The sequence below is a fragment of the Granulicella sp. L46 genome, assembly GCF_009765785.1.
In the GTDB taxonomy this organism is placed as follows: Bacteria; Acidobacteriota; Terriglobia; order Terriglobales; family Acidobacteriaceae; genus Granulicella.
Genome location: NZ_LMUT01000009.1, coordinates 128,672 through 174,786, shown reverse-complemented (window position 1 = coordinate 174,786; position 46,115 = coordinate 128,672). Strand labels below are relative to the sequence as shown.

47 protein-coding genes are annotated in these 46,115 nt (G+C 60.4%); 30 read left to right on the top strand and 17 right to left on the bottom strand.

Going from position 1 to position 46,115, the window contains the following annotated elements; genetic code table 11:
* Positions 1-203: 203 nt before the first annotated feature.
* The 4 genes from GSQ80_RS23625 to GSQ80_RS07450 all read right to left on the bottom strand — a co-directional run bounded on the left by GSQ80_RS23625 (position 204) and on the right by GSQ80_RS07450 (position 2,664).
* Positions 204-326, bottom strand: coding sequence for a hypothetical protein (locus GSQ80_RS23625; RefSeq protein ID WP_256369881.1), 123 nt, complete (start codon positions 324-326; stop codon positions 204-206).
* Positions 327-419: 93 nt separating this feature from the next.
* Complete coding sequence (locus GSQ80_RS07460) at positions 420-1,379, bottom strand: ABC transporter permease (RefSeq protein WP_158787020.1); 960 nt, start codon at positions 1,377-1,379, stop codon at positions 420-422.
* Positions 1,376-2,290, bottom strand: coding sequence for an ABC transporter ATP-binding protein (locus tag GSQ80_RS07455; protein WP_158787019.1), 915 nt, complete (start codon positions 2,288-2,290; stop codon positions 1,376-1,378). Before GSQ80_RS07455 ends, GSQ80_RS07460 begins: the two co-directional genes overlap by 4 nt.
* Positions 2,287-2,664 carry a GntR family transcriptional regulator gene (locus tag GSQ80_RS07450; protein ID WP_158787018.1) on the bottom strand — a complete coding sequence of 126 codons (378 nt, stop codon included), beginning with the start codon at positions 2,662-2,664 and terminating at the stop codon, positions 2,287-2,289. The genes GSQ80_RS07455 and GSQ80_RS07450 overlap by 4 nt, the downstream gene beginning before the upstream one ends.
* 378 nt (positions 2,665-3,042) lie before the next feature.
* Here GSQ80_RS07450 and GSQ80_RS07445 point away from each other — a divergent pair, with 378 nt between their 5' ends.
* Positions 3,043-4,011 (top strand): rhodanese-like domain-containing protein, encoded by a 969-nt coding sequence (locus GSQ80_RS07445; RefSeq protein WP_158787017.1) that lies wholly within the window; start codon positions 3,043-3,045, stop codon positions 4,009-4,011.
* 8 nt (positions 4,012-4,019) lie between these two features.
* On the opposite strand, the gene GSQ80_RS07440 is transcribed toward GSQ80_RS07445, so the two are convergent.
* Complete coding sequence (locus GSQ80_RS07440) at positions 4,020-4,994, bottom strand: zinc-binding alcohol dehydrogenase family protein (protein ID WP_158787016.1); 975 nt, start codon at positions 4,992-4,994, stop codon at positions 4,020-4,022.
* 107 nt (positions 4,995-5,101) lie between these two features.
* Between GSQ80_RS07440 and GSQ80_RS07435 the strand changes: the two genes are divergently transcribed.
* Complete coding sequence (locus GSQ80_RS07435; RefSeq protein ID WP_158787015.1) at positions 5,102-5,758, top strand: TetR/AcrR family transcriptional regulator C-terminal domain-containing protein; 657 nt, start codon at positions 5,102-5,104, stop codon at positions 5,756-5,758.
* Between the two features lie 60 nt (positions 5,759-5,818).
* Here GSQ80_RS07435 and GSQ80_RS07430 read toward each other — a convergent pair whose 3' ends face one another.
* A complete protein-coding gene (locus GSQ80_RS07430) occupies positions 5,819-7,294 on the bottom strand; it encodes a serine hydrolase (protein WP_158787014.1) in 1,476 nt (491 codons plus the stop codon).
* 76 nt (positions 7,295-7,370) lie between these two features.
* Here GSQ80_RS07430 and GSQ80_RS07425 point away from each other — a divergent pair, with 76 nt between their 5' ends.
* The 3 genes from GSQ80_RS07425 to GSQ80_RS07415 are packed head-to-tail and all read left to right on the top strand — an operon-like array spanning position 7,371 to position 9,670.
* Positions 7,371-7,706, top strand: a complete 336-nt coding sequence (locus GSQ80_RS07425) for a PadR family transcriptional regulator (RefSeq protein ID WP_158787013.1) — start codon at positions 7,371-7,373, stop codon at positions 7,704-7,706.
* The gene (locus GSQ80_RS07420) at positions 7,703-8,380 is read left to right on the top strand and encodes a hypothetical protein (RefSeq protein WP_158787012.1); all 678 of its coding nucleotides are present in this window, start codon (positions 7,703-7,705) and stop codon (positions 8,378-8,380) included. Before GSQ80_RS07425 ends, GSQ80_RS07420 begins: the two co-directional genes overlap by 4 nt.
* Positions 8,381-8,389: 9 nt before the next feature.
* Positions 8,390-9,670, top strand: coding sequence for a S9 family peptidase (locus GSQ80_RS07415; RefSeq protein ID WP_158787011.1), 1,281 nt, complete (start codon positions 8,390-8,392; stop codon positions 9,668-9,670).
* Positions 9,671-9,715: 45 nt separating this feature from the next.
* On the opposite strand, the gene GSQ80_RS07410 is transcribed toward GSQ80_RS07415, so the two are convergent.
* Complete coding sequence (locus GSQ80_RS07410; RefSeq protein WP_158787010.1) at positions 9,716-9,973, bottom strand: hypothetical protein; 258 nt, start codon at positions 9,971-9,973, stop codon at positions 9,716-9,718.
* Positions 9,974-10,260: 287 nt separating this feature from the next.
* Between GSQ80_RS07410 and GSQ80_RS07405 the strand changes: the two genes are divergently transcribed.
* On the top strand, positions 10,261-12,462 hold the full coding sequence (locus GSQ80_RS07405) for a PP2C family protein-serine/threonine phosphatase (RefSeq protein WP_158787009.1): 2,202 nt from the start codon (positions 10,261-10,263) through the stop codon (positions 12,460-12,462).
* Positions 12,463-12,506: 44 nt separating this feature from the next.
* Here GSQ80_RS07405 and GSQ80_RS07400 read toward each other — a convergent pair whose 3' ends face one another.
* Complete coding sequence (locus tag GSQ80_RS07400; RefSeq protein ID WP_158787008.1) at positions 12,507-14,162, bottom strand: aspartyl protease family protein; 1,656 nt, start codon at positions 14,160-14,162, stop codon at positions 12,507-12,509.
* A gap of 99 nt (positions 14,163-14,261) precedes the next feature.
* Between GSQ80_RS07400 and glyA the strand changes: the two genes are divergently transcribed.
* The 4 genes from glyA (at position 14,262) to GSQ80_RS07380 (ending at position 18,345) form a co-directional block, all read left to right on the top strand.
* The gene (glyA, locus tag GSQ80_RS07395) at positions 14,262-15,542 is read left to right on the top strand and encodes a serine hydroxymethyltransferase (protein WP_158787007.1); all 1,281 of its coding nucleotides are present in this window, start codon (positions 14,262-14,264) and stop codon (positions 15,540-15,542) included.
* Between the two features lie 16 nt (positions 15,543-15,558).
* Positions 15,559-16,059, top strand: coding sequence for an ATP-binding protein (locus tag GSQ80_RS07390; protein WP_158787006.1), 501 nt, complete (start codon positions 15,559-15,561; stop codon positions 16,057-16,059).
* A gap of 220 nt (positions 16,060-16,279) precedes the next feature.
* On the top strand, positions 16,280-17,770 hold the full coding sequence (locus GSQ80_RS07385; RefSeq protein ID WP_254059504.1) for a S10 family peptidase: 1,491 nt from the start codon (positions 16,280-16,282) through the stop codon (positions 17,768-17,770).
* 71 nt (positions 17,771-17,841) lie between these two features.
* Complete coding sequence (locus tag GSQ80_RS07380) at positions 17,842-18,345, top strand: DUF4126 domain-containing protein (RefSeq protein ID WP_216850183.1); 504 nt, start codon at positions 17,842-17,844, stop codon at positions 18,343-18,345.
* A gap of 8 nt (positions 18,346-18,353) precedes the next feature.
* Here the strand turns inward: GSQ80_RS07380 and GSQ80_RS07375 are convergent, their stop codons facing one another.
* The 4 genes from GSQ80_RS07375 to prmC all read right to left on the bottom strand — a co-directional run bounded on the left by GSQ80_RS07375 (position 18,354) and on the right by prmC (position 21,332).
* Positions 18,354-19,553: an acyltransferase family protein gene (locus GSQ80_RS07375; protein ID WP_158787004.1), complete on the bottom strand. Its 1,200-nt coding sequence runs from the start codon at positions 19,551-19,553 to the stop codon at positions 18,354-18,356.
* 297 nt (positions 19,554-19,850) lie between these two features.
* Entirely contained in the window at positions 19,851-20,219 is a 369-nt protein-coding gene (locus tag GSQ80_RS07370) for a type II toxin-antitoxin system VapC family toxin (RefSeq protein WP_158787003.1), read from the bottom strand.
* Positions 20,216-20,413 (bottom strand): type II toxin-antitoxin system VapB family antitoxin, encoded by a 198-nt coding sequence (locus GSQ80_RS07365; RefSeq protein ID WP_158787002.1) that lies wholly within the window; start codon positions 20,411-20,413, stop codon positions 20,216-20,218. The genes GSQ80_RS07370 and GSQ80_RS07365 overlap by 4 nt, the downstream gene beginning before the upstream one ends.
* Positions 20,414-20,480: 67 nt before the next feature.
* Positions 20,481-21,332, bottom strand: coding sequence for a peptide chain release factor N(5)-glutamine methyltransferase (prmC, locus tag GSQ80_RS07360; RefSeq protein WP_158787001.1), 852 nt, complete (start codon positions 21,330-21,332; stop codon positions 20,481-20,483).
* Positions 21,333-21,441: 109 nt separating this feature from the next.
* Here prmC and GSQ80_RS07355 point away from each other — a divergent pair, with 109 nt between their 5' ends.
* From GSQ80_RS07355 to GSQ80_RS07325, 7 genes are all read left to right on the top strand, one after another.
* Positions 21,442-22,035, top strand: coding sequence for a hypothetical protein (locus GSQ80_RS07355; RefSeq protein WP_158787000.1), 594 nt, complete (start codon positions 21,442-21,444; stop codon positions 22,033-22,035).
* Positions 22,036-22,108: 73 nt separating this feature from the next.
* Entirely contained in the window at positions 22,109-22,813 is a 705-nt protein-coding gene (locus tag GSQ80_RS07350) for a hypothetical protein (protein ID WP_158786999.1), read from the top strand.
* A 168-nt stretch (positions 22,814-22,981) separates the two neighbouring features.
* Positions 22,982-23,845 carry a hypothetical protein gene (locus GSQ80_RS07345; protein WP_158786998.1) on the top strand — a complete coding sequence of 288 codons (864 nt, stop codon included), beginning with the start codon at positions 22,982-22,984 and terminating at the stop codon, positions 23,843-23,845.
* A gap of 132 nt (positions 23,846-23,977) precedes the next feature.
* Positions 23,978-24,511 carry an RNA polymerase sigma factor gene (locus GSQ80_RS07340; protein WP_158786997.1) on the top strand — a complete coding sequence of 178 codons (534 nt, stop codon included), beginning with the start codon at positions 23,978-23,980 and terminating at the stop codon, positions 24,509-24,511.
* Positions 24,508-24,900: a hypothetical protein gene (locus GSQ80_RS07335; RefSeq protein WP_158786996.1), complete on the top strand. Its 393-nt coding sequence runs from the start codon at positions 24,508-24,510 to the stop codon at positions 24,898-24,900. Before GSQ80_RS07340 ends, GSQ80_RS07335 begins: the two co-directional genes overlap by 4 nt.
* A gap of 40 nt (positions 24,901-24,940) precedes the next feature.
* On the top strand, positions 24,941-25,987 hold the full coding sequence (locus tag GSQ80_RS07330; RefSeq protein ID WP_158786995.1) for a DUF4252 domain-containing protein: 1,047 nt from the start codon (positions 24,941-24,943) through the stop codon (positions 25,985-25,987).
* A 60-nt stretch (positions 25,988-26,047) separates the two neighbouring features.
* Complete coding sequence (locus GSQ80_RS07325; protein ID WP_158786994.1) at positions 26,048-27,238, top strand: tRNA guanosine transglycosylase; 1,191 nt, start codon at positions 26,048-26,050, stop codon at positions 27,236-27,238.
* Between the two features lie 228 nt (positions 27,239-27,466).
* Here the strand turns inward: GSQ80_RS07325 and GSQ80_RS23735 are convergent, their stop codons facing one another.
* Positions 27,467-29,536 (bottom strand): glycosyltransferase family 39 protein, encoded by a 2,070-nt coding sequence (locus tag GSQ80_RS23735; RefSeq protein WP_158786993.1) that lies wholly within the window; start codon positions 29,534-29,536, stop codon positions 27,467-27,469.
* Positions 29,537-29,712: 176 nt separating this feature from the next.
* Here GSQ80_RS23735 and GSQ80_RS07315 point away from each other — a divergent pair, with 176 nt between their 5' ends.
* On the top strand, positions 29,713-30,273 hold the full coding sequence (locus GSQ80_RS07315; protein ID WP_158786992.1) for a GNAT family N-acetyltransferase: 561 nt from the start codon (positions 29,713-29,715) through the stop codon (positions 30,271-30,273).
* A 42-nt stretch (positions 30,274-30,315) separates the two neighbouring features.
* Entirely contained in the window at positions 30,316-30,915 is a 600-nt protein-coding gene (gene greB, locus GSQ80_RS07310; protein WP_158786991.1) for a transcription elongation factor GreB, read from the top strand.
* 251 nt (positions 30,916-31,166) lie between these two features.
* On the opposite strand, the gene GSQ80_RS07305 is transcribed toward greB, so the two are convergent.
* Positions 31,167-31,895 carry a TetR/AcrR family transcriptional regulator gene (locus tag GSQ80_RS07305; protein WP_254059503.1) on the bottom strand — a complete coding sequence of 243 codons (729 nt, stop codon included), beginning with the start codon at positions 31,893-31,895 and terminating at the stop codon, positions 31,167-31,169.
* A gap of 114 nt (positions 31,896-32,009) precedes the next feature.
* Between GSQ80_RS07305 and GSQ80_RS07300 the strand changes: the two genes are divergently transcribed.
* From GSQ80_RS07300 to GSQ80_RS07275, 6 genes are all read left to right on the top strand, one after another.
* Positions 32,010-32,639 carry an FMN-dependent NADH-azoreductase gene (locus GSQ80_RS07300; protein WP_158786990.1) on the top strand — a complete coding sequence of 210 codons (630 nt, stop codon included), beginning with the start codon at positions 32,010-32,012 and terminating at the stop codon, positions 32,637-32,639.
* A gap of 59 nt (positions 32,640-32,698) precedes the next feature.
* Positions 32,699-33,076 carry a hypothetical protein gene (locus GSQ80_RS07295; RefSeq protein ID WP_158786989.1) on the top strand — a complete coding sequence of 126 codons (378 nt, stop codon included), beginning with the start codon at positions 32,699-32,701 and terminating at the stop codon, positions 33,074-33,076.
* Between the two features lie 3 nt (positions 33,077-33,079).
* Complete coding sequence (locus tag GSQ80_RS07290) at positions 33,080-33,793, top strand: cupin domain-containing protein (protein WP_371315694.1); 714 nt, start codon at positions 33,080-33,082, stop codon at positions 33,791-33,793.
* 80 nt (positions 33,794-33,873) lie between these two features.
* Positions 33,874-34,581: a hypothetical protein gene (locus GSQ80_RS07285; RefSeq protein ID WP_158786987.1), complete on the top strand. Its 708-nt coding sequence runs from the start codon at positions 33,874-33,876 to the stop codon at positions 34,579-34,581.
* A 33-nt stretch (positions 34,582-34,614) separates the two neighbouring features.
* The gene (locus GSQ80_RS07280) at positions 34,615-35,256 is read left to right on the top strand and encodes an O-methyltransferase (protein ID WP_254059502.1); all 642 of its coding nucleotides are present in this window, start codon (positions 34,615-34,617) and stop codon (positions 35,254-35,256) included.
* Between the two features lie 89 nt (positions 35,257-35,345).
* Entirely contained in the window at positions 35,346-36,413 is a 1,068-nt protein-coding gene (locus GSQ80_RS07275; RefSeq protein ID WP_158786986.1) for an MFS transporter, read from the top strand.
* Positions 36,414-36,477: 64 nt separating this feature from the next.
* On the opposite strand, the gene GSQ80_RS07270 is transcribed toward GSQ80_RS07275, so the two are convergent.
* On the bottom strand, positions 36,478-37,884 hold the full coding sequence (locus GSQ80_RS07270) for an MATE family efflux transporter (protein ID WP_254059501.1): 1,407 nt from the start codon (positions 37,882-37,884) through the stop codon (positions 36,478-36,480).
* A 205-nt stretch (positions 37,885-38,089) separates the two neighbouring features.
* Positions 38,090-38,614 carry a DUF427 domain-containing protein gene (locus GSQ80_RS07265; RefSeq protein ID WP_158786985.1) on the bottom strand — a complete coding sequence of 175 codons (525 nt, stop codon included), beginning with the start codon at positions 38,612-38,614 and terminating at the stop codon, positions 38,090-38,092.
* A 276-nt stretch (positions 38,615-38,890) separates the two neighbouring features.
* Between GSQ80_RS07265 and GSQ80_RS07260 the strand changes: the two genes are divergently transcribed.
* Entirely contained in the window at positions 38,891-40,450 is a 1,560-nt protein-coding gene (locus GSQ80_RS07260; protein WP_158786984.1) for a CocE/NonD family hydrolase, read from the top strand.
* A 116-nt stretch (positions 40,451-40,566) separates the two neighbouring features.
* Here the strand turns inward: GSQ80_RS07260 and GSQ80_RS07255 are convergent, their stop codons facing one another.
* Entirely contained in the window at positions 40,567-41,766 is a 1,200-nt protein-coding gene (locus GSQ80_RS07255; protein ID WP_158786983.1) for a hypothetical protein, read from the bottom strand.
* Between the two features lie 195 nt (positions 41,767-41,961).
* On the opposite strand from GSQ80_RS07255, the gene yajC reads away from it, so the two are divergent.
* The 4 genes from yajC to GSQ80_RS07235 all read left to right on the top strand — a co-directional run bounded on the left by yajC (position 41,962) and on the right by GSQ80_RS07235 (position 45,974).
* A complete protein-coding gene (gene yajC, locus GSQ80_RS07250) occupies positions 41,962-42,288 on the top strand; it encodes a preprotein translocase subunit YajC (protein WP_371315693.1) in 327 nt (108 codons plus the stop codon).
* 62 nt (positions 42,289-42,350) lie between these two features.
* A complete protein-coding gene (gene secD, locus GSQ80_RS07245) occupies positions 42,351-43,937 on the top strand; it encodes a protein translocase subunit SecD (RefSeq protein ID WP_158786982.1) in 1,587 nt (528 codons plus the stop codon).
* Positions 43,938-44,030: 93 nt separating this feature from the next.
* Positions 44,031-45,005 (top strand): protein translocase subunit SecF, encoded by a 975-nt coding sequence (secF, locus tag GSQ80_RS07240; RefSeq protein WP_158786981.1) that lies wholly within the window; start codon positions 44,031-44,033, stop codon positions 45,003-45,005.
* A gap of 234 nt (positions 45,006-45,239) precedes the next feature.
* Positions 45,240-45,974 carry an energy transducer TonB gene (locus GSQ80_RS07235; protein ID WP_158786980.1) on the top strand — a complete coding sequence of 245 codons (735 nt, stop codon included), beginning with the start codon at positions 45,240-45,242 and terminating at the stop codon, positions 45,972-45,974.
* The last annotated feature ends 141 nt before the right edge of the window (positions 45,975-46,115 follow it).

Below are 46,115 nucleotides of genomic sequence, written 5' to 3'. Positions count from 1 at the left end.
AGGATTCGCCGTAGCTGCCGGCTACGAGGGAGATGAGGAGGAGGATGCCGGCGAGGCGCGCGTAGCGTTGGGCTTCAGGTGCGGTCATTGGCGTGGCTCCGTGGCTGGATGAGCGTGTCGGATAACCGGTGGGTGGATGGCGGTGAGACCCTCATCCCGCCCGTCCGCAAGAACGCGTACGGATGGGGTACCCCGCTTTCGTCCTACGTCGCGGCTAGCAGGAAGCAGGCGGCTGCGGTGAGGATCAACGCGGCTGCGACGGTAGAGAGATTCCTTACTGTCTTGCGGAGGTCTTGTGTGTTTTGGCGGATCGTGTCGGCATTCATGCTGGTCTCCTGTGATGGGTCTCCAACGGGACCCTTATCCCACTCATGACGATGAAGCCGTCATGAATGGGGCACCCGGATTTTGCGTGGGGGCTAGAGGGGGTTGCGGTAGCGGCGGAGCTGGATGGCGGCGGCGATGAAGAAGGCGGCGAGGAGTAGGCCGGTCCAGAGGCTCGGGGTTGCGAGAAACTGCGCGGGGGACATGCCCATATGCATCGACATGTTGGGGGCCATGTTGGTGGGGGAGGTGAAGTCGATGTCTCCGGGGCCGTGGATGCGGTACTTCAGGATCTCGAAGATGTGGCCGGTGTGCAGCGTGATCATTTCGAGAACACCGAGGGCTAGCGGAGGAAGAGTGGCCCAGAGGAGTGGCGTGCGGCGAGCCCAGGCGGAGACGAGAAGAAACCAGCACCAGATGGGCGCGTACCAGAGGGCGTGGATGGCGAGCAGATGGTAGAGCAGCATCATGGAGTTCTGGGTGAGTGGAAGGCCGCTGTGAAGGGGGCCGGTGTCGATGCCGCGGGCGTGGAAGACGGTCACGTTGATGAGCAGCATGAGGGACTGCGTGACGACTGTGATGGCCCAGGTGAGCAGCGGAAGAAGGACGAGGGGAATCGCGGCCTTGGAGAGGACGGTGGTGAGGTCGGAGACGGGAAGGGATTTCCAGAAGAGGATGCTGCGGTCGCGGCGCTCGCCGTAGAGCGCGTCGAGGCAATAGAAGATGCCGACGAGGAAGGTGGTCGCCATGATGAGGCCGGCGGCGATGGTGTAGGGGAGGATGGGGTTAAGGCCGTGCGAGGTTTGGGTGATGGTGCCGTTGTCGTTGACCGTGCTGGTGATGAGCATGCCTGTGGGCATGCGGAGGGTGCTGTAGAAGAAGCCGAGGATGATGAAGGCGGCGACGGCGAGAGGCGCGATATAGATGGCGCGGTTCTCCCAGAGCTCGCGGCGGATGGACCAGAAGAGCAGGCGGGCTTCGGAGATGTGGGCGACGGCGGTGGGGCGAGCGGTATCGGGGAACGAAGTGGGGAGAGCGTCGGTCTGGGGGGTCATTGGGCTGCTCCTGTGTACGAGCCGGGCGTAGATACGGGTGGTGGGCTGTAGGGCGCGGGTTGGTTGGGCTGGCCGACGAAGGCTACGAAGACGTCGGCGATGCTGGGAGTGCGGACGTCTCCAAGGGGAGCGAGTTGTTCGCGGGAGACGCGGTCGTAGAGGAGGATGCTGCGGCCGAAGGTTTGGCGCTCTTGAATTGGCTTGAGGGCGCGGGCAGCGGCGAGTTGCGCGGGGTTTGCGATGAGCTCAAGGTAGCGCGTGTCGAAGTCGTCCATGCTGCAGCCGAAGACGAGGTTGCCGCGATCGATGAAGAGGAGGTCGGTGAGGATGTACTGGATCTCATCGATTTGATGGGTGGTGACGAGGATGGTGCGGTGGTGGTCGAAGTAGTCGTTGAGCAGGGAGTCGTAGAACTGCTTGCGGAAGAGGATGTCGAGGCCGAGGGTGGGCTCGTCGAGTACGAGGAGCTTGGCGTCGATGGACATGACGAGGGCGAGATGGAGTTGCGCGACCATGCCCTTGGAGAGCTCGCGAACCTTGCTGGTGCGCTTGATGGTGGTGCGGGCGAGGAAGGCTTCGGCTTTCGCGCGATCGAAGCGGGGATGGATGCCGGCTACGAAGTCGATTGCGTCGGAGACACGCATCCAGCGAGGGAGGACGGCGACGTCGGCTACGAAGGCTACGTCGTTCATGAGCTGATCACGCTGTGTCCAGGGATTACGGCCGAGGACGGAGAGCGAGCCCTGGAAGGAGGTGAGACCTAGGATGGCGTTGAGCAGGGTCGTCTTGCCGGCGCCGTTGGGGCCGATGAGGCCGAGGATGCGGCCTTCGGCAACGTTGAGGTCGATGCTGTTGAGGGCGACGGAAGAACCGTAGGACTTGTGGAGACCGGTGGCTTGGATGCAGGTCATTTGAGCCCTCCTTGTGAGTGGGAGTTAGGTGCGGCTAAGAGATCGGTGGTGGTGAGGCCGAGGCGTTGGATGGTGGCCTGGAGGTGCGGCCATTCTTCGATGAGGAACTTCTGGCGTTCGGCCTGGAGAAGGAGGTCGCGGGCTCCGGCGGTGATGAACATGCCGCGGCCGCGACGGCTTTCGACGATGCCCTGGTCGACAAGTTCCTGATAGCTCTTGAGGACGGTGAGAGGGTTGACGCGGTTTTCGGCGGCAACGGTGCGGACCGAGGGAAGGGGTTCCCCTTCCTGGAGGAGGCCGTCGAGGATCATGGCGACGACGCGGCCTCGAAGCTGGCGGTAGATCGGCTGACTGTCGTTCCACTCAAGTTCCATAGGGTTTGTTGCTCCGTGGCTGAATTACTGTTGTAGTTGACTACAACACTATGATTCTGTCAAGAGGAATTATGGGGGATTTTTGAGACGCGGCGGCAGAAGGATTTTTTGGTTGTGCGGATGGGCTTGATGGGTATGGTGTGCTCGAAGATTGACCCGGTTCTTGGGCCCATGCTAGCGTCGACGTATGGCGTTTTCCTTGCGTTGTTGTTGTCGCGTTGACCAGCCCCTCGTTGGGTGAGCCGCGACATGCTCAGAACTTCCTGAAGCGCCTTCTCTAAAGCTCATCCGAATTTCTCATCGTATGCCCGTCGTGGCGTCGAGTAGCCGTCATCGGTTGCCGGACCTTGTTGACGGTGGTTGAGCCAGGGAGAAACTATGCAATCTGGAATCGAGAATGCTGTCGCGTCGCAAGCCCACAGAGGCCTGGTGGGAGGGCAAGGGGAAGCCGGCGGAGTTTTGAAGACGCCTGAGGAACTCGCGGACATTGTTTCGCGCTTTGCGGCGTCGGATGGATGGATGGAACGGGTGCGACTGCGCACGGATGGGCGTTGGTATGAGCGGCTGTATCACGGTCCGGACCACGACTTGTGGGTGATCAGCTGGTTGCCAGGACAGTCCACGGGTTTCCACGATCATGGGGCGTCTTCAGGAGCGTTCGTCGTGGTGACGGGTAGTCTTGAGGAGCGGCGTCCTGGTGAGCAGGCGCAGAGTATCTATCCAGGCCGAGGGCGCTCCTTTGGTCCTGACTACACGCATGATGTAGGAAATGGCTCGCTGGGGCCGGCGATCAGTATTCATGCGTATTCGCCTCCGCTGGACGAGATGAACGAATACGAGGTGGACGAAGGTCGACTGGTTCCTCGGGAACGGGGGCAGGCTGACGGGCTCGACGAGGTGTGGCGAGTGGAGAGGCAGGAGAAGCGAGCGGGCCGATTGAGCGTCGAGCAGATGCTTTCGGCGGCACGTGCGCGCTTGCAACGGCTGTCTGCGCGCGAGGCACATGACGCGTTGGGAAAGGCTGGGACAATCCTGGTCGACATTCGTCCAGAGAGTCAGAGGGCGGCGGAGGGCAGCATTCCGGGCGCGCTGGTTGTCGAACGGAATGTGCTCGAGTGGCGATTGGATCCGACGAGCAGCGCTCGACTGGCCGTGGCTACCGATCATGATGTGCACGTGATCCTATTTTGCTCGGAAGGGTATGCGTCAAGCCTTGCGGCGGCGGCTCTGCAGGACCTTGGGCTGTGGCGTGCGACTGACATGGTTGGCGGATTCAAGGCGTGGCGCGCGGCGGGGCTGCCGATCGGGGACGGCGGCCCTCGATGCGGCTCCGACGCAGTGGATTAGCGAAGAAATTAGCCCACGGTGAAGACGACGCGGGGCTTGCCGGTGGAGGTGGCCCAGACGGTTTCTACTTCTGAGAGTGGGGCGATTTGCGTGTCGATGGTTAAGTGGGCGGGGGCTACGGCTTCGAAGGTGCTGCGGATGGATTGGGCGAGGGCTTCGCGGCTTACGCTGCCGATGCCGCTGCCCATAAGGGTGATGGCGGAGGAACGAAGGAGTGCGGCGGGGAGGTTGATGTTGAGGTCGCCGGCGGCGCTGCCTACCTGGACGAAGCGGACGGGGTGGTCGTCGATGGATTTGGCGAGGGCAGTGAGGATGGTTAGGGCGGATTGTCCCCAGAGGTAGTCGATGACGATGTCGATGCCGGTGGAGAAGGTTTGCTCGAGGGCGGATGCGAAGTCGGCGGCGCTGGTTGGGTTTTGGGGATCGAGGGCGAAGGGGATGAGTTCGTCGGCGCCTAGTTGCTTGAGGGTTGCGAGCTCGGAGGGATTGCGGCCCGTGGCGATGACCTTTGCGGCGCCTAAGTATTTGGCTAGCTGGATGGCGACTCGGCCAGCGGTGCCGGTGGCGCCATTGATGAGGACGGTTTCGCCGGGGGCGAGGTTGGCGCGCTCGATGAGGGAGCCCCAGGCGGACATGCCGGGGTTGGCAATGGCGGCGGCCGTGATGTCGTCGAGGGTGCCGGGGATTTCTACGCAGCGGCGGGGGTGGATTGGGCAGAGTTCGGCTAGCGAACCGTAGGGGGATTCGGGCATGGCGAAGTAGACGCGGCGGTTGTCGGGGGTGAGGCCAACGCCGTCGGTGCCGGCGATGGCGGGGTAGATGCCGGCGGAGCTGTAGTGGGCGCCGGAAGCTCGTGACTTGGTGAGGTTGCTGAGTGCGGCGGCACGGACGCGGATGAGTTGTTCGCCTTCTTTGGGGGTGGGGTCGGGGAAGTCTGCGTAGATGGGGGTCTTGCCGGCGGCGGTGACGATGGCTGCTTTCATGGTGTGTGCTCCTTGGGGTCGGGCGCGGTCGGGGCCAAAATCTAACGGCGTTAGAGATAATCTAACATTGTTCAATAATGTGATGTCAAACGGGGTAGACTGGATTCATGAAAATTAATCGCGAGATGGTGACGCGGGCTGGGCTGAAGCTGCTGAACGAGATAGGGCTCGAGCAGCTGACGTTGCGGCGGCTGGGCGTGGAGCTCGAGGTGCAGGCGGCGACGATTTATTGGCACTTCAAGAGCAAGGAAGCGTTGCTGGATGAGATGGCGACGACGGTGCTGACGGAAGGCGCGGCGAATCTTGTGCCGCGGAGAAGGTCTGGGGACTGGAAGGTGTGGGCGTCTACGTATGGCGAGGGGTTGCGGAAGACGTTGATGGCGTATCGGGACGGCGGGAGGATGGTGAGTGGGACGAAGTTAACCACGACGGCTCCGCTGAAGACTACGGAGCGGATTGCGGCTGTGCTGGTGGGGGCGGGATTTTCTGTGCGTGGGGCGGTGGTGCTGCTGAGCACGATCAACTACTACACGCAGAGTTTTGTGATGGAGGAGCAGGCTGTGTTTCCGACGCCGGGAGAGCGGTCGCCGCTGTACGAGATTGCGGATCGGGATGCGCAGCTGGATGCGGCGGAGTTTCCGAATCATCGGCAGGCTTCGGGGATTTTGTTTGACCGATTTGACCGGCGGTATAAAGAGGGGCTGGAGTTGATTGTGCGGGGCGCGGAGTTGGAGATTGCGCGGAAGAGGGCGAAGAGACGTTGAGGCGGTGGCTTGCGGGTTGTGGCGCGAGATGGATGGCTGTCCGCGCGCAGGGCTTGTCTGCTATTCGTATTCGCGATTGGGGAGGAAGCGGAAGTTTGAGATCTTACCTTCGGGATCGATGAAGACAAGAATCATTAACGTGTTTTCCTGTTTGGTGAGGCGGAAGAGCGAGATGAGTGGGGTGGTCGTGCCGGGTGGAGTGAGGCGCTTGACGAGGGTGAGAGAGCCTCCGGGCCAGAGGTTGGCGAGGGTTGCCTTGGCCCCTGCGGTTGCCCCTGGGGTAATGGAGCTGGCAAAGGCGGTCGAGAAGAAGGGAAGGACGTCCTGGCCGGTGGCAAGATGATCCAGCACCTTCTCTAAGGTGGCGGCGATCTCGGGCTGGGTGTCGGGGATGGCGGCGAGCTTCGCGGGTGAGAGCGGAGGATCGATGAGGCCGGCGATTACGTGGGCCATGAGGTCTGGATCCGAGTGAGCATCGAGATTGGTGAGGACGACGACAGTGAGGTTGTCGTCGGGATAGCGGGAGATGTCCGCGGTAAAACCCTGCCAGTTGCCGCCGTGTTCGATGACCTTGTGGTTGTTCTGCTGGCGGATCCACCAGCCGAAGCCGTACTGGTTGGGGTTGGGCTTGCCGTCGTTGAGGAGGTAGATGGACCACATACGGTCGAGGCTGGATTGGCTGAGGAGCTGGGTGGTGTACAAGGCGGCGTCCCACTTCGCCATGTCGAGGACGTTGAGATAGAGCGAGCCGTCGGCGGTGGAGTTGAAGGTTGGGGAGACCCACTCCTGATTTTTGAGTTGGTCGCCGGCGCCGATTCCGTAGCCGGCTGAGCGGTTCGGAATGATGTCGCTTTGGCTGATGAGGCGCGTGGAGGTCATGTGGAGTGGTGTAAAGATTCGCTGGTTGAGGAAGTCCGCATAGGGCATGCCGGTGATGCGGTGGATGAGGATGCCGAGGAGGACATAGTTTGTGTTGCTGTATGCCCACTTGTCGCCTGGGGCGAACTCGATCGGGAGGGCTTCGAACTTGGTCAGGAGCTGGTTTTCGGAGAAATCGAGGCGCAGGTAGAAGGTGCCGGATGGGCCAGAGAGTGTGGGGTTGGTGTAGTCCTCGAGGCCGGAGGTGTGGGAGAGCAGGTTTTTGATGAGGATTGGCTTCCAGGTGGCGGGCGCGTCTGGGAAGTATTTGGTGATGCTGTCGTCGAGGGAGAGCTTGTTGTCTTGTGCGAGCAAGAGGATGGCTGTGGCGATGAATTGTTTGCCGACGGAGCCTGACTGGAAGAGGGTTTCTGGTTTTACCGGGACATTCAGTTCTACATTTGCGAAACCGTATCCCTTGGCGAGCAAGATATTGCCTCGGCTATAGACGCCTACGGCGGCGCCGGGAATCTGGAGCCGGCGCATTTCGGAGGCGACGAACGAATCGATTGCGTGGACCTGCTGCGGATCGAGGGGCGCACGCGGAGGTGGGGTTTGCGCGTAGGCGGTCGTGCGGGAAAAGATAGCGGCGAGCAGGAGCACGTTGACGATACGCATGGAAGCAATCTCCCTTGGGATCACAGAATGAAGGCGAGTATAGACATATTTTTATTTCTTCGCTACTATTGAATTAATGGCAGAGCGAAATTATCTCGGAGAACTTGAGTTGATGATTCTGCTCAGCGTGGTGCGGCTGGGCGAAGAGGCCTATGGCGTACCGATCTCGCACGAGATTGGAAAGCAGGTTGGTCGAGACGTGACGCTGGGCAGCGTGTATGCGGCATTGGAGCGTATGGAAGCGAGAGGGCTGGTGGCGTCGAGACTGGGTGACTCGACACCGGAGCGCGGAGGGAAAGCGAAGCGCTACTTTCGGGTAACGAAGGCGGGGCTGCGGCAGGTGCAGGAGACGCGACGGGTATTGCAGCAGATGTGGCGTAACCTGCCAGAGCTACGGGGAGAGCGCCCATGAGCGGAACGCAGGCACCCCGGTTAGCGGCTTGGATGCTGGAGCATTTGGTTCCCGGAGATCGTAATGAGGCGCTGGAGGGCGATCTGCTGGAAGAGCTTTGTTCTGGGCGGTCGTCGAACTGGTATTGGCGGCAGATGTTCGGGAGCATAGCGGCGGCATGGCGGTCGGAGATTGCCGATCATCGCAGTGCGTTGGTGTTTGCAACGGTGTGGTCGATGCTGGCGCCGGTTTGGATGGCAGTGGTTCATACGCGAGGCTTCGTCGAAGTGGCTGCAGATGCACGGCGGCTGGCGTGGCCGTGGTCTGCGGTTTGCCCGGTTGGCTTGTGGATGTCGCTGGTGATGGCTTTCTTATGGATGGGACTGCTGATCTTTTTATGGTGGGCCAGGTTGAGTTCGAGGCGGTTCGATTCGCGATCGTTCGGGCGGGGATTTGTGTGGGGCAGTCTGATCTTGATGCCGGTGTGGCTGGCTACTGCCTTGTTGAATGGACTGTTGCGGGCGAACGCCTGGGTGGTCGTACTGTCGGGGTTTTTCCCGTTCTTCGTCGCCACGCTGTGCGGGGTTTGGAGTGTGATGAGGATCATGGAGATAGAGCGGGACGATGGTGGGATGAGTGAGGTGGGGGAGCCGGATAGCGGACGGGTCACGGAACTTTGGGGGCGCAGACGGTAAACTGAGAAGATGCTTGCACGGCTTTATGCGAAGTGGATGTATGCGTGGGAGACGGCTCTTACGACTCGGGATATGAATCGGGTGGAACGGCCGTTGGAGTGGGGGTTCGAGTCCCTGGCGGATGTTGGCGGGGTGGAGTTGGCGGCGCGGGTGGAGCGCGGCGAGATCTCGGGGCTGGAGGCGATGATTGCTCTGAATGAGCGGATCGTGGCGCAGCCGCAGAGTTTCTATGGGTACCAGACGCCGACGGATTTTCGGATTGAGGAACACTTTCCTGCACTGTATCCGACGAATGTTCGTCCGGAAACGCTGGAGCAGGAGCGGGAATGGAAGCGGCGGGCCGAGGTGGGGGAACTGCGGAAGGAGCCGTTTCTAAGGTTTACGTCGCCGGTGGGGACGCCGTATCCAGAGAACGATACGGTGAATGCGCGATGGTATGAGGTGAAGCAGGGGATAGGGGATAGAGGAGTAGAGGATGGAGAATACAGAAGCAACGGCAACGGCAACGGCAATGGCAACAGCAACGGCGGGGGGCGGCGGCCGCGGCAGGCGATGATTGTGATGCCGCAGTGGAATGCGGATGCGTTTTCGCATAACGTGCTGTGCGAGATGTTTAACCGGTTTGGGATTTCGTGCTTGAGGTTGTCGAAGCCGTATCACGATGTGCGGCGGCCGGCGGAGCTCGAGCGATCGGACTATGCGGTGAGTGCGAATGTGGGGCGGACGATTGCTGCTTGCCGGCAGGCGGTGGTGGATATTCGGAGTTGCGTGGACTGGCTGGAGTCGCAGGGATATGACCAGATTGGGGTGTTGGGGACGAGCCTGGGGAGTGCGTATGGATTTATTGCCGCGGCGATGGATCCGCGGCTAAGGGTGTGCGCGTTCAATCATGCCAGTACGCAGTTTGGGGATGTGGTGTGGACGGGGCAGAGCACTCGGCATGTGAAGGCTGCGTTTGAGCATGCGGGGCTGACGCAGGATGAGACGCGGGCGATGTTTGCGGGGGTCAGCCCGATGAGTTTTATGGAACAGTATGCGGTGACGGGGGCGGCGCGTTGGGAGGGCGATAAGGCCAGGCGGACGCTGGTGGTCTATGCGCCGTATGATCTGACGTTCGTGGTGAAGTACTCGCGGGAGGTGCTAAAAAACTTTGATCAGCACGGCATGGATTATGTGGCGAAGGTGTTGCCGTGCGGGCACTATACGACCGGAGAGACGCCCTATAAGTTTCTGGATGGGTGGTATTTGGGGTCGTTTATTTGGGGGGCGTTTCGGCGGTTGCGGGCGTAGCTCGATGCGAAATGCTGAAGCGGGAGGTTAGGAGCTCAGCGCGCTTCAGAGGCTACCTTGATCCTTGCTGCGGCTGAGGTCGTCGATGATCTGGCGGTCGACGTGAGAGACGGCGATGGTCTGGCGGAAGGAGATATCCAGCGAGTGGTGGATCGAGACTTCTTCTGCTTCTACGGCTTGCGACAGAGCCGGATGCTGGAGCGCGGCGAAAGGCGAAGTCCTCAAAGCTGACTGGAAGCTGACTCGGGTGCGGAGGGGGTTTGCGCGGAGGCGCGGCGATATCGAGATGACTTTCTGGTTCATGGAAGACGCTCCTTAGATAGCTCTGCGTGGAGTGTTACTTCCGATCAAGCTGGGGCCCGCAGTTCGTTCACTGCTATGTATGATGCGAGACGTCCGGCCTGGAGTTGTTGGAAGGGGAGAGGGAATGCGCGTCTGAAGTGCCAACCTGGAGGGGGACTGGTGAGAAATCCATTTGTTTGCAGTACACTCGGAGGCTAGACCCTTCCCCTTTTATGTGCGCCGGGAGATTGATTCGCTGCTTGCTGTTGCGGCGAATGGAGGCGAGCGATTGGGGGAGAACACTAACAATGGCAGCTCGGAGCGCGATGGGTAGGGACATCCGGACACGGCGGGAGCGATGGAAGGCCTGGTGGGGTCGGCGCACGCGCGTGGGCAAGATCACGCTGTGGATGCTGGCGGCGATCTTCTTGTGCACGTTTGGACTGATGGTTCACGTGGCTACCACGCTGGATACGATTGTGATCACGCTCGCGGGCATGGCGATCACGCCGTTGGTGCTGATCCTGCTGTTCCGATGGTTCACCTACACGGTGTTGTGGAGGGTGCGGAATCGGCTGATCCTGACGTACCTGTTGATGGGATTGGCGCCGCTGGTGATGTTTGCGACGCTGGCGGCCATCGCGGGGTATCTGCTGGCGGGGCAGTATGCGACGAATATGGGGTTGTCGCGGTTGACCGAGGGCGTGACGCGAGTCCGCGACCAGGCGGGAAGCGCGGCCATTTTTGGAAGCCCTTCCTGGACGACGAAAGATGGTGCGCGCATGAACGGCGCAAAGGCTTCAACCACCGAGGATGACGATATGGCCGTTTTGGACCATACAGCCAATTCGGCTGGTACCGCGCCGGAGGATGGTTCGCCCCTTTCGTTGATGGAGCTGAAGGGGAATGCATGGGTGCCGCTGGACGGGATGACGGTGAAGAACAATGCAGGGCCGCTGACGAGCGCGGCGCCGCCAGCGTGGTTGCACCCGGGGTTCCAGGGAATTGTGGAGGACGGGGGGAAGCTGTATTTGTGCGCGGAGGTGAGCGCACCACGTAATGGGCGGCAGGTGGCGGTGCTGGCAAGCCGGCCGCTGACGCGGGACGAGCTGGACGTGATGTCGAAGGGGCTGGGGCGGATCCTATTGTCGCAGTCGTTCAGTCACCTTGCGTCGGATGCGGATCAGGATACGACCGATACGGAGACGGAGAAGGAGAAGGGCGAGGAATCGCAGCCGGTCCATGTGAATGTCGTGGTTCCGAAGGATTCGGACGAAGGGGATTTCTTCGATAAGGTGTCGAGCGCGCCGATGGCGGCGCCGCCGCATGCTTGGCGGAATCCGCCGGTGTGGTTTACGGCGGAGCTGCCGGTGACGTCGTGGGGGACAGGCGACAAGATGCAGGCGATGATTGCGGTGATCTCGCGGCCGTCGTATTTGTATTCACTGCTGTTTGCGTCGTCGGTGAAGGTTGGCAAGGTTGTGTGGGCGATGCTGATTGGCATTGCGGCGTTTTTTGCGCTGATGGAGTTGTTTGCGCTGGCGATGGCGACGAGTTTGAGTTTGACGATTACGCGGTCGGTGGCGGAGCTGTACAAGGGGACGAAGGCGATTGATGCGGGGCACCTGGAGCATCGGATTCCGGTAAAGCGGAAGGACCAGCTGGCGGCGCTGGCGAATTCGTTTAATCGAATGGCGGCGTCGGTGAGCGAGCTGCTGGTGCAGCAGCGGGAGAAGGAGCGGTTGCTGAACGAGTTGGCGATTGCGCAGGAGGTGCAGACGACGCTGTTTCCGCGGTCGCCGGCGTTCATGGGATCGCTGGAGGTGCATGGTACGTGCCTCCCGGCGCGGACTGTGGGTGGAGATTACTTCGATTTTATTTTTGGGTATGGGCCGGGGCTGGGTGCGGATGGGAAGTCGGCGGGACATGTGACGCTGGCGCTGGGGGATATTAGCGGGAAGGGAATTTCGGCGGCGCTGCTGATGAGTGCGCTGCACTCGGCTGACCGGGCGTTTAGTGCGGCGGTGAATGAGGAGGGTGCGCCGGTGTCGCCGGCATTGCTGCTGAAGCTGTTGAATGCGCATCTGTATCGGAGCACGCAGTCGGCGCGGTATGCGACTTTGTTTCTGGCGACGTATGATCCGGCGACCAAGCGGCTGACGTATTCGAATGGCGGACATCTGCCGCCGCTGGTGATTTCCAAAGACGGGAGCGTGCAGCGGCTGGAGGTTGGCGGCGCGGTGGTGGGATTGCTGGATGGTCTGGAGTATCAAGAGGCGACCGTGCAGCTGGAGCCGGGGGATCTGCTAGTGGCGTATACGGATGGGCTTACGGAGCCGGAGAAGAACGGCGAGGACTTTGGGGAGGAGCGGCTGATGGAGTTTGTGCGGGCTCGGCGGGATGAGCCGCTGACGGTGCTGGCGACCCATACGCTGCAGGTGGTGAAGGCGTGGATCGGGGAGCAGGAGCAGCCGGACGATATGACAGTGGTGCTGGCGCGGCAGGGGTGAGTGCTACACGACGGCGAGCGCGGGCCTTGTCCGTCAGTTGTGGGCTAGTAGAAGGCAGGCGGTGGCAGGTTCTGCGGATCCTTCTTTTCGTCGTAATTTAGATTGACGAGGTTATCCCTATAGTCAATCTGCAAGACCAGCCGGTCTAACACGGGCGCGCCGAGAAGCCCTGACAGTTCTATACCATCATCCTTCGAAAGCGAGCTTGTATCAATCGCGGTCATGCTGTCCACATGCAGGCGGACATGTGCAAAGGTCACGAGGAACTCCTGCGTCTGGTACACATGCGTTACTTCGCCCGAAACGCCAAACATACGGGTATCGAAGTCTCCATGGACCTTCGTTACCTCGCGTGCGGCGGTGGGTGAAATCAACATCGACTCAGCCCCGGTATCAATCAGAAACAGCTTGTCCTTCGCGCCGCCAATGCTAACCGGAAGTAAAAGATCGTGGCCGTCCCGCCAGACCATCGTCCAATCTTTCATCTCCGGAGCGATATACCGGTCGTGAAAGACGGGTACGGTATCGTCAGCGTCCCCAGAAATTTCTTCCGCCGTTTCGCCGGGACGCTTGGGTAGTGGACCCAGCCGAAGCTTTCTGCCTGGAAAGTCCAGGGTCACTAAATACTTGCTGAAAAAGTCCGTCCCGATTAGGCCATCGATGCCGAGCTTGTCATTCTTTTCAAGAATCGTGACCGGACAATTCTTGAACTCGAGTCCGCCAATGCGGATGCTCTCCACATGAGCGATAGTGCTCTGGATCGCGCCCTCGTCACCGATACCGCCAACTACAACCTTCTCGCCGTGTGCCAGCTTCAGACGGGATGCAGCCGCACGCGAAAGGGTGATTCCGCTCGCCCCACTATCTATCTCAAGCGTCCGCTGACTGCCGTTCAGCTTCACGTACAATCCGAAACTGCTGCGGTGGGTCGAGTCTTCCATCATCTCTTCGATGTGGAGCTCGGCATTGTCAACGGGTTGCACCAATTGGCAATCACCCTTGGTGTAGTCTTTCTCGTGCGCCAGACTTTCTAGTAGGTTGTTTCGGTCTTTGGCGTTCAGTAATCCCTCATCCTTGGCAAATGTCGTTTCTATCTCCAGCCGTTGCGATCGTCGCAGTGTGCTCGTCCATGCCTCCTGCACTTCGATCTCATGTGGGGCCAGCATGTGAGCCGTTGCGATGTGGCGCGCAGCAGTAGCGTGGTCCCCTAACAAATTCTCGATCCGAAATGTCATTAACAACGCGCGTGGGTTACAAGGGTCAAGCTTGCGCGATTCCAAAACCGTCTTCAACGCCTCGGGTAATTCTCCGTTTCGAAACTGCACTTCACCCCAGGTTTCCATTGCAGGTCCACTGCCGGGGTCCGCCTGTTGCCAGCTCTTTGCCTGGTCGACGGCGTCCTGAAGCTTTCCTTCTTCAAGCAAAGTTCGGATGACTCCTGCTCGGGAGACGTCCGGCGATGAACTCTCCAATTTCTGAAAAAGCTCCAAAGCAGTCTTGTAATCTCGTCTCGAAAGCGCCTTCTCGGCATCGGATGGCGGCTCATTGTCCACCTGACAGGCAACGCGCGGCTTGGGGGCACTTGTACCGGCAGACGCGGCGCCATGCGAGACCTGTCCCTGGACGGGAGACTCGATACCTGCAAGCTGTACACACAGCAAGGCAAAGGAAAGCCGCAAAACGAACCCACCAAAATTCATGCAACCACGTATATCAGAACCGGTCGCTGGAGCCGGATTTTTTTGAACGCAACGGCGACTTCTTATTGTCGGATGTGGGCGGCGTAAAATGTTGGGTATATGCCGATTGACTTGAACGCTCCTCTTGCTACTAGTGACCCTGAGATTGCTTCGCAGATTGAGAAGGAAGTGCTGCGGCAACATGAGGGGCTGGAGATGATTGCCAGCGAGAACTTTGTTTCGCGTGCCGTGCTCGAGGCCGTCGGGACCGTGTTTACGAACAAGTATGCGGAGGGGTATCCGGGGAAGCGGTACTACGGCGGATGCGAGTTCGCGGATGTGGTCGAGAATTTGGCGCGGGATCGGGCGAAGGAGTTGTTTGGGGCCGAGCATGTGAATGTGCAGCCGCATTCGGGGTCGCAGGCTAATGCGGCCGCTTACATGACGTTGCTGGAGCCGGGCGAGACGATCCTGGGATTGGACCTCGCCAATGGCGGGCATTTGACGCATGGACACAAGCTGAATTTTTCGGGAAAGCTATATAAGATTGCCGGGTATAAGGTGCGGCAGGATACCGAGGTGATCGACTACGACGCGTTGGAGGCGCAGGCGATTGCCGAGAAGCCGAAGGTGATTGTTGGAGGTGGCTCGGCGTATCCGCGGCAGTTTGATTTTGTAAGGATGCGGGAGATTGCGGATAAGGTGGGCGCGAAGTTGATGATCGACATGGCGCACTTTGCGGGGTTGGTGGCGGGTGGTGCGCATCCTTCTCCCGTGCCGCATGCGGATGTGGTGACGACGACTACGCATAAGACGCTGCGCGGGCCACGGGCGGGGATGATTTTGTGCAAGGCGGAGCTGGCTGCGTCGATCGATCGGAGCGTGTTTCCTGGGCAGCAGGGTGGGCCGCTGGTGCATGTGATTGCAGGGAAGGCTGTCGCGTTCAAGGAGGCGCTGCAGCCGGAGTTCAAGGCATATGCGGCGCAGACCGTGGCGAATGCGAAGGCGCTCGCGGCAGAGATGGCGGCTGAAGGGTATCGCGTGATTTCTGGCGGTACGGACACACATTTGATTTTGGTGGATGTGTTCTCGAAGGGGATGTTTGGGTCGGAGGCGGAGAGTGCACTGGGGGCGGCGGGGATTACGGTGAATAAGAATGCGATTCCGTATGACACGAATCCGCCGATGAAGCCTAGCGGGATTCGGATCGGGACACCGGCGTTGACGACTCGCGGGATGAAGGAAGGCGAGATGAAGACGATTGCGGGGTGGATTGCCGAGGCGTTAGAGCATCGCAATGATGCTGGGAAGCTGGCGGAGATTCGGGGGAAGGTTGGGGAGATGGCGGAGGAGTTTCCGCTGTATGGGTGGTTACGACAGGGGATAGAGGATAGAGCGTAGAGGATAGAGAGAACGGATGGCGCGATGGCATTTGGTGGCGGGGAGTACGGGGGCGGGGAAGAGTACGGCCGCGCGGGAGATTGCGGAGCGGGTGGGCGGGGTGCGGTTCTCGATTGATGAGTGGATGAATGCGCTGTATTGGATGGATTGTCCGGAGAAGAATGATTTTCCGTGGGCGCTGGAGCGGGTGGGGCGGTGTGAGGCGCAGATTGAGGCGGTGGCTCGGGAGTTGGCTCGGGTGGGTGTGGATGCGGTGCTGGATTTGGGGTTTACTACGCGGGCACAGCGGATGGGGTGGTTGACGAGGGCGCGGGCTGCGGGGGTGGGGTGCGTGCTGCATGTGCTGGATGTCGATGCCGAGGTGCGGTGGGAGAGGGTATGTAAGCGGAATCGTGGGGAGAGTGGGACGTATGCGTTTGAGGTGACTCGGGAGATGTTTTGTTTTATGGAGGAGCGGTGGGAGTTGCCTTCGGTGGAGGAGCGCGCGGAGTTTGATGGGGCGGCTTTTAGCTCTTAGCTTTTGGCTTTAGCTAAAGACAGAATGGGCGCGCTTCGCGCGAGAAGCAGGTTCCTACCCTTCGGCTTCGCTCAGGGTCGGAATGACAATTTCTTTTCAGAAATTGTCAAAGAAAGGCAAAAGCAGAGGGGCGTGGATGGGGGTGGGGTTGGTCGGGTAGAGTATTTGAATGACCTTGCGACTTGTTTCTCCTGCGCTTTCTGTGATGAGCCTTTCTGTTTTGTTTAGCCTTGGCGCGGTGGCGCAGCGTCCGCATGATGGGCCTCCCCCTGCGAAGCCGGCGGCGGATGCGGGAAAGCCGGAAGAGAAGCCTGCAGATGTAAAAGCTTTGGAACTGCCTGCGGATAAATCTGTCGAACAGACGATTACGGTGCATGGCAAGACGCTGCACTACACGGCGACTGTGGGGACGATTCGGTTGGTGGATGAGAAAGGCAAGCCGACCGGGGATGTGATGTACACGGCGTATACGCTCGATCATGAGAAGGGTTCGCCGGATCGGCCGGTGCTGTTTGCGGTGAATGGCGGGCCGGGTGCTTCGAGCGTGTATTTGAATTTGGGGGCGATTGGGCCGAAGCATATTTCGTTTGCGAATGTGGGGGATTCGGCTAGCAATCCCGCTACGCTGACGGATAATCCGGGAACGTGGCTGGACTTCACCGATGAGGTGTTCATTGACCCGATCGGGACGGGATTTTCGAAGTCGCTGGTGGATGAGGCGACGAGCAAAAAGCTGTTCTATTCGCCGACGCCGGATGTGCAGTACTTGTCGCTGGTGATCTACAAGTGGCTGGTGAAGAATGATCGGCTGCTGGATAAGAAGTATTTGATTGGCGAGAGCTATGGCGGGTATCGTGGACCGCGGATGACGCATTACATGCAGTCGCAGCTGGGCGTGGCGATGAATGGGGTGGTGCTGGTGAGTCCGTATCTGAATCCGCAGTTTGGGGATGGGAATTTGTCGCCGATTCCGTGGATGATTACGCTGCCCTCGATTACGGCAGCGCATTTGGAGAGTGAGCACAAGCTCAGCGATGCGGCGATGCAGGATGTGATCGCGTACACCGAGGGCGAATATGCGACGACGCTGATCAAGGGACCGAGGGACAAGGCGGCGACGGATGCGATGGTGGCGAAGGTGACGGAGATGACGGGGTTGGATCCGCAGTTTGTGAAGTACTCGGGTGGGCGGCTGGAGACGGGTGCATTTCTGCGCGAGGTGCATCGGGAGAAGGGCGAGATTGGGAGTGTGTATGACTCGAATGTGACGCTACCGGATCCGTTCCCTTACTCGCCGGACCAGGAGTCGAATGACCCGATTCTGGAGAGCATTATTGCGCCTACGACGACGGCGATGGTGGACTTTATTACGCGGACGGTGGGATGGAAGACGGACGCGCAGTACTATGCGTTGTCGTATGAGGTGGGGAGGCTGTGGGATCGGTCAGGACCGGCGCTGCGCGATGGCGCGGTGGAGGATCTGCGCGAGTCGGTGGCTGCTGATCCGAAGCTGAATGTGCTGATCGTGCATGGGTGGAATGATCTTTCGTGCCCGTTCATGGGATCGCAACTGACGCAGAATGAGTTGCCGTCGAAGCTGGCGGGGCAGGTGCAGGTGCACGAGTTTCCTGGGGGTCACATGTTCTATACCCGGCCCGAGAATGGTGCGGGATTGCATGAGTTTGCGGAGAAGATGGTAGAGACGCATTAGAGCAGGGGATAAGGAATAGGGGTAGAGTGTAGAGGGAAAAACGTAGAGGAAAAGGTAGGAAGGGATCGGGCTTGATACTTTCATTTGTGTTGCTGGGCATGACGGTTGGGCTGCGATCGATGACGGCGATGGCGGTGCTGTGCTGGTTTGCGTGGTTGCAACTGTTGCCGCAACACGGATGGACGTTCTGGGTGGGAAGCCTGGTGTCGGTGATTGTGTTTACGCTTGCTGCGGTGGGCGAGTACGTGGCGGACACGCTGCCGTCGACGCCTAGCCGGACAGCCCCAGTGGGGTTGACAGCGCGGATTGTGTTTGGGGGACTGGTGGGGGCACTGGCGGCTCACGCGCTGATCGAGCCCGCGGCCGGTGGAGCGATCTTTGGGGTGGTGGGCGCGCTGATTGGAGCGTTTGGCGGGGTACGGGTGCGGAGGTACTGGGCGAAGGCGGTGGGGAAGGATTTGCCGGTGGCGCTGCTGGAGTCGGCGTTTGCGCTGGCGCTGGCGGTGGGGACGTGCTGGGAGCTGCACCTCTCGCTGATGAGTCTGCTGAGCGCGCTGCCGAACGCGACGCAGTAGGTTGCGGGTCAGATTTTGAGGAAGATGCGGCGGCGGTACAGGACGTAGATGGGGAGCCAGCAGATGGCGGCGAAGACGATGCAGTAGATCATCGACGCGATGGGGGCGTAGGGGATGATGTGCAGGATGCCGAGGTAAAACGAGCGCAGGATGCTGGGGTGGGGGCGGATGAGGTCGAGGAGTCCGGGGAGAAGTTCGGATAAGACGTAGGCGGCGATGGCGTTGGTGCCGAAGACTAGCAGGATCATGTAGCGGCGGCGGGTCTGGGCGTCGATGTCAGCGTTACGAGCGGCGGTGCGGCGGGCTCCATAGATGTCGATGAGGTAGATGCTGAGGGCGAGGAGTAAGAGGCTCCAACCGGCAGCGTAGAGGACGTAGGAGCTGGTCCAGAGTTTCTTGTTGACGGGGAAGGTGAAGTTCCAGAGGCCGCCTGCGATGATGCCTGCGCAGCCGGCGTAGGCGATGCCGCGCGCTTTGGCGACGATGCTGCGGGTGGAGCGGAGCCAGATGCCGGTGAGCATGCCGATGAGTGCGGTGGCGAGGGCGGGGAGGGTGCTGAGCAGGCCTTCAGGGTCGCGGGTTCGCTCGTAGAGATGCGGTGCAGAGAAGATTTGGCGGTCGAGCCAGGCGGTGAGGTTGGCGTCGCGGTCGAGGAGCGGGATGGTGTGCGTGGGTACGCCGTAGCCGGGGACGGGGACGAAGCGCATGAGGATCCAATAGCCGATGAGGGCAGCGGCGGCGAGTGCGGCTTTGTTCTTCCACGAGGGGCTGTACAGATAGAGGACGGCGACGATGAGGTAGCAGATCGCGATGCGCGGGAGGACTCCGTAGAAGCGCATGGTGGCGAGGTGGAAGTAGGGGAAGCTGTTGACGACGAGGCCGAGCAGAAAGAGGGTGAGGGCTCTGCGGATGGTGTGGAAGAGGAGTGAGGATTTGGTGTCGCCTTTGGCGAGGCGGGCTTGCATGGAGAAGACGGTTGAGATGCCGACGAGGAAGAGGAAGGTAGGGAAGACGAGGTCGGTGGGGGTGAAGCCGTTCCAGTCGGTGTGCTTCATGGCCCAGTAGGCCTGGTCGCCGCCGCCGTTGTTGTTGACCATGATCATGAAGCCGATGGTGAGGCCGCGGAGGACGTCGACGGAGAGCCAGCGATGGAGCTTGGGGATCGTGGCGGTGCGTTCGATGGTGGGGAGGACGGCGGAGTCGGTCATGGTGGCCTTGGGGTGATGACAAGGTTATATCAGTGGCGGGAAGGGCTTTTAGCTTTTAGCTAAAGCAAGAACGGGCGCTCGCTGTGCGCGAGAGAAGCAGGTTCCTTCCGTGCGGCTTCGCTCAGGGTCGGAATGACAGACAGAAAAACAAGGGCAAAGGCAAAAAGAAGAAGCAGATCCCTGCGGGATGACAGACAGAAAGGCAAAGGCAGCAGCAAAGGCAAATACAGGGGTCTCACCGCTGCACGTTCGCATGGAGCGCGAACGCTTCGGTCGAGATGACGGTCCGCGCAAAATTCAGGGTAGATCGATGAGGATTGTGAGAGTTGCGGCTACCTTTTTCATGGCGACGTCGCGGGTCCATAACTGTGTTCCGGGAGTAATCAGACAGGACGCGATCAGGTGTGCGTCGGTGAGGCCGATGCCCTTCGAGTAGAGGGTATGAGCCTCGATCATGTGGCGCACTTCGCTGAGCGCGGCAACCTTGACCTCGAGTAATGATTCCATTGCGCCGAGCGTGCTTTGCCGGTTGCGCAGGGAGCCAAGAGAAAGCTCCGCAACGATAAAGGGGTGCATCAGGATCTGTCCGCGGCCAAGGTACTTCTCCATCTCGGGGTTGCGGTTGCGAAGGTGATCAACCCAGACGGATGTGTCGGCCAGGATCACAGATTGTCTGCCCTTACGCGCTTGATGTCGCCGAGGTCTGGCTCGGTGCCTCCAACCGCTGCAAGCCGGCGCGACGCTTCAAGGTGAATCAATGCCTTCAGAGCTTCGCGGAGGAGGGCCGTCCTCTCCGTCACCCCTGTAAATTCCTGGGCCTTGCGTAGCAATTCGTCGTCGAGGGCAACTGTGGCTCTCATGAATACCTCCTTCACCAAATTTATCACCATTTGGTGATGCAAAGGGTGCTATCGAGCGACCGAGGAACTAGGGACGGGTGGCCAGGGCTATGCGGGGGATTTGGGCGTAGTCGTTTTGGAATTGGAGGTCTTGCCAGGGGCCGTTGGTTGGCTTGTCGAAGAGGGCTTTGAGGGCGTCGAGCTGGCCGAAGCCGAACTCGAGGGCTAAGAGGCCTTCGGGTTTAAGGGCTGCGTGGGCGGCGGGTATGAGGCGGCGGTAGATGTCGAGGCCCTGCGCGCCGGCGAAGAGGGCGGTGTGCGGTTCGTGCTTCAGGACCTCGTCGGACATGGTGGCGGCTTCGTAGAGGGAGACGTAGGGCGGGTTGGAGACTATGACGTCGAAGGGCAGGGCGGATTGGAGCTTCGGGGCGGCGAGGAGATCGGATTGCAGGAACGTGACGCGGTGGGTGAGATGGTGGCGGGCGGCGTTGTGCTCGGCGATGGCAAGGGCGGCGGGGTAGAGGTCGGTGGCGGTGATGTGGGCCTTTGGGAGCTTGGAGGCGAGTGCGAGCGCGATGGCGCCGGTGCCGGTGCCGATGTCGAGTATGTGGGGTTGGCGGAGAGTGGGGCGGGCGGCGACCCAGCGGAGGACAGCTTCGACGAGGAGCTCGGTTTCGGGGCGGGGGATGAGGGTGTCGGGCGTGACACGGAGCATGAGGCCGAAGAACTCCTGGTGGCCGGTGAGGTACTGGATGGGCTCTTTAGCGACGCGGCGACTGACGAGGGCGCGGTAGGCGAGGTGGAGGGTGGTGGAGAGTTCGGTGTCGGAGTGGGCGATGAGCCAGGGACGGTCGCGGAAGAGGAGATGGGCGAGGAGGGTCTCGGCCTCGCGGCGATCGATGGAGGTGGCGGCTTCGGTGAGGGCTTCGCGGAGGGTCATAAGGCAGGGGATAGGGGATAGAGTGTAGAGCGTAGAGAAGGCGGTTGAGAGTTATAGGATAGATCGTTTGCGCTAAGCTGGCGGGATGCGGTGGGAGCGACTGAGGTCGGTGAGATTTAGGTGGCTGTTGCCCGCGGTCGCGCTCATGGTGTGGGCGGCGGTGATTGCGGTGCCGGCGGTGCAGACGTATTGGAGGCTGCGGGCGATTGGGGCGCAGGGGAAGAATGCTGCGGTGATCGTGGGGACGTTTCATGGGACGATTCTGCCGGAGAATTTTTGGCGGTTTGCAGTGAATGAGGCGGTGGTGACGCACTCGCATGCGCTTACGGCGATGCAGTTGCCGGGGGCGTTGGTGGAGATGCCGCTGGCGATTGCGCTGACGAATCCATCGCTGTGGTATCCGAAACAGCTGGACGAGTGGACGTGGAGTCTGCTGGAGACGCCGCTGTATTGCCTGCCGGCGTGGTGGCTGGTGGGGTTGGGGCTGGAAGGATTGCTGGGGCGGCGGTGGGTTCGGTGGCCGTCGCTGCTGCTGGGGTCGGTGGCGTGGGGGACGTTTGCGTTTATGCTGTGCGAATACTTGTTGGGATGGATGCTGCCGGGGCGCGCCGTGGAGGGTTGGGTGGTGGCTGGGTTTGGATTGTGGATTGTGCTGTTTGCGGTGCTGCCAGTGTGCTGGGTCCTGCGCGGACGGCGGGAGTAAGAAGTTAGAGTGGAGAGACGCGGTGGTAGAACATCCGGGCCCTGGCCGAACGAGATTGCTTTGAGGTGAGTGGATGGATGTGCATGCGCCGCATGAGCCGTTGCATACGTGGAGAGACTTCTGGATTCATTTGGGGACGATCACGATTGGGTTGTTGATCGCGATCTCGCTGGAGCAGAGTGTGGAAGGGCTGCATCATCTTCACCAGCGGCATCAGTTGGAGCAAGATCTGCGGGCTGAGGGGGAGCGGAACATCGAGATCGTTGCGAAGGACGCGCAGGTGCTTGCGGCTACGCGGGCGTGGGAGTTGAGCCTGAGAAAGAATGTCGACGCGGTGCGCGCGAGCGGAGGCAAGGCGGGGCCCGCGTATGTTCCGAATCCTGTTCCGGGGCAGCCAACGGTGCCTACCGATTCGGTATGGACGACGGCGAAAGAGAGCATGTTGGTGGTTTTGCTGCCACGGGGCGAGGCGGAGATGTATTCGCGGCTGGACCTTCAGCACAAGCTGATGCAAGACAGGATTGATCATTGGCTGGAGGTGAAGACGGAGGTGAAAGAGTTCGAGGATAACTTCGACGATGGGGAGCCGGGAAGCACGCCGGATCTGAGCCGGATGAGCGCGGAGGAGCTGCATAGCTACTCCATGTTGCTGACGAAAGAGGTTGCGGCACGAGACGATGTTGCATCGCGGCTGAGCAGTTTTGTTCGCCTGGATCGTGCGGTGCTGGAGGGCGCGCGGACGGAGATGGAGATGATCGATAAGGCACAGAAGTTGTAGGGACGATAAGTTCTATGCGACAGGTGAAGGTTGGAGGTGCATGAACGAAGGTTCATGCACTCCGTGGGGTAGTGGGGAGTCTAAGGACGCATAGTCGCTGGTGGTGGCCATGCGGTTGTGGTCGCGCGATTCGGCATCCGATAGGGATCGATGATGAGGGGTGACTGCTTGACCGAGGGACGTTCAGGGATTTGGGAGCATGGGGGTTGGCGGGTGTTGCTGGTGGTGGTGCTGTTTCCGGGAATTGGGCTTGGGCAGACGGCGATGGTGAGCGCGGTGCCGCCGACTCCGCTGCAGGTGGTGAACGCGATGATTGCGCATGAGGATGACAACTCCGCGCATAAGGATACGTACGAATTTTTGTCGAAGGAGCGGTCGGTGCGGACGGGTGGGCAGGTGTGGACGGAGAGGGTGGTGGAGACGGCGTTTGGGCGGGTGAGGTTTTTACTGGCGGTCGATGGGAAGCCGTTGAACGCGGAGCAGGAGGGCGCGGAGCGGGGACGGCTGGCGGGGATTGTGGCGGATCCAGAGGCGTTTCTGGCAAAGGAGCGGGCGCAGAAGGATGACGAGGCGCAGGCGCGGAAGATGCTCGACCTGCTGCCAAAGGCGTTTGTGTTCGATAACGTGCGGCTGAACGAGGGGGTATGGACGATGGATATTCATCCGAATCCAAAGTATTCACCGCACGGGATTGAGGAGCGGGTGATGGGCGCGATGAGTGGGACGGTGGTGATTGATGCGGCGCAGGAGCGGCTGATGCATGTGGAGGGACGGCTGCCGCAGGATGTGTCGATTGGGTTTGGGTTGGTGACGGTGAAGGCGGGAAGTCATTTCAGCAGCGATCGGGCGGATGAGGATGGGCACTGGCGGACGCTGCACGTGCTGACGGCGATCAACGGGAAGGCCGTGCTGTTCAAGTCGGTGGGGAAGGACACGGAGGTGACGCGCTCGGAGTTTCATTATCTGCAGCCGGGGATGACGGTGGCGCAGGCGGTGGCGCTGGCAGAGTCCTACGTGGACGGCGGGAATTAGGAGCGGGCCAGTGGGTGGGGTGGGAGCCTAAACTGCTGAAAATTTAGAGAGTTGAACAATTTTCGGGGTGAGGCGGAAGATTTTGCATTCCGCGGGGTGCAGACGTGCGTATAGGTTAGTGAGCGCGTGCTGATGGCTATGGAAGCGGTGGAGTTTCGGAGATTGGTGGAGACACACCAACGCATGGTGTTCTCGCTGGCGCTGCGCGTGACGGGCGAGTATGGGACCGCGGAAGAAGTGGCGCAGGATGCGTTCCTGGAGCTGTATCGGGCGGTCGAACGGTTGGAGAGCGAGGATCATGTGCGCTTCTGGTTGCGGAGGGTGACGGTGCATCGGGCGACGGACGCGCTGCGGAGACGAGCGGTTCGGCCGGAGGCGGCGGCGGAGGAGTTTCTGGAGGAGGCGCACGGGCCGGAGGTTGCGGACAGCGCTGGGACCGGCAGTGGGATGAATGCGGCGGTGGTGGCGAGGTTGGAAGAGTTGTTGCAGGGGCTGCCGGAGGCGATGCGGGTGGCGGTGGTTTTGAGGTACCAGGAGGAGATGTCTCCTGACGAGATTGCGAAGCTGCTGGGACAACCGGTGGCGACGGTAAAGAGTCATCTGCAGCGCGGCTTGCAGTTGTTGAGACGGAAGGCCGCAGTGACGATGAAGGAGTATGTGCGATGAGTGAGCAGGAACGGATGGACGGGCCGGAGTTGGTTCCGGATCTGAAGCTGGCGGAATTTGAATTGCAGCTGGCGCGGGCGATGCGTCGCGTGGATGCGCCGGAAGGGTTTGCTGCGCGTGTGATGGATAGGGCGGCGAGTCCGGTCGAGGTCGAGCAGAAGGTATTGGTTATTCGGCCGCGGAGTGGTTTGTGGCGGTTGCAGGCATGGATGGGCGGAGCGCTTGCCGCAGTGCTGGCGCTGGGAATGTATGGAGCGGAAGTGTTGCATCAGCGGCGTGAACAGGCGAAAGCGGACCAGCAGTTTGCTGTGGCAATGCAGGCGACCAATCATGCGATCGCGCAGACGCGGGAACAGTTGCAGCGAGCGGGTTTGAAGTTAGGCGAGTAGGGTTTCGAGAATTTTGAGATAGAGACGGAAGGAGCTGGACATGAAGAGTATGAGCGGATGGATGAGGGCGGGAATGGTTGCTGCGATGATGGTCGCGGCTGCTGCTGGAGCGCAGACTACGGCGGAGGATGCTGCGCAGGCGGCGGATACGCAGGCGAAGGTCGCGGCGCAGCAGGCTAACGAGCAGGCGCAGGCGGCAAAGATTGAGGCTGATGTGCAGTCGCAGGTTGCGATGCAGCAAGCTGACGTGGCGGCGCAGATGGCGGTAGACCAGGCTGATGTGCAGGCTCAGGTTGCGTTGGCGCAGGAGGAGATCGAGAGTGCGGCTCCGCAGCTGGCAAAGCTCGGTGCGCTGAATTCGGGTCAGTTGGCGAAGATGCAGACGCAGTTGGCGCGCATGGCACCGATGGGCGCAGAGATGCAGGCACAGCTGGCTCCGATGGAGGCAAAGCTGGAGATCTCGATGGCACCGATACAGGCGGAGATGCTGGTGCAGTCGGCAGTGATGCAGGCGCAGTCGGCGGTGATGCAGGCGCACATGATGACGCATGGCATGATGCTGCAGGATGGGATGGTGTCGGTGGGCGACCCGCAGGTGAAGGATGAATTGTTTGCGGGGACGGAGAAGTTTGCCGCGGGTGCGAGCGATGTGACGGACGTGAATCTTGGTCCGGACATGCTGGGGATGGTGAGTGGCAAACACGGTGGCGACATGGCGCACAAGCTGAACTTCATGGTGGTGCGGACGTACGAGTATCCGAAGCCGGGCATGTACAACATGGCCGATGTGGATGCGTATCGGCAGAAGCTGCGTACGGGGAACTGGAACTGCTTCATTCATACGCATGAGAGCAAGACGGGCGAGTCGACCGACATCTGCAACCGTGCGCTGCCGAACAATGAAGGCAACGAGATGGTGATCTTGACGGTCGAGCCGCAGGAGTTGACGTTCATCCACATGAGCGGCAAGGGATCGTTGGCGGACCTGAGCAAGATGGGCAAGATGGGGGGCATGGGCGGGGTGGTGATCCCGGACCCGCCGGATCCTCCGACACCGCCTGCGGCACCGGCAGCTCCTCACCCGTAAGGCAGTGAGATTCGAAGGATGATCGAGTGTGAAGACATCGCCCCTCTACAATGAGGGGCGATGTCTCTTTTGTTTGAAGTGGCAAAGACGAGCGAAGGTGGTGGACGGCGGGCGGAGCTGGTGCTGCCGCATGGAGTGGTGCAGACGCCGGTGTTTATGCCGGTGGGGACGGCGGCTACGGTAAAGGCGGTTCCGCAGAATGTGCTGGAGGAGATCAACGCAGAGATCATTTTGGCGAATACGTATCACCTTTATCTGAGGCCGGGGCATGAGTTGATTCGGCGGATGGGGGGCGTGCATCGGTTCATGAGTTGGGAGCGGCCGATGTTGACGGACTCAGGCGGGTTCCAGGTGTTTTCGCTGGCGAAGCTGCGGAAGATTACGGCGGATGGGGTGGAGTTTCGATCGCATCTGGATGGGAGTAAGCATTTCTTTTCGCCGGAGCACTCGATGGCCGTGCAGATTGCGCTGGGTGCGGACGTGATGATGGTGTTCGATGAGTGCGTGGAGACGCCGGCTAGCTGGGAGAGAACACGGGATTCGATGGCGCTGACGCATGCCTGGGCGGAGCGGTCGAAGCAGTATTGGGTGGAGCATCGGGAGGAGGTGCCTTGGACGGCGCAGGTCTCAGAAGCGAGACCTGGGGCACCCGACTTGGTGGAGAGGTTTGAGGGGAAGCATCAGGCGCTGTTTGGGATTGTGCAGGGTGGGATGTATGCGGACTTGCGGCGGGAATCGGCACAACGGTTGGTGGAGATGGATTTGCCGGGGTATGCGATTGGGGGGTTGGCGGTGGGCGAGCCGCGCGAGGTGACACGGGAGATGATTGCGCTGACGCTGGAACATCTGCCCAAGGATAAGCCGCGGTATGTGATGGGGGTGGGGTATCCGGATGAGATTGAAGAGTATGCGCGGATGGGCGTGGACATGATGGATTGTGTGCTGCCTACGCGCGCGGGGCGGCATGGGCTGGTGTTTGTGCGTGAGGATCCGAAGGATCGGCGAAGTGCGGTGGTGCGGTTGAATGTGAAGAAGTTGGAGAACGCGGAGGATCAGCGGCCGCTGGATGAGGGGTGTGGGTGCATGGTTTGTCAGAGGCATACGCGGGGGTATCTGCGGCATTTGGTGTCGAGTGGCGAGCAGTTGGGGGCTACGCTGAACTCGATTCATAATTTGGCGTTTTATTTGGAGACGATGGAGCGGGTGCGCGGGGATTTGGCGGCGGGCGGGTTAGCTTCCAGCTTTAGCTAAAGGCAAGAACGGGCGCTTGCTGCGCGAGCGAGAAGCAGGTTCCTCGCTGCGCTCGGAATGACAGACAGAAAAACAAGGGCAACGGCAAAAGAAGAAGCAGATCCCTGCGGGATGGCAGCCAGAACGGCAACAGCAAATGCAAATGCAGGGATCTCTCCGCTGCGCTTCGCTTCGGTCGAGATGACAAGCTTTACGTTCGGGTCGCTAACGGGACGTCGAGGGTGCTAGCTAGAGGGCGGCTAGTTTTTGGTTGACGGTGGCTAGCCATTTGTCGCGGGCGTCGGGGTCCATGGTGTTGATCGTGGCGATGGCGCGGGCATAGGCCTGGCGGGCGGCTTCCTTGTTGCCGGCGGCGGCTTGGGTGTCGCCTAGAACGATCTCTGGTTGGATGGCGTTGGGGGCCAGGGATTCTGCGAGGATGGCTTCGTTGAGGGCGGCGGGGTTGTTGTGCGCGTTGGCGAAGGCCCAGGCGCGGTCGACATGGGGAAGGGCGGCGGCGAGGGGGAGGGTGAAGCGGCCGTTGAAGACGAGGATGCCGTCCTGGATGTAGGCAGAGGGGTGCACGTTCATAAGGGACTGGTAGGGGTTGAGAACGGAGGAGCCGGACTCGAAGTAGTTGAGGTCGCCGGCGCTGATGAGGATGGGGCCATCGATGGCGGTGTCGATGGTGGTGGGGATGTTGGGGAGAACGCCGGAGCCGAAGGAGTCGGGGGTGGGAAGGTAGACGCACGGGATGCCGTGGTCGCTGGGAAGGACGAAGGGGGTGACGAAGTATGCAAAGTAGCAGTGCGTGATGTGGCGGTCGCGTAGGTAGGCGGAGGTGGCGAGGAGCTGCTGGCCCCAGTCGGTGTTGGAGTCGGATAGATAGCGGTAGGTGTGGGTGGGGCCTCCCCAGGCTTCGTTGGAGTAGGCGATGTAGTTGGGGGAGGCGTGGAGGGTGGTGGCGATTTGGAATAGCAGGAGAGCGGCTACGGGGTAGAGCCAGCGGTGGTTGTGTTGGATGAGGGCGGAGAGGCCGGCGCCGGCGAGTACGCAGCAGAAGACCCAGACGGGAAGGATGTGACGGGCTCCAATGTTTAGGTGCGAGGACATGGCGACGATGAAGTAGAGCGCGGGCGGAGCGATGAGGAACCAGAGGGCGCGTGCGTTGCGGAGGTATCCTCGGGCGATGGCGAAGAGGGTGAGCGCGAGGGAGAGGAGCAGTGCGATGGTGGACTTGATGACGAAGACGACGGGGAAGTAGTACCAGATGCCGTGCTGGTAGACGTGGCCGAAGAAGAAGCTGGGCATGTCGTTGGCCATCTTGCGGACGTCGGCGAGGCCGTAGAGATAGCTTTCGGGGAGGAGGTGGAAGCGGGCGGCGAGGAGGATGCCGCGGGCCTGGATGCCGGCGAGTGGGCCAACGTAGTCGGTGAGTGAGGGAGAGAGGACGAGGGGGGCGGGTCGCGCGGCGTAGCGGAAGCCGTAGAAGGCCCAGAGGACTGCGACTCCGATGACCGTGATGATGGCGAGCGCGGCGGCGTAGTGGAGGGCGGTACGGGCGAGGGTGGTTTGTTGGGGGTTGCGCGGGCGGCGGGCGGAGAGGGCTCGGGCGGCTAGTTCGCCGGCGAGGAGGAGGACGAGCATGGGGGCGAGGAGCACGGTGGAGTGCTTGGCCGCGAGGGCGAGGCCGGCGGCGATTCCGGTGACGACGAGGCGCGCGGGGGTGGGGCGCTGGACGTATCGCCAGAGTGCGTAGATGGTGGCGAAGATGGTGCAGGAGGCGGCCATGTCGGTGGTGACGTAGGCGCCGAAGGCTAGCAGGTTCGGATCGAAGCAAAAGAGCGTGAGTGCGATGAGGCCGGCGCGAACGTTGAACATCTCGCGGGCGGCGAAGAAGACGAGTAGCGCGGCGGCTATGGCGAAGAGGAGGGTTGGGAGCCGGGCGCGGAAGACGAGAGTGTCGACGGAGTAGCGGCCGCCGTCTGCGGGACCGTTGTGGTAGAGAAGTTGCTGGCCGTCGAGGTAGGCTTCGGATTTGAAGAAGCGGTTCTGCAGCGGGGGGACGTTGAGATGGAGCGGGAGCAGCGGGAGGATGGCGAGCTGCTTGACCATCGGTGGGTGCTCGGGATTGAGGCCGAAGTCGTGAGTCTTCCAGCTCTCGTAGCCGGCAAAGATGTGATCGTCTTCGTCCCAAGTAAGGGACTGGCCGTGGATGGCGTGGATGATTTGCGCGGAGAGGATGAGGAGCAGGGCGACGACCGCGGCGGTGACCCAGCGGTTGGTACGAGGGGAGGTGGGAGCGGGTTTCGAGGGCATCATGCGGTCGGGCCATGATATGTCAGGGGAGGGGTGAGTGGATAGAGTTATGGGTTCGATTGTGGTCCGCTCTGACTCGAGCGTTCGAAGTTGCCGCAACACCGTTTTGCGGGAATGACGGAATAGGCGAGACTACTGGCGAGAAGCCGACTTCACAGGAGCGACGGGTAAACTCGTTGTTGCAGGACGAGTTGCTAGGTTTGCGCGTGTTTCCATTGCCATCTGTGCGTCTGAAGTTTAGGAGCTGGACTGAAGCCGATACCGCACTTGCGGAAGCGTTATGGTGTGATCCAGAGGTGACCCGCTTCTTCGGCGGGCCGATGACGCGTGAACAAGCGCATGCACGACTTCAGACGGAGTGCGAACGTGACCGCTCTTTGGGCCTACAGTATTGGCCGATATTTCTGCGAGAGTCGAGTGAATTTGCGGGGTGTGCCGGTCTGCGGCCGTGGTCAAAGGACCCTAAGATCATTGAAGTTGGCGTAAACCTTATGCGTGCCGCATGGGGTCAACGCCTGGGCGAGGAGGCCCTGCTCGCTGTGCTCGCGCATGGCTTCGACACACTGAACATGCCGGTGATTGTCGCCGGGCACGGGATCGATCATGACAACTCTCGGAAGCTATTGGAGCGGGTGGGATTCAGTTACACACACAACATCCTTTGGGGTCCGAGAGAGATCGAGGTATGCATGTGGACGATCAGTGCCGAGAACTGGAACGACAAGCATCGAGCCTGATAAACGCTCATATCTCAAATCGCGCCAGGAGAGGGTCGCAGGATGCGAAAAGGGTTTACGAGAAGACCGAAAGTAGAGGAGCCCGCGGCGAATCACGGCAAAAACTACATCACTCCGAGCGGACTCCAGCGTCTGAAAGATGAGCGCCATTTTTTGCTCACCAAGGAGCGCCCGGCCGTGGTGGAGGTGGTGGCGTGGGCTGCGAGCAATGGCGATCGCAGTGAAAACGCCGACTATCAGTACGGCAAGCGACGACTGCGGCAGATCGATGGGCGGATTCGCTTCCTGACGAAGCGAATCGACGCAGCAGAGGTGGTAGATCCGGAAGCTCCGAGAACAGGGCAGCGAGCGACGAGAGCGTTCTTTGGAGCCACCGTGCGCTATGCGAATGCCGCAGGGGCGGAGCGAGTGGCGAGCATAGTCGGCACAGACGAAATCGATCTCGACCGCAACCACATCAGTTGGGCTTCCCCCTTGGGGCGCGCATTAATGAGAGCGTCAGAGGGCGATGAAGTTGTTCTTCGTGCGCCGGGCGGTACTGAGACCCTGATTGTGCTGGAAGTGCGGTACGATCGCATTTCTGTTAAACCGTTTCGCGAACCACCTGGGTCCGAAGTCTCGACCAAGGGACTTCAGCGCTGACGCTCAATGAGCGAAGCTATCGGCTCCAGAACGGTCGGAGGGAAGGTCAGTCCCGATAAACGCTCTTCTCGCAACTAATCAACGTCTACCCGCTAAGTCGGGTTTTCGGCAAGTTGGGTTTTACTTAGCAAACTACGGTGCTAGAAATTTGGCTTTGAGGGACAGGAACGTGGTGAATGGAGAGTTGCGCGGCAACGCTCTAAGAAGGCTAAGCCGCGAGTTGATCTGAACGATTTCTTGGGGCCGTTCCGCTAAGCGGATTGCTGGAGGAGGATGGGGGCCACGAGGCGCTGGACGGTTACGGCGATCTCTTCGGAGGGGAGGTGGTTGGGGGTCTGGACCCACTCGCGGGCTGCGCCGTAGATGGCCCAACTGGCGGTCGCGGCCAGGAGTTCGGGGGAGGCTGTCGGCGGAGTTGGGCTCGCGGGGGGATGGTTGCGCAGGCCGTCGAGGAGCATGCCGCGAACGACTGCGACGATGGCGGTCTCCATGTGCGGGGGCACCTGGTTGGAAGCGGCGCAGGGAGTGTTTGCGAACTGGGCCAGGGTTTGGGAGAGGAAGTCACAGACGCCGAGGACGATGCCGGTGAGGGCGTTGGTGCAGGTGCCGTCGAAGACGACTCCGCGCCCGGCGAGGAGGGCGTGGAAGCGGCCGGCAACCATGCACTCGAGGAGGGCGAACTTGTCGGGGTAGTGGGCGTAGAAGGTCGCACGGTTGACGCCGGCGGCGTCGGTGATCTCCTGGACGGAGAGCTTGTCGAAGTCGCGGGTGCGGAGGAGGGTGGCCAGGGCTTGCTGGAGAAGCTGGCGGGTGCGGCGGATCCGCGGGTCTTGGGATTCCAAGGGCTGAGGCATGGATTCGAAGGGGAGAGCCGCTGATTCTACGGGTGAAGCTGCTGATTCCACAGGGGAAGACGCGGCGTCCGGGGTGGATTCGGGCGGGGCGATTGACGCTGCGGAGATGGCGGTGGGGATTGCCATGGGATTGAGAGTACTAAAAATTCATCGAGATTGGTTGATAAACGACATGTGTCGTATTTATCTTGAATCGACATCTGTTGTTTAGACATCAACTGTTGCAAAGGAGATTCAACCATGGCCACATTACTTCGTATTGATTCGAGTCCGATGGGAGCGGCGTCGGTTTCGCGCCACATGTCTGAGACGTTTGTAGAGAGCTGGAAGAAGGCGCATCCGGGCGGGACAGTCGTGACGCGCGACCTGACCAAGAGCGGGTTGGTATCGATTAACGCGGAGTGGGTGGCGGCGGCTTATACGCCGGCAGAGTCGCGGACGGCGGAGCAGAAGGCCGCGCTGGCGACGTCGGATGAGTTGCTGGCGGAGATTGATGCGGCGGATGAGCTGGCGATCGGCGTGTCGATGCACAACTTCAATATTCCGAGCGTGCTGAAGCTTTGGGTTGACCAGGTGGTGCGGGTGAACCGGGCGTTCAGCTATGCCGATGGCAAGCCGAAGGGATTGCTGATGGGCAAGAAGGCGACGTTCCTGGTGGCTACGGGCGGAGCGTATGGGCCGGGGAGCGGGATGGAGTCGTTGAATTTTATCGAGCCGTATTTGAAGACGCTGTTTGGGTTCGTTGGGTTCGGCGATGTGGTGTTCCACACTGCGGGCGGTGCGATGGCGCTGAATTATGGTGCGGATCGCGCAGAGTTTTTGCAGCCGCATGATGAAGCGGTTGCGGCGCTGGCTGCGGCACACGCGTAATTGGTCGGCGATGCTCTGTCGGGCTCAAGTGGATTAATTCAATCTGAAAGGAACCCTCGATGAGAGTTGCTGGTTTAACTGCGCGGTATTTGTTGGGCCTGATCTTCCTGGTGTTTGGAGCGAATGGCTTTCTGCACTTCATTCCGATGCCGCCACCTTCCGGGGTTGCGGGACAGTTCATGGGAGCGCTATTTGTGTCGCATGTGCTGGTCGTGGTGTTTCTGCTGGAGCTGATTCCGGCGATCCTGCTGCTGGTGGGACGGTATGTTCCGCTGGCGCTGTTGCTGCTGGGACCGGTGATTGTGAACATCTTTCTGTTTCACGCGTTCATGGCGCCTGGTGGACTGCCACTGGCTATCGTGGTGGTGATTCTCTGGGTGCTGACGGCGTGGAGTGTGCGCCCGGCGTTTGAGGGGATCTTCCAGACGAAGGCCTAAGGGATGTGGTTAGGCAGGAGCGGGCTTCCGGGACATTCCGGGAGCCCGTTATTGTTGGGAGATGGCAGGCGGTGGAGTAGTCTAACGGAATCCAAAATTGAATCTGAGGGGCGAGTCATGCATGCAGGCGAGGTCTACATCAACCCAGCGAGCGGCGAACGAGCCGTGGTTGTCTTAGGGACGGATGAAACGGACGGGAAACGTCTTGTAGTCGATGGATATCTTCGGCCTGGGGGTGGGATGATGGGGCGTCACTATCATCCGTCTATTCATGAGCAATTCAAAGTGATCAAAGGCACGGTCTCGTTCACGCTCAATGGAGCGGAGAAGACGGCGGAGCCCGGTCAGACCGTTGATATTCCTCCCGGTACCCGGCATAGTTTCTGGAATTCGGGATCCAGCGAAGCGTTGGTTCGGATGGACGTGCAGCCTGCTGATCGGTTCGCTATGGTGATCAAGAATGGCTTCTCTCTCGCGCAAGATGGCAAGACAGACACTACGGGCAAGCCAAGCATGCTGCAGATAGCGCTCATGGCGAGAGAGTTTGACGATGTCATTCGATATGACAAGGGACCAAGGATCGTTCAGCAGCTTCTGTTTCTTGTGCTCACGCCTTTTGCGAAGCTCAAGGGATTGAAAGGAAGCTATCCGGAGTATCTTGCACGGCCTGCATCGGAATCTGTTCCGCTGGACACGTTAGATCGCAGTGGCTTGTAGGCAATACGTCGTGCCCTTGGCGATTGCAGATATTGTTGGATTCGCACGGACCCGCTATCAATGGTTTGGCGGGGAGATGCGTGGGTGGTAGGCTCACGCTGATGAGTCTTGATGGACAGATGGAGAAGTTGAGCGCGCTCTACGAAGAGAAGAGCGATGGGGAGTTGCTGGATCTTTATGAGCAGCGCGATGGGTTGACGGAGATGGCGCAGCAGGCGCTGCTGGGGGTTATGCGGCAGCGGAAGTTGGATACGCATGCGCCGTTTGGGGTGCAGGAGCCGGAGCTCGGGGCGGAGGATGCGGTGGAGGCAGAAGCGCTCGATGCGGGTGAGGTGCTGGCGTATTTGTTTCATGATGCGTTCCAGGCGCGGGAGGCGATTCGGACGCTGACGGAGGCAGGAATTGAGCACCGGATGCTGGACTGGCATGTGGTGCATCCGGAGATGAAGCCGTATCCGAATGGGTTGGATTTGGGGTTGGTGGTGGCGCAGACGGATTTGCAGTCGACGCTTGGCGTGCTGAAGGAGCAGCTGGGGCTATTTCCGGGAGCGGAGGGGGAGGATGCGCTGGAGGATGGCGATTCGATGGCGGTGCTGTCGATGTATGAGCGCGGAGAGGCGTTGGTGGCGGCGCGGGCGCTGGGTGAGGCGAAGATGAGCTATCTGTGGCGCGATGGGAGCGAGCATGGCAGCGATCTGCCGGATGGCGAGACCGTGGCGATTGAGGTGAACTCGGCTGATGTGGAGCGGGCTACGCAGGTGGTGGAAGATGCGCTGGCGCAGCGGTGAGTGATTTCGAAGATGGAGTGTAGGCAGGACGATATGGGATTGTTTGGGAAGAAGTTGAAGCAGGAACACAAGGTGATGTTGCAGGCAGAGCGGGCGGGGGGCAAGCTGCTGCCGGAGTATCATCGCGCGACGCCGGAGTGTCCGCGGCCGGAGCGGTGGAGCATGTATGACTCGATGACGGCGGAGGCGGAGGTGCTGGAGTTTCTGCGCACGCTGGTGACGACGGTGAAGCCGGAGCTGGTGGTGGAGACGGGGTCGTTTCTCGGGGTGTCGACGCTGTGGATGGCGGAGGGGATGAAGGCGAACGGCTTTGGGAAGATTATCTCGTGCGAGTACGACCCGAAGGTGTTTGCGGCGGCGAAGGAGAAGATCGAGGGGCATGAGCTGGCGCCGTTTATTGAGCTGAGGAACGAGTCGTCACTGGAGATGAAAGTCGAAGGGACGATTGATATTTTATTTTCGGATTCGGACGTGGACATACGGGAGAGTGAGGTGCGGCGGTTTCTGCCGCAGGTTCGGCCGACGGGGCTGGTGCTGATGCATGATGCGAGCTCGCATATGAAGACGGTGCGGAATGCGGCGTTCAAGTTGGAGGCGGAGGGTTTGTTGTCGTGCGTGTTCCTGCCTACGCCGCGGGGGCTGGTGATTGCGCAGCGGCGGGAGGGTCGGGCGTAAGGGCTTGGTGTGGGTGGTATGCTTTGGGCATTCGTGCAAGCGCTGGTGGGCCCTGCTGAGTTCTCAATCCTGCAAGGTAGAGGCGCGCTATGTCTTTGGCCGAATCGTCGGAGGTATGGGCGCATGATTCTGCTGCGCTCGTGGGGAAGGCGGCGCTGCGCAAGGCCAGTTGGCGGCTGATTCCGCTGCTGGGGGTGGGGTACGGCATTGCGTACATGGATCGGATCAACATCAGCTTTGCGTCGCTGCAGATGAATCGTGATCTGCACTTCAGCGCTACGGTGTATGGGTTTGGGGCGGGACTTTTCTTTCTGAGTTATGCGGCGTGCGAGGTGCCGTCGAATCTGTTGTTGCACCGGGTTGGGGCGCGGCGGTGGCTGGCGCGGATCATGCTGACGTGGGGACTGCTGGCGATGGGGATGATGTTTGTCCGGACGCCTGTGCAGTTTTACACGGTGCGATTTTTGCTGGGGATGGCGGAGGCGGGATTCTTTCCGGGGGTGATTTTCTATTTGTCGGAGTGGTTTCCGGCGCGGCTGCGGGCGAGAGTGATCAGCAGGTTTTATGTGGCGCTGCCGCTGTCGTCTACGGTGATGGGAGCGGTGGCGAGTCCGCTGCTGCGATTGCAGGGGAGGCTGGGGCTGGCGGGATGGCAGTGGCTGTTTCTGCTGGAGGGTTTGCCGGGCGTGCTGTTCAGCGGGGTGCTGCTGCGATACCTGATCGATCAGCCGAAGGATGCGACGTGGCTGAACGCGGCGGAGCGGGATTGGCTGGTGCGGGAGATGGCGAATCAGCCAGTGGATTGTGATCATGGCGACAGCATGGTCAGGATGCTGCGCGACCCGCGGGTGTGGCAGGTGGGCGCAACGTGTTTATGCGTGCAGACGGCGGGGTATGCTTATGCGCTTTCGGCGCCGGCGATTCTGCAGGCGGCGACGGGATGGGGAGTATCGGTGGTGGGGTGGCTGGTGTCGGGTGCGGGATTGATGGGCGCTGCGGCGATGCTCGGTAATGCGGTGCACTCGGATAGGACAGGCGAGCGACGATGGCATGTGGCGTTGCCATTTCTGTTGACGGCGGGGATGTTTTTGGCGAGCGGGCTGCTGCGGACGCCGTGGATAGTGGCGGGCGCGTTGACGGTGGTGAAGAGCATTTAGTTCTCAGTTGTCAGTTCTCAGCTTCTAGCTAAGGCAAAGGCGGGCTGCTTCGACTGGTTGCTTTTTAGCTGGGGAGGGCGTGGGTGGTGCGACGCCAGAAGTAGCACATGGCGAAGGCTCCGCAGGTTAGGGCGATGAGGAGGCCCCACCATAGGCCGGCGGCTCCTAGTTTTTCGTGGAAGCCGAGAAGGATGCCTAGCGGCATTCCTATGAACCAGTAGCAGACGAGTTGGGTGATGAAGGGGGCGTGGGTGTTGCCTGCGCCGCGGAGGGCTCCAGTGGCCGTGATCTGGACGCCGTCGAAGAACTGGAAGCCGGCGGCGATGAGGAGCAGAGGGACGGCGGCGGCGATGACGCCGGGGTCGGGTGTGAAGATCCGGGCGATGTAGGTGGGGATCGAGAGGAGGAGGACGGAGGCGCACAGCATAAAGGCGGCGCCGGTGCCGACGCCACTCCATCCGGCGGCGATGACGTTGGCAGTGGTGCCGAGGCCGATGCGCATGCGTCCGATAGCGTGGCCGACACGGACGGAGGTGGCGGCGGAGATGGCGAAGGGCACCATGAAGGTGGTGCTGGCGCATTGCAGGGCGACTTCGTGGCCGGCGAGAGAGAGTCGGCCAAAGGTGGCGATGAGCGCGGTGACGAGGGCGAAGATGGCGATTTCGACGAAGATGGAGGCGCCGGCGGGGGCGCCGAGAAGGAAGAGGCGGCGGAGGTGTTGGTACTCGATGCGGAGCCACGCGCGCTGGCGGAGGCTGGCGAGGAGGCCGTAGTGGTGGTTGCGGTCGGCGCGCCAGACGGCGAAGACGAGGACGGCCATGAGATAGAGGCGAGCAAAGCTGGTTGCCCAGGACGAGCCGGTGACGCCGAAGGCGGGGATGCCGTAGCTGTGCCCGGCGATATTCCAGTGGTGGCTGAAGATCAGGAGCCAGTCCACACCCGCGTTGACGAGGTTGGCGGAGATGAGGGCGAAGGCGATGGGGCGGCCGTGGTGGTGGGCCTGCAGGTAGCGGCGGAAGGTGAAGTAGAGCAGCAGGGGGAGGGTTCCGTAGTTGAGGCCCTGCATGGCGGGGACAGCCTGGGCGAGGATGGCGTGGTCGACGGGTAGGCGGAAAAGAAGGACGGGCGTGAGGGCGAAGATGGCGATGAGGAGCGCGGAAAGGGCGAGGGCCATGACGAGGCCGTGGAGGAGCCAGCGGTTGGCTTCCTGCTGTTCTTTGGCGCCGAGGGCCTGGGAGATGAGGGTGTCGAGGCCGAGGAGGACGCCGCCGACGCCGAAGCAGAAGGTGTTGAAGAGGACTTGCGCGAGGGCAGCGGCGCTCATGGCGAGAGCGGAGTTGGGCAGGTGGCCGAGCATGATGGTGTCGACCAGCGACATGGAGACCCAGCCGAGCTCGCCGGCGATGAGCGGCAGAGCCAGGTGGACGAGCGGCGGGAGCTCGCTGCGTATGTCGCTTAACTTGATGCGCATACATAAGGGTATCGCGGGTCCTGGTCCTGCGCGGACGGCGAGGGTTAAGAGCCATAGGGAATGAAAGGCGAGTGTCAGGAGACGGGGGCGTTGCTGCGGTAGCCGGAGAAAAGAGGCGGCCGCTATGCGCAGCCTACGAAGTTAGGTCTCAAAGGCGGGGCACCGCGGGCACCCATATTGTCGCCTGGCAAGTTTAGTGGGGGAGCTAGCAGTTTTTGGGGTCGGTGGGGCTTTTGAAGGGCCCGGTGATGTTGGAGGTGATCCAGCCGCCGTAGAAGTCGCCGGGTTGGGGGACGACGCGTTCGCCATCGAGGGTGCACTCGTCGACGCGGTTTGCGTAGAAGGCGACGTGGTTGCGCAGGTCGGCGTAGGCGGGGGAGGGCTGGACGTAGCTCCAGGCGGCGTCGAGGCTGACGGCACAGGGCGATTCGGAGAGATTGAGAAGGGGATCGAGGGTCAGGTCGACGGACCAGTAGGTAGCGAGGCCCTTGAACTCGCACAAGGTGGCGGGGCGAGGAGAGGGCTTGAGGAGGTGCATGGCGATGTTGGCGTGGGGAATGTAATAAACGGGCGGGTGGCTGGTCTCGAGAACACGAAGGGAGCGTGCGGTTTCGGCGAGGAGGATGCCGCAGTGGACGATGCGGATGTAGTTGTGGACGAGTTCGAAGCGAGGTGGGCGCGGGTAGTCCCATACGGACTCAGTGGGTGACGAGGTGATGGGTGTAGCCATGACATAACCTTTCGGGAAAGGAAATCAGGTCGTGCAACTGCGTTAAGGGTAGGCCTTCGCGGACGATTTGAGGGGGCCCATTTTAAAATAGACGGGGGTTTTGATTGTAGATATTCAGAAAATATTCGATGCAATGAAGAGATGGGGAAGATGGCCGCGGAAAGAAGATGCGTGCGCTGAGGAGAGACTTTGCAGCGGTTTCGCGAAAGGCTTTGCCGCGGGGAGGGGCGAGGGGATAGTCTCGTTGCACCTTGTGCTGAAGATGGAGTCTGATTGATGCGAACAAAGAGGGTTTTCGCGGCTGTTTTGGTCGCTGGAGGGTTTGTGCTGGCGGGAGCACAGACGAAGCCGGCGGCTGAGGGTCCGCTGTTTCGGTTTACGGAGCAACCAGGGAAGTACGCGGTGGGCCTGAAAGTGGTGGAGCAGTATGACTTCTCGCGGACGTATCGGGCCAAGATCGATGCGGAGGGGAAGCCGACGGTGGGGGAGCGTGCACGGCCGCTGCAGACGCTGGTGTGGTATCCGGCAGAGACGAGTGGCAGGAAGCGGATGACGGTGGGGGATTACGCCGGATTGCTGGCTACGGAGACGAGTTTCGATAGGCCGAATATTTCGCCGGACTGGAAGCAATGGACCGATGCGATGAAGCCGTCGATGGGGGAGTCGTTGTGGGCGGTGAAGGATGCGAAGGCGCTGGTGGGGAAGTTCCCGCTGGTGATTTATGCGCCGAGTTTTTCGTCGATGGCTTGGGAGAATGTCGACCTTTGTGAGTATTTGGCGAGCCATGGGTATGTAGTGGTGGCGAGCCCGGATATGGGGGCGACGGCGCGCGGGATGACGCCGGATCTGACGGGGATTGATGCGCAGGCACGGGATATTTCGTTTTTGATTGGGTATGCGCAGACGCTGCTGAATACGGATATGTCGGAGATTGCGGTAGCGGGGTTCAGTTGGGGCGGGATCTCGAATTTGTTTGCGGCGGCGCGGGATAACCGGATCGACGCGCTGGTGGCGCTGGATGGGAGCATGCGCTATTACCCGGGGTTGGTGAAGAACTCGGGGTATGTGCATCCAGAGGAGATAACGCTGCCGCTGCTGTTCTTCACGCAGGGAGCGATCTCGCTGGAGGAGCAGGCGAAATATTTTACGGGTAAGGACAACGACGGTCCGAATGTGCTGAATGCGTGGACGCATGGAGATCTGATTACGGTGGATGATATGGCGCTGGTGCATGTGGAGCACAGCTCGGTGTACCAGCGGAATGAAGAGATATGGAAACACTATCCGGAGAATCGGAAGGGGGATTATTCGCGCGCGGATGGGATTGTGGGGTACGGGTGGGTGGCGAAATACACGCTGACTTTTCTGGATGCGTATCTAAAGCATAATGCGGAGGCGATGGCGTTTCTGAAGAAGACTCCGACGGAGAATGGCGTGCCGCCACACATGATGACCGTGGGCTTTCGCGCGGCGAAGGGGACTCCGGTGACGTTTGAGGCGCTGCGGGTGGGGGCGGGAGAAAAGGGGTTCGAACATTTGGCCGAGGTGTATGCGGCGATGAAGAAGGAGAAGGCGGATTTCAAGGTGGAGGAGTCGGCGATGTATGACTGGGCGACTGAGTTGCAGGGGGATGGGCACCTGGGGGAGGCGGTGGAGGTGTTGAAGCTGAATACGGCGATGTATCTGGAGTCGGGTAACGCGTACGAGACGCTGGGCGAGGCGCAGGAGAAGGCGGGTCAGAAGGTGGAGGCGGTGGCGAGTTATAAGAAGGCGTTGGAGAAGGATCCGGAGAATGCGGATGCGAAAGACAAGTTGAAGGCGCTGGAGGCGAAATAGGAGTTTAGGTGTAGCGCGCGGGAGTGGGGCGGGTTTGAACTCGGTGGCTACCCATCTATCTTTCACGCGGTTTTCAGAGACGTTCTCCGCCTCTGTCTCTGTTTCCGGCGCGCTCTCTACTCGACGAGCTCCTCCTTCTTTAGCTCGAGTTGTGGGTTGACGAGATGGAGCCCGATTGGCAAGCCGCCTACCGCGGGAGCAGCGTCCCGCACGATCGTTTCGAAATTGCTTACCTTCGCGGGATTTGACCAAGCCTCGTCGGCTACGACGAACGCGAGTGTCGTGCCTTCGCCATTGTGGCGGATCAACAATACGTTGGCTCCCTTACCTCGAAAGAAACCAGTCGAGTCGAGCTGTTGCCCGAGTGCGCGCGCCTCTTCCCTGGTTGCCATGCCCTCGTAGTAGACGAGGTTGTCGTTATCGAAACGTACCTGGCCCACCGTCGATGACTCTTCGACGTCAGCCTTGCCGTCGAGCAGTTGGACCTGAACCGGAAAGCCGCCCACTGTCGGGGCTACTTCCCGCGCAAGCTCTTCGAACGAAGAGAGAATTCCCGCCTGATTCCAGGTGCCGTCTGGCACGACGAATGAGATGGTTGTGTCGGGGATTTTCTTGCTGAGCAGAACGGTTGCTCCGCTGTCGAGGAAGTATTTGTGGTTTCTGAGTTCGTTGCCGAGCGCCGTGGCATTGGCTTTGGTTGCCAGGCCGGAGTAGACCACATCATCGTTGGTTCCAATGATCACTTTGCGGTCTTGAATCGCAAAGAGCACAGCCCAAGTTATGCCGTACAAAAGCGCCAGAGTCGCGACCCCGACGAAAAAGGCCATCGACTTAGTGTTAAGGCGACCGCCAGCCGCAACGTGCTCTTCAACAGCGTCGCCCTGCACCTCCATTGCGATCTGCCACGTGCAAAGGAAGAGCAGGAGCGCAAGCGCGGCCGAGGCGAAGGAGCCCGCAGGAGTGTTCCAATTCAACTTGATAAGGATGATGAGTGCACTGGCAATCAACCCGAAGAGGACGGCGAGCACGCCTTTCCCAGCTTTTCCCAATCTGCCGTAGTTAGCGGCTATCAGAATGGCGCCGGCAAGAGGGCTGCAAATGAATGCCGCTAGTCCGACCGCATTTGCATTGAACAGCCGGTAATCGAGCCGGGGTGTCCTTGCTTCATCAGATGTGCTCATACGAGTGCACTTATCATAAGCGGTCGAGAGCGGATTCACGGATGAATGATCGGGATTTCTGGACAGCCAGCTTTCCGGAAATTTCAGGCCGTCCGACGAAAACGAACCCCTACAAACCCGCGATTTCCTTGACATCACGCGGTCATTCCGCGATGCTTAACTTTCAGGTGTGATTGGCTGGCTTTCGTGGGCGTGTGTCTGGAGGAAACTTCGGGTGCACCGCACAGTTCCAGTGCTTGCCGATTGGGCGAGCGAAAATCCCCAAATTTTCAAGGAAGACGCGACCGGCGAAGAAATTTCGTGCGTTCGGCGCGCAAGCAGGATGTGGCAGTGAACGCTTTGGGTTTTGCTTTGCAGGCTGGCGGCGGATCGATCTTCGGTAAATTTGGCGGGATTCCGCTGCTGCTGTTGATGTTTGTCGCGATGTATTTTCTGCTGATTGCGCCTAACCAGCGGAAGCAGAAGACGTGGGCGGCGATGCTGGCGGCACTGAAGCCGGGCGATCGTGTGACCACGAACGGCGGCATTCGCGGCGTGATTGTGAGCGTGAAGGACGATTTGCTGGTGGTCCGCACGGCTCCTGATGGCGTGAAGCTGGAGTTTGTGAAGAGCGCTGTGGCGGCGGTTACCACGGAAGAAGACAACAGCAAGGCGTAGTCGGCAGACGGCCGGGACGTACACACCCTCTCGATACAGGCATTGAAGGAAACAAGATAACAATGGGCAAGAATCTGGCCAGTAGAACGGGCTTTATCGTCGCAGTGCTGTTGATCTTCACGTACGGAATCTTCGGGATTCCGCACGGTGGGTTGAAGCAGTCGCTTGAGAACCGCATTAACCTGGGACTCGATCTCAAGGGTGGCACGCACCTGGTGCTGCAGGTGCATGTGGCGGAGGCCGTGAACTCGTCCACTGACCGTGATGTGCAGGCGCTGAACACGGCGCTGGCGGCGACGGGAGGGACGGCGGCGAAGCTGGACCCGGCGCATCCGGAGGTGATCACGATCTCGGGCGGATCGCCGACGCAGCAGAGCGCGATCCACGAAGTTCTGACTGGCAATGAGTATGCCGGCTATGACGTGTCGTCGACGGGCAACGGCGGGTACAAGATGACGCTGAAGCTGTCGGAGATACGGACGATCGAAGAGCGGGCGCTGGATACGTCGATCGACACGATCCGCGAGCGCGTGAATACGCTGGGCGTGAGCGAGCCGGTGATCGAGAAGTATGGCCTGGGCGACAACGAGATCCTGGTGCAGTTGCCGGGCGTGTCCGATCCGGGCCGAGTAGAGAACATCATTCAGTCGACCGCGAAGCTTGAGATTCACGCGGTCGTGGGCAGTTATGGCAGCGAGGCCGAGGCGCAGCAGGCGAATCCGGCCGGAATTCCGGCAGACGCTGAGCTGCTGAAGGGTTCGAATGGCGCGGGCGGCCCGGACCAGTATTACCTGCTGAAGCGGCTGGCGATTGTTGCCGGTACCGACTTCCGCGACGCGCAGCCATCGACCGATGAGAACGGACGGCCGGATATTACGTTCGACCTGACGACCGAGGCGGGCGAACGCTTCTACAAGTACACGGACGCGAACAAGGGCACGGGCCAGATGGCGATCGTGCTGGACAACCAGGTGCGCGAGGTGGCGGGGATTGAGGGCGCGATTCGCGACCAGGGACGGATTACCGGCGGGTTTTCGCAGGACCAGGCAGCTGACCTTAGCCTGATGCTGCGGACGGGTTCGCTACCTGCGTCGATCTCGTACCTGGAGACGCGGACGGTAGGGCCGACGCTGGGTGCGGCCAGCATTCACCAAGGCGTAGTGGCGTCGATTGCCGGCCTGGTGGTGGTGCTGATCTTCATGCTGTTCTATTACAAGGGCGCGGGCATCAACGCGGACCTGGCGCTAATTCTGAACCTGTTGATCCTGCTGGGGTTCATGGGCTTCTCAGGCGCGACGCTTACGCTGCCAGGTATTGCCGGAGTGATCCTGACCATTGGTATGGGCGTGGATTCCAACGTACTGATCTTCGAGCGTATTCGTGAAGAGTTGCGGCTGGGCAAGACGGCCGCGGCCGCGGTGCAGGATGGATTCGCGCATGCCTGGACGACGATTTTCGATACGCACGTCACGACCGTGGTGTCAGCGGCAATCCTGTTCTTGTTCGGAACCGGGCCAGTGAAGGGCTTCGCAGTGACACTGACGATTGGCTTGATCGCGAACATCTTTACTGCGGTGTTTGTCTCGCGCACGATCTTCGACTACCTGCTGAGCAAGAAAGAACGCGGCACGGCAGAGCTTTCGATTTGAAGAAAAGCTTCCAGCTGTTGGCTTCCAGTTGAAGCAACGGCGACAACAAATTGTTACGAAGAGCTAAGAGCTAATCGCTGAAGGAAAGAAAACGTGGAACTGTTTCGGAGCGCAAATATCGACTGGCTAGGGAAGAAATGGTACTTCCTGGGCTTCAGCCTGATCTTCTCGGTTGCTGGACTGATCAGCATCTTCTTCTGGCATGGAATCCCTACGGGCGTGGACTTCAAGGGCGGAACGGCGATCACCGTTCAGTTCGACAGCGCACCGCACGAGGACAACATCCGCAAGGCGCTCGCTGCGGCCAATATCAAGGACGCGACGGTGCAGCGGATTTCTGATGTGGGCGGCGGGGCGCTCGGCAATAAGGAGATCATCTCTTTGCCGATGTCGACGGCGCAGGATACGGCGCATGATGAAGGCCGGTCGGCGGTGGAGAACGCGCTGACGGCGGGTTATCACGACTCCGGCTTCACTGTGCAGCAGGTGGACATTGTGGGGCCGACGGCAGGTAAGCAGCTTACGCACGAGGCGGAGCTGGCGACGCTGTATTCGCTGCTCGGAATGCTGATCTACCTGTGGTTCCGGTTTGAGCTGATCTATGGAGTGGCGGCGGTGGTGGCAGTGTTTCATGACACGCTGATCACGATCGGTTTCTTTTCGCTGACTAACCAGGAGATTACGCTGACGGTAGTGGCAGCGATCCTGACGCTGGTGGGCTACTCGATGAACGACACGATTGTTGTGTTCGATCGTATTCGCGAGAACTTGGCGTTGAATCGGCGCGACAAGCTCGCCGATTTGGTGAACCGCAGCATTAACCAGACGCTGAGCCGAACGGTGATTGCTTCGGGACTGACATTTCTGACAGTGCTTTGCCTGTTTGTTTTTGGCGGCGAAGTGCTGCGTGGCTTCTCGTTCGCATTGGTGGTGGGCATCATTATCGGAACGTATTCGTCGATTGCGGTGGCGGCGCCGATGCTGGTGGCGTACCAGGACTGGCGGGCGAAGAAGGCGCCTGCGGGCAAGCGGGTTGCGCTTCCTGCGGCAAAAGTCGTTCGGCGCTAAAAGGATAGGACTGCACCATTTCTCAGGCATTTCCTCATTCCGGGCGATTTGAGATAGGATGAGCTGCAAGGCGCGGCATCTCAAACCCCGGATAAATTCATCCAAAACAAATGGCGGGAACTACGCGCCAGGCATGCAGTTTTTTTGAAAAATAAACTGCATCCGGGAACAATTCGAGTTAACGCGGTGTCTAAAGATCTTATGCTTTCCCCTCAGGGGAAGGAGGTCGCTTAAATGTTCGAAGACGCTCTGATGGAATCCGGCGGTAAGCTCAAGACCCGGTCGAAGTATTGGATGATTGCCACGTTTGTATTCAACGGGCTAATCGTCGGCCTGATGATCTTGGTTCCGCTCCTGTATCCCGAGGCTTTGCCGCACAACTCGCTGACGGCATCGCTGACAGCTCCGCCGCCACCGCCGCCTCCGCCGCCGCCACCACCGCCGCCTGCGGTGAAGGTGATCAAGGTAGTGACCGTGGATAACGGCCTCCATGCGCCAACGAAAATTCCTAAAGACATCAAGATGGTGAAGGAAGATGCACCGCCGCCTCCAGCTGGGGCAGGCGTCGCTGGCATGGAAGGCATGGCCGGCGGAGCGCCCGGTGGAGTATTTGGCGGTATCACGGGCGGCACGGGGCCGGCGATTCACGTAGCCCCACCAAAGCCAACTGGACCGGCACGCATTTCGGGCGGCGTGATCGCGGGTAACCGCATTGCGTTTGTCGAGCCGCAGTACCCTCCGATTGCAAAGATTGCACACATGAGCGGAACAGTTGTGCTGCACGCAATCATTTCGAAGACCGGTGCTGTGGAGAGGTTGTCGGTATCCAGCAGCACGAACCCGATGTTCAACAACTATGCAATGCAAGCAGTGCAGCAGTGGAGATACCGGCCGTATTTGCTGAATGGCGATCCGACCGAAGTAGATACCACTATCACGGTGAACTTCGCTTTGAACGGCAGCGAATAGACCTCAGGAGCAGCGTGGCGCGGACATCTGTTGATTATTAACCCCTTGATCAATAGCGCGCGCCACGGGGCTCAACCTGAGTTATGGTAATAATCTCGACGACATCCTCGGCGAGAACAGGCGAAGCCTCCTGTTCGAACC

Coding starts and splice junctions, on each gene's coding strand:
- GSQ80_RS23625 (WP_256369881.1), bottom strand. CDS start 326: ATGAATGCCGACACGATCCGCCAAAACACACAAGACCTCCGCAAGACA.
- GSQ80_RS07460 (WP_158787020.1), bottom strand. CDS start 1,379: ATGACCCCCCAGACCGACGCTCTCCCCACTTCGTTCCCCGATACCGCT.
- GSQ80_RS07455 (WP_158787019.1), bottom strand. CDS start 2,290: ATGACCTGCATCCAAGCCACCGGTCTCCACAAGTCCTACGGTTCTTCC.
- GSQ80_RS07450 (WP_158787018.1), bottom strand. CDS start 2,664: ATGGAACTTGAGTGGAACGACAGTCAGCCGATCTACCGCCAGCTTCGA.
- GSQ80_RS07445 (WP_158787017.1), top strand. CDS start 3,043: ATGCAATCTGGAATCGAGAATGCTGTCGCGTCGCAAGCCCACAGAGGC.
- GSQ80_RS07440 (WP_158787016.1), bottom strand. CDS start 4,994: ATGAAAGCAGCCATCGTCACCGCCGCCGGCAAGACCCCCATCTACGCA.
- GSQ80_RS07435 (WP_158787015.1), top strand. CDS start 5,102: ATGAAAATTAATCGCGAGATGGTGACGCGGGCTGGGCTGAAGCTGCTG.
- GSQ80_RS07430 (WP_158787014.1), bottom strand. CDS start 7,294: ATGCGTATCGTCAACGTGCTCCTGCTCGCCGCTATCTTTTCCCGCACG.
- GSQ80_RS07425 (WP_158787013.1), top strand. CDS start 7,371: ATGGCAGAGCGAAATTATCTCGGAGAACTTGAGTTGATGATTCTGCTC.
- GSQ80_RS07420 (WP_158787012.1), top strand. CDS start 7,703: ATGAGCGGAACGCAGGCACCCCGGTTAGCGGCTTGGATGCTGGAGCAT.
- GSQ80_RS07415 (WP_158787011.1), top strand. CDS start 8,390: ATGCTTGCACGGCTTTATGCGAAGTGGATGTATGCGTGGGAGACGGCT.
- GSQ80_RS07410 (WP_158787010.1), bottom strand. CDS start 9,973: ATGAACCAGAAAGTCATCTCGATATCGCCGCGCCTCCGCGCAAACCCC.
- GSQ80_RS07405 (WP_158787009.1), top strand. CDS start 10,261: ATGGCAGCTCGGAGCGCGATGGGTAGGGACATCCGGACACGGCGGGAG.
- GSQ80_RS07400 (WP_158787008.1), bottom strand. CDS start 14,162: ATGAATTTTGGTGGGTTCGTTTTGCGGCTTTCCTTTGCCTTGCTGTGT.
- glyA (WP_158787007.1), top strand. CDS start 14,262: ATGCCGATTGACTTGAACGCTCCTCTTGCTACTAGTGACCCTGAGATT.
- GSQ80_RS07390 (WP_158787006.1), top strand. CDS start 15,559: ATGGCGCGATGGCATTTGGTGGCGGGGAGTACGGGGGCGGGGAAGAGT.
- GSQ80_RS07375 (WP_158787004.1), bottom strand. CDS start 19,553: ATGACCGACTCCGCCGTCCTCCCCACCATCGAACGCACCGCCACGATC.
- GSQ80_RS07365 (WP_158787002.1), bottom strand. CDS start 20,413: ATGAGAGCCACAGTTGCCCTCGACGACGAATTGCTACGCAAGGCCCAG.
- prmC (WP_158787001.1), bottom strand. CDS start 21,332: ATGACCCTCCGCGAAGCCCTCACCGAAGCCGCCACCTCCATCGATCGC.
- GSQ80_RS07350 (WP_158786999.1), top strand. CDS start 22,109: ATGGATGTGCATGCGCCGCATGAGCCGTTGCATACGTGGAGAGACTTC.
- GSQ80_RS07340 (WP_158786997.1), top strand. CDS start 23,978: ATGGCTATGGAAGCGGTGGAGTTTCGGAGATTGGTGGAGACACACCAA.
- GSQ80_RS07335 (WP_158786996.1), top strand. CDS start 24,508: ATGAGTGAGCAGGAACGGATGGACGGGCCGGAGTTGGTTCCGGATCTG.
- GSQ80_RS07330 (WP_158786995.1), top strand. CDS start 24,941: ATGAAGAGTATGAGCGGATGGATGAGGGCGGGAATGGTTGCTGCGATG.
- GSQ80_RS07325 (WP_158786994.1), top strand. CDS start 26,048: ATGTCTCTTTTGTTTGAAGTGGCAAAGACGAGCGAAGGTGGTGGACGG.
- GSQ80_RS23735 (WP_158786993.1), bottom strand. CDS start 29,536: ATGCCCTCGAAACCCGCTCCCACCTCCCCTCGTACCAACCGCTGGGTC.
- greB (WP_158786991.1), top strand. CDS start 30,316: ATGCGAAAAGGGTTTACGAGAAGACCGAAAGTAGAGGAGCCCGCGGCG.
- GSQ80_RS07305 (WP_254059503.1), bottom strand. CDS start 31,895: ATGGCAATCCCCACCGCCATCTCCGCAGCGTCAATCGCCCCGCCCGAA.
- GSQ80_RS07300 (WP_158786990.1), top strand. CDS start 32,010: ATGGCCACATTACTTCGTATTGATTCGAGTCCGATGGGAGCGGCGTCG.
- GSQ80_RS07295 (WP_158786989.1), top strand. CDS start 32,699: ATGAGAGTTGCTGGTTTAACTGCGCGGTATTTGTTGGGCCTGATCTTC.
- GSQ80_RS07290 (WP_371315694.1), top strand. CDS start 33,080: ATGTGGTTAGGCAGGAGCGGGCTTCCGGGACATTCCGGGAGCCCGTTA.
- GSQ80_RS07280 (WP_254059502.1), top strand. CDS start 34,615: ATGGGATTGTTTGGGAAGAAGTTGAAGCAGGAACACAAGGTGATGTTG.
- GSQ80_RS07275 (WP_158786986.1), top strand. CDS start 35,346: ATGTCTTTGGCCGAATCGTCGGAGGTATGGGCGCATGATTCTGCTGCG.
- GSQ80_RS07270 (WP_254059501.1), bottom strand. CDS start 37,884: ATGCGCATCAAGTTAAGCGACATACGCAGCGAGCTCCCGCCGCTCGTC.
- GSQ80_RS07265 (WP_158786985.1), bottom strand. CDS start 38,614: ATGGCTACACCCATCACCTCGTCACCCACTGAGTCCGTATGGGACTAC.
- GSQ80_RS07260 (WP_158786984.1), top strand. CDS start 38,891: ATGCGAACAAAGAGGGTTTTCGCGGCTGTTTTGGTCGCTGGAGGGTTT.
- GSQ80_RS07255 (WP_158786983.1), bottom strand. CDS start 41,766: ATGTCAAGGAAATCGCGGGTTTGTAGGGGTTCGTTTTCGTCGGACGGC.
- secD (WP_158786982.1), top strand. CDS start 42,351: ATGGGCAAGAATCTGGCCAGTAGAACGGGCTTTATCGTCGCAGTGCTG.
- GSQ80_RS07235 (WP_158786980.1), top strand. CDS start 45,240: ATGTTCGAAGACGCTCTGATGGAATCCGGCGGTAAGCTCAAGACCCGG.